Origin of the sequence: Myxococcus sp. AM009 (genome assembly GCF_013372605.1) — a bacterium.
Lineage (GTDB): Bacteria > Myxococcota > Myxococcia > Myxococcales > Myxococcaceae > Myxococcus > Myxococcus vastator.
Window position 1 is genome coordinate 1 of record NZ_JABXEP010000022.1, and the last position, 56,501, is coordinate 56,501.

Genomic DNA, 56,501 nt, shown 5'->3' on the forward strand with positions numbered 1-56,501 from the left:
CTGTTCGCCACCGGGCGCGTTCCCAACTCGGGGGGACTGGGGCTGGAGGAGGTGGGGGTGGTGCTGGATGCGCGCGGCGCGGTGGTGGTGGACGAGTGGTCCCGCACCTCGGTGGAGAGCCTCTACGCGGTGGGCGATATCACCGACCGCATCAACCTCACGCCGGTGGCCATCGCGGAGGGGCGCGCCCTGGCGGAGACGCTCTTCAACGACAACCCGACGCAGATGGACCACACCGACGTGCCGTCGGCCGTATTCAGTCAGCCGCCCGTGGCCTCCGTGGGACTGACGGAGGTGGAGGCGCGGGAGCGCCATGGGAAGCTGGACGTCTACGTCACCAGCTTCCGCCCAATGAAGCACACCCTGAGCGGGCGCAACGAGCGCACCATGATGAAGGTGGTGGTGGAGCGCGAGTCCAACCGCGTGCTCGGCTGTCACATGGTGGGGACGGACGCACCGGAGATCATCCAGGGGCTGGCGGTGGCGGTGAAGTGTGGCGTCACCAAGAAGCAGCTCGACGCCACCGTGGGCATCCACCCCACCGCGGCCGAGGAGTTCGTCACCCTGCGAGACAAGCGTCCGGACCCCGACGAGCGCATGGCGGCGGAGCTGGGGCATGATGCGGGGGCGCCCACCCGGCGCTGAGGCCCGCCTTGGTGCGGGTCAGGGCGGCGCTCGTCCCGCCGTCCCAGGGCGGCTTTCGCACCGATTCGAGAGGTGACGACCCCATGAGTGATTCATCGACGGAGCCCTCCTCCCCAGGCGGCGCGCGCATCCGGGGCCTGGAACAGGTGGACCGGTTGTCGGTGCCGCTGCCCCACGGCACCGAGGTGACGACGCGCGTGGAGCGCCTGGCCTCCGGAGGCCGCCGCATCCCGCAGGGCGTGGTGGGCCGCGTGGTCCGCGCGCATGACGGCGGCTTCGACGTGCAGATTGTCGGCGTGGGGGAGGTGTGGTTCGCGCGGGATGAGCTGGTGCCCCGGCGCCCGGGGCAGGTGCAGTTCGCCCAGCGCCGCGAGGCGGCGTGGAGCGCGCTGACGCCGTGTGTGGTGCTGGAGACGCGCGTGGGCAGCCATGCCTGGGGGCTGGCCGACGAGCGCTCGGACGTGGATGTGCGCGGCGTGTTCGCGCTGCCTCTCCCTTGGAGATTTGGACTGGTCGAAGCGCCCAGGGACTTGGTGAGCGCGGACGGCAGCACCACGTACTGGGAGGTCCACAAGGCGGTGGAGCAGGCGCTCCGCGCGGACCCGAACACGCTGGAGACGCTCTTCGTGCCGGGCGCGAAGGCGTTGGACCCGGTGGGCGCGTGGCTCTTGGAGGAGCGCGACGCCTTCGTGTCGAAGGCCCTGTTCGGCAGCTTCGGGCGCTACGCCATGAGCCAGCTCGACAAGCTCACGCGCAGCCAGCGGCTGGCGGAGCATCGGGACCTGCTGCTCGAATGGCTGTGCGAGGAGCCCGCGCCGGACCTGGACGAGGTGGCGCGCCGGCTGTCGGCCGTGTCGCCTCGCGAGGCGCCGTCGGCGCACGATGCGCTGCTGGCGGCGAAGACGTACGTGAAGCAGCTCTACCGCTCGCTCTGGGACCAGGGGCTGCTGGCGGCCAACGACTTCAAGGCGCTCACCGCCTATGCGCGAAGTGGCGGCCAGCGGCCTCCCTCCGCGCGCGAGCTGCGCCCGAAGAACGCCTACAACCTGCTGCGACTGGTGGCCACGGCGACAGGGTGGCTGCGCGAGGGGGCGCCCGTCTTCGAGGCCTCCGGCCCACTGAAGGCGCGGCTGCTCGACATCAAGGCGGGCCGCGTGCCGCTGGAGGACGTGCTGCGGGACGCGGAGGCGCTGGCGCCGGACCTGGAGGCAGCACACCGGGAGAGCCGTCTGCCGGAGCATCCGGACTACGAACGCGCGGACCGGTTGCTGCGGCGCGTGGGCGAGGAGTTGGCGCGGCGCTGGGTGCTGAAGGAGCCCGGGCCGCTAGGACGTGACGCGCCGGAGGCCCCGGCCATGGCGTGGAGGGATTCGGAATGAAGGGCACCTTGACGGAACATCAACGGGCCATGGCGGACCGCGTGCTGGACGAGGAGTCCCGGCACCGCGCGCATCTGGTCGTCTCCCTGTCCGGAGCGCACGCCTATGGCTTCCCCTCGCCGGACAGCGACCTGGACCTGAAGTCCATCCACGTCGCGCGGACCGCGGCGCTGCTGACGCTGCAGCCCGTACACGTCCCCACGGAGCGGCTGGAGGTGCTGGAGGGCGTGGAGGTGGACTACTCGTCCAACGAACTGCTGCCGGTGCTCCAGGGCATCCTGCAAGGCAATGGGAACTACCTGGAGCGGGTGCTGGGGGCCATCCCCCTGCGCGTGTCTCCGGAGCTGGAGTCGCTGCGTCCGCTGGTGCGCGCGGTGCTGTCGCGCAAGCTGCACCGCCACTACAACGGCTTTGCCCAGGGACAGCTGCGCGAGTGGGAGAAGAGTGGGTTCCGTTCAGCGAAGCGGCTGCTCTACGTGCTGCGCACCACGCTGACGGGGACCCATGCGCTGCGGACCGGCGAGGTGGAGACGGACGTCACGGAGCTGCTGTCGCGGTACGGCTTCGCGGAGGCCCATGCCCTGGTGGAGCAGAAGCTGCGCGGGGAGAAGAGCGAGCTCCCGGAGGCACTGAGCGAGCGGTGGCGCGGCGAGGTGTCGCGCGCGTTCGAGGTGCTCGAAGTCGCGCGGGCGGACTCGGTGCTTCCCGAGTCACCGCCCGCCGAGGCCGTGGCCGCGTTGGAGGCGTGGATGCTGGACCTGCGGCGGAGGAACTTCGGGGGACACCCGCTATAGCAAGTCCAAGCGCTGCTCGCGGTCCCAGACCACCTGGTGGCCGCGCTTGAAGTACCAGACGCGGTGCCAGGGAATCTCGCCGTCCGGGACGAAGGCCGCGAACGGCATCTCCTCGCGCGTCTCACCATGGGCGTCGTAGCCGATGGTGAACTCGCGGGGGTCGAACCGCGGGTCCCACTGGATGCGGTGGTAGACCTCGCGGCTGGTCGTGAAGCGTTCATCGGACATGACGGGCTCGCGTGAAGCGGGGAGGGGAGACGCGCCTGCCCTCATGACATGATGGCATGGCGCGCCGCACCCGACGCCCCACCGAGGGGCCGCCTGACGTGTCGTCCCTAGGACGGACTCACGCCCGCCACCAGATAGAAGCGGAACTCGCCCGAGTTGACGCTGTAGGCCGCGTCTACGCCCACCAGGGGCAGCACGATGTTGCGCAGGTACAGCCGCAGGCCGGCGCCCACGCCCTGGGCCACCGTGGCGTTCCCCAGCCCGCCCGCCGCGTCCGGCAGGTAGCTGCGCACCACGCGCCCGTGGACGTCCCGCAGCTCCCGGTCCCCGGGCAGCTTGCGCCACATCATCATCCCCGTGTCGGAGAAGGCGACGCCGCGGAAGGACAGCGGGTTCACCGTGAAGAGGGGGAAGTGGTACTCGGCGGTGAAGGACAGGCGCGTGTCACCCCGGAACTGCCGGTAGACGAAGCCGCGCAGGGAGTTGCCGCCCATGACGAGCTCTTGATGGAACGGCAGGTCCACGCCGGCCACGGCCTCGCCGCGCAGCACCAGGTTGTGTTCACCCACCAGTCGCAAGCCATGGCGGTACAGCAGGCCGAAGCGCTCGTAGCGGAAGTCGCTGCCGACGCCGGGAGTGGAGCGCTCATAGGAGGCCTCCAGGTTGAGGCCCTCCATCACCGCGTGCAGGTTCTGCCGCGTGTCGATGCCCACCATCAGCCGCAGGGACGCGTCCTGCTGCGACGGGCCCAGGGAGAAGGCGGGCGTCGTCACCTCCTCGGTGGAGTCGGGGGACTTCGCGTCGATGGACATCAGCCGGTACTTGGCCGCCGCGCGCACGCGCTCGAACAGCAGGAAGCCCAGCTCTCCGGCGATGGACGCGGAGTTCATCCGCGTCCGCCGCACCACCTCCGGGCGCCGCTGGCCGGAGCCGGGCAGGTACTCGTCCACCCGGTCGCTGCGAAGCTGGCCTTCCAGGCTGAAGCGGAGCTGGGGCAGCCCGAAGAGGTTCGGGTCCAGGAAGCCCGCGAAGAGTCCGCTCTCCGCCGTGCTCACCTGGGCCGCTGTCGCGAACTTCTTGCTGCGGCCCCAGAGGTTGTTCTCCGCGTACAGCACGCCGCCGCCGACGTTGTCGGATTGCAACACGAAGGTGGGCGCCACCACCCAGGACGCCTTGTCCTCCACCTCCAGAATCAGCCGCACCCGGCCGGGCCCGGACGGCTCGTAGTGGACCTTCACCTCCTGGAAGAGGCCCGTGGCGACCAGCCGCCGCTCGACCGTGGCCAGGTCCTCGAGCGCGAGCGGGTCTCCTTCCCCCACGCGCGCGTAGGCGCGCACCGTGTCCGGCTGGGTCTTCTTCGGGCCGCGGACCACCACTTCCTCGACGACCGGGTCTGACTCCGTGATTTGCGCCGGTGCCTGGGGCGCCAGGAGGCTCAGCCCCAGCGCCGCGCATCGAACCCACACGCGTCTGCTCATTGCTCGTTGCACGTCCGTGAAAGGGGCTGCCGGCCAGCGCCCGCGAGGCACAATCTACCTCCAGTTTCGTCCCGGGAGGTGCTCCTCGCGCCATGCCCGTCTGCTATGCCAGTGCGCATGCTCTCCTTCATCCGCCAGCTCCGGCGTCGGCGCCTGCTTCGCCGCCCCTTTCCGGAGGCCTGGCTGGGCTACCTTGACGCGCGCGTGCCCTTCTTCCGCACCCTCTCCCCGGAGCTGCGGCAGCCCTTCCTGGACAAGCTCAAGGTGTTCGCGTGGGAGAAGGAGTTCATCGGCGCCGGCGGACTGGAGGTCACCGAGGAGATGCGCGTGGTCATCTCCGCCACCGCGGTGCAGCTCGTGGTGCACCTGGGCCTGTCGTATTACGACCGGCTGCGGGAGGTCATCGTCTATCCCGGCGCCTTCCGCATCCCGGACCGCACGGGCGGGGTGCTGGGCGAGGCGAAGAACTGGGGCTCCGTCATCCTCTCGTGGGAGTCGGTGCTCGCGGGGCTGCGCAACCCGGACGACGGCCACGACACCGCCACACATGAGTTCGCCCACGTGTTGGACCGGGCCGACGGCGCCTTTGATGGCACGCCCAACCTGCGCGCGTATTCGCATTACCGGGCCTGGAGCGCGGTGATGAGCGAGCACTTCCACAAGCTTCAGCAGGGCCAGCGGCGGGAACGGCAGGTCCTGGATGACTATGGTGGGCTCAACGAGGCCGAGTTCTTCGCGGTGGCCACCGAATCGTTTTTCGAGAAACCCCGGCAAATGCGGGAGAAGACGCCGGAGCTCTATGAGGAGCTGAAGCGCTTCTACGGGTGGGATCCCGCGGCTGGCGCCTGAACGTCCGAGCGCGAACGTCCCGGCTGTGCTACGCGGCGGCCTGGATGTTCATCTCCTGGAGTGGAATCCATGGCCTCAGCCACCAGTCCGTCCGCATCCATGTTCATCGACCTGGAACGGGAGTCCTGGCGTGCGCTGCGTGCCGCCACGCCGCTGCCGCTGGAGTCCGCGGAGATTGATGGACTGCGGGGCCTGGGAGAGCACCTGGACCTGGATGAGGTGGTGGACGTCTACCTGCCCTTGTCCCGGTTGCTGAACCTGCAGGTGGCCGCGGCGCAGCGGCTGTGGGCGGAGCAGCAAGCCTTCCTGGGCGGCTCGGCGCAGAAGGTGCCGTACATCATCGCCATCGCCGGGAGCGTGGCGGTGGGCAAGAGCACGACGGCGCGCATCCTCCAGGCGCTGCTGAAGCGGTGGCCGGACCACCCGCGCGTGGAGTTGGTGACGACGGACGGGTTCCTCTTCCCCAACGGGGTCCTCACCGAGCGCGACCTGATGAAGCGCAAGGGCTTCCCGGAGAGCTATGACCGGCGCGGTCTGGTGCGCTTCCTGGCGGAGCTGAAGGCCGGCCGCGCGGAGGTGGCGGCGCCGGTGTATTCGCACCTCGTCTACGACGTGGTGCCCGGTGAGGCGCAGGTAGTCCGCCAGCCCGACATCCTCATCCTGGAAGGGCTCAACGTCCTCCAGGCCGGGGCGCAGGAGGGCAAGCAGATGCCGGCGACGTTCCTCTCCGACTTCTTCGACTTCTCCATCTACGTGGACGCGCACGAGCACGACATCCGCCGCTGGTACGTGGACCGATTCCTCAAGCTGCAGCAGACGGCGTTCCGCGACGAGCGCAGCTACTTCCGCCGCTTCTCCGAGCTGAACCACGAGCAGGCGCTTCAGCTCGCCGAGTCGGTGTGGGGCGAAATCAACGGGCCCAACCTGGCCCAGAACATCGCGCCCACCCGCTCTCGCGCGCGCCTCATCCTCCTCAAGGGCCCCGACCACAAGGTGAAGCGGGTGAGGCTGCGCAAGCTGTAGCCGCGCTTCAGAAGCGCAGGCGGTAGTGGAGCGCCTTGGGCCGCGTCAGGGCGTCAAAGCCCAGCGCGCTCAGCGTCACGCCGCGCCCGGAGTCCTTCACGCCGCTCCAGGGCAGCGCGGGGTCCAGCGCGTCGCAGCGGTTCATGTAGACGGTGCCCGCTTCCAGTTGCCGCGCCAGCCGGTCCGCGCGCTCCCGGTCGGACGTCCACACGCTCGCGGTGAGGCCCAGCCGCGAGGCATTCATCAGCGCCAGGGCCTCCTCATCCGAGTCCACCGGCGCGATGGGCAGCAGCGGCCCGAAGGACTCCTCGCGCATCAGCCGCGCCTGGGGGCTCACGTCGCGGAGCAGGGTAGGCTCGAAGAACCGGCCCCGTCCCCCCACCTGTGTCGCGCGGCCACCGGTGACGAGCCGCGCGCCCAAACTCGTTGCGTCCTGGACGAAGGCCTGCAGCTCGGCGGGGTGCCAGGGCTGGGCGATGGGGCCCATCGTCGTCCGCTCGGACTCCGGGTCGCCCAGCACGTAGGCGCGCACGAGCGGCTCCGCGGCGGCGACGAAGCGCTCGTACAGCGAGCGGTGCACGTACACCCGCTCCACGGCGCAGCAGCTCTGCCCCGCGTTGTACATGGCGCCGTCGACGATGTTCTCCACCGCCTTGTCGAAGTCACAGTCCGGCGCGACGTAGGCCGGGTCGTTGCCTCCCAGCTCCAGGCCAATGTGCAGGAAGCGCTCGCGCGCGGCCGCCTGCAGCTTGTGGCCGCCGAGCACCGAGCCGGTGAACAGCACGTGGTCCACGCGCGCGTCACCGACGAGCTGCTCCGTCCCCGGGTAGTCCAGGAAGATGGCCTGCACCGCGCCATCGGGCGCGCCGGCTTCGGCGAAGGCGCGCGCGAAGTGGCCACCGCACAGGGGCGTGCGCGGCGAGTGCTTCACGATGACCGCGTTGCCCGCGAGCACTGCGGGCGCGATGGCATTCACCGCGGTGAGGAGCGGGTAGTTCCACGCGGGCAGGTCCAGCACCACGCCCAGCGGCTCCTTCGCGACTCTCCGCTCGAAGCCGTCCTTGGGCGGCAGGACGAGGTCCGCGAGGGAGTCCTCGGCGATGGCGGCCATGTGGCGCAGGCGTCCCGCCATGCCGCCCACCTCGCCCCGCGCCTGGGACAGCGGCTTGCCCATCTGCCGGGTGATGTCCCGTGCGATGGCTTCGGTGTTCTTCTCCATCACCTCGCACGCGCGCAGCACCCGCTTCACGCGCTCCGCCACACTCATGGCGCGCAGCGCGCGCGACGCGGCGCGGGCCCGCTCCAGCACGCTGTCCAGCTCCGCGGGTGACGTGGGCTCGACGGAAGCGGCGACGTCGCCGGTGAAGGGATTGTCGACGAGGTGGGGGCGCTGGCTCATGGACTCGCAGGAAAGCCATGGACGCGCATCGCGTCATGGGCCCGCGAAGTCGCGGGCCGCCCGGGCCGCCCCGGCGCGTGCGGTACGTGACAGATGGCGTCCGGGAAGTGTTGTCGGCCCATCGCCCGCCGGCTTCAGGCGTCGGGTGGGGACGCCACGCAGAGGGTGCCATCCTCGAGCCCGGCGATGCGCTGGCGGAGCAACTGCTCCAGCTCCGGCGAGCCCTCTTCCTCGATGAACTCCAGGGCCCGATGTTCCGCCTGCCGCGCCTCTTCGCACGCGCCGCTGCCGGCCAGGGCCATGGCCAGCGTGTCCAGGGCGTTGGGGCTCCACGGCGCGAGCGACACCGCCCAGCGCGCCAGCGGCAGGGCCTCCGTGTGGCGGCCCTGGGTGACCAACATCCACGCCAGCTCTCGCGCCGCATAGGCGTTGCGCGGGTCCAGCCGCAAGGCCTCGCGATAGGCGGCCTCGCGCTCCTCCTTCGCGGTGGGCTCATTCCGCAGCGCCGCGCCCAGCAGTTGCCAGGCCTCGCTCGCGTGAGGGTGGGCCTCCACGGCGCTCCGGCCAATGGCCACGTGTTCGTGCGCGGGCGCGCTGCGCAGCTTCACCGACAGCGCCAGGAGTCCGGTGGGATTCAGCCGGAGCGCCTCGTCTAGCTCGTCCTTCGCCACCTTCCGGCGGTTGGTGATGAAGGGCTCCCGGTGGGCCAGGTGTGCCCCCAGGGCGGCGAGCTTCGAGCGGATGGCATGGACCTGCGCATCATCGAGGGGTTCCTCGATGAACGCGGTCCCTGAGGGTGGCACGGAGACGGTGCGCTGCACGAAGCGGCGGTTGCGCAGGTATGCGTAGAGCACGCTGTCGAGCGAGGGGGACGTCAGCTCGGGCAGCGCCCGCGCGAGTGCCTGCGCGGGGGCGACTCCCTGGTTGAGCAACGCCAGGTATTCGGCGAAGGGTTGGGGCCGCTCATTCAGCAGCCAATGCACCAGCAGCCAGCTCCCCGCGTAGTTCGCGCCGACTTCCTTGTCCTGCTCGCGCGCCTCCAGGGTTCGGTCCCACTGGAGGACCCGCTGAATTGTCCAACCTCGTGCCAATCCCCTCCTGACGCCGTCGAGCCAGGACGTCATTAGCGCGATGGCCGTCCAGTGCGGAACGCCGACGACCGCCGTCTGTCCATCCTCGGAAAGGCGCAGCGTCTCCAGGTACTCGGCCAGGCCTTCGGACAACCAGCGAGGCTGACGGGAGAGCGGATAGGCACTCAGGTGGTGGGCCAGTTCGTGGTTCAGCGGGGATGAGGACGCCAGGGACATGCCGGAGAAGGTCCGCTCCCACATGTCGGGCCGTCCCGACAGGACGATGAGCGCCTCGCTGTCGGAGCGGAAGAAGAAGGCGCGCACGCGGCGTGGGTAGAGTCCTTCGAACTCGCGCGGGTCCTGGAGCACGTAGACGTCCAGCTTCGTCATCTGCTGGCTCAGGGCCTGCGGCCACATCGACGTGAGGATGGCGGCCCGGGTCCGTTCCAAGGTCCGCATGGCCTCGCGTGCCTCTTCGGAGGCAAGGTCTGTGTGCAGCGTGTAGTGGTCGCTGTCCAGGCGCAGCCAGGGCCGGCCGCCTTCGCCCGGACACGTGGTGAAGCGCGGGCCCACGACGCACGCGAGCTGGGTGGTGGAGAGCAGGGCGAGCAGTGCCCCCATCGCGAGGCCGTGGCGCAAGTCGGGTCGTCTCCTCGGCCGGGGCGCGGTCCCCGGCGCACGGCCAGTGTAACGTCTGCCGACCCGGCACATAGCGGCGGGCGTCGGCCGTGGCCCGGCGTCAGCGCGTCCCGCGAGCGGGGCGCACCATGTCGATGTGGGGGATGCCGTCCTCGTCGTAGACGTCCCCTTGCGTCTGGAAGCCGAAGCCTTCGTAGAAGCGCTGGAGGTAGTGCTGGGCCCCGATGTGGATGGCGGCCTGTGGGTACAGGCTGTCCAGCCGGGCAATGCCACGCGCCACCAGCTCGCGCCCCAGCCCCTGGGCCCGTGCGCGGGGCGACGTCACCACGCGGCCCAGGCTGCTCTCCTGGGGGTACTTCACACCGGGAGGCAGCACCCTCAAGTACGCGGCGAGCAGCCGGGCGCCCTGCGACTCCGTGTGGAGCAGCAGGTGCTCCGCGCTCCGGTCGAACCCGTCCACGTCCTGGTAGATGGAGCGCTGCTCCACCACGAAGACCTCCTGTCGCAGGGCGAGCACGTCGTACAGCTCGTCGAGGGACAGCGCTTGGTAGGACTTCCATTGCCAGCTCCGCATGAGGAGGGCGTCTAGCACGGGTAAGCGTGTGGGGCCTCCCTCGGCGGACACCCGGCGCGCGTCTCATCCTTCATTGCTACGTTCGGCGTCGTGACGACGAAGGACGCCGCGCCTGGAAGCCGCTCACGCCGCGTGGTGGCCGTCACCGTGGCGACGCTGCTCGCCGCAGGACTCGCGGAACTCGCCCGCCTGCCCGCCGGGGCGCTGCTGGGGGCGATGGTGGTGTCGATTGCCGCGTCGCTGACGCTGTCCGTGCACGCCCCGGTGTCGCGCCGGGGGCTGCTGGTGGCGCAGTCGGTGCTGGGGGGCGCGCTGTGTTCGTCCTTCTCGCCGGAGGCCTGGAGCGCGCTCGCGGCCAACTGGGCCGTGTCACTGGGCGCAGTGGTGGGCGTGGTGGCCGTGGCGCAGGGCGTGGCGTGGGTGTGCGCGAGGCTGGGCCACCTGGACCCGCGCACCGCGACCTTGGGGCTGATGCCGGGGGGCGCGTCCGCGATGGTGGCGCTGAGTGACGAGCTGGGCGCGGACGCGCGGCTGGTGACGCTCTTCCAGTACATGCGCCTGTGCGTCGTGATTCTCGTGGCCGTGGCGGTGGGGCGGTGGGCGGGGGACACGCCGGACGTGGCCGTGGCCCGCGCGGCGGACCTTTCCGGCTCTCCGCCTCCGCAGTGGGCCTGGCTGACGACGGCGGCGGTGTCCGCCGTGGGCAGTGTCCTGGGGCTGCGCTTGAAGCTGCCGGCCGGTGCCTTCCTGGGGCCCGTGTTGCTGGGCATTCCCCTCACGGTGTTGGGCCTGCCGGTGGGCGCGTGGCCCCCGGGCCTCCTGCCATTGGCCTTGTGGGTGCTGGGCGTGCGCGTGGGCAGCCAGTTCGATGCCTCGGCGGTGCAGGAGCTGAAGCGCGTTGCCCACGTCGCGCTGGCGGCCTCGGTGGCGATGGTGGCGGGGTGTCTGCTGCTCGCGTGGAGTTGGTCCGCCGCTGCGGGCGTGGACCTGATCACCACCTACTTCGCGACGTCTCCAGGCGGCGCCGACTCCGTGCTCGCCATCGCGCTGGGCACGCGTGCCACGTTGTCCGTGGTGCTGGCGGTCCAGGTGGGACGGGTGCTCTTGATCTTCCTCGTCGCGCCGACATTTCTGCGCAGGCTGTCCCCCGCCCGGGACACCTGAGCACCCCGCTGGACAGGCTGGCAGGCGTGCGTTCCCGAGCCAGCGGGGGCAGGCGTGCGTCTGGCGAGGGCGGACATCCGGCGCTGCCGAGGGCGGGCGGTTAATATGCAGGCCGCGATGACTGCCCCGCACGATGCCCTGCCTGTCCCCAGCCTCGCTCCGAGCATGGAGGCGCTGGTCTCATTGCTCACGCGCCGCAGTACGGTGGTGCTCACCGGGGCGGGTTGCAGCACCGAGTCAGGCATCCCTGACTATCGGGGGCCTGGGACGCGGGCGCGGGCGCGCAACCCCATCCAGCATCGCGAGTTCCTCACGCGTCCCGAGGTCCGGGCGCGCTACTGGGCGCGAAGCCTGATGGGCTGGCCGCGCTTCTCCTCGGCCCGGCCCAACGCGGCGCACGCGGCGCTGGCGGAGCTGGAGCAGGCGGGCCACGTCAGAGGCCTCATCACCCAGAACGTGGACCGGCTGCACCACGCCGCGGGCAGCTCGCGGGTGATTGAGCTGCATGGCGCGCTGGCCCAGGTCCGCTGCCTGGCGTGCGGCGCTCAGGAGGCGCGCGACGGGTTGCAGGCGCGGCTGCTGTCGCTCAACCCTGGCTTCTCTCATGCGGTGCTGGAGCTGCGCCCGGACGGTGACGCGGACCTGACCTCCGAGCAGCTGTCATCCTTCCAGGTCCCGGCGTGCCTGGTGTGCGGTGGCACGCTCAAGCCGGACGTCGTCTTCTTCGGCGACAACGTGCCGGTTCCCACCGTGGCGTCGGCGTTCGGTCTGTTGGAGGAAGGCGACGCGCTGCTGGTGGTGGGCTCTTCGCTGGCCATCTTCTCCGGCTACCGCTTCCTGGTGCGCGCGTCCGAGCGCCGCATGCCCATCGCCATCCTCAACCTGGGGGAGTGCCGGGGCGTGGAGCTCGCGGACGTGCACCTGGAGGCCCGGGCGGGGGATGCGCTCCCCCGGCTCGCGGCGGCCCTGGCCCGGAGCTGACGCGCCGCGCGGCTGTCACCACACGTCGTAGACCTTGCGGACCGGACTCCCTCCTCGCTCGATGTCGAGCTCGAGGTGCGGCGCGCCCCGCAGCAGCGTGAATGCCTCCAGGGCCCTGTCGGGCGTGTCGAGCGAGACGCCATTGATGCGCCGGAGCACGTCACCAGACTGGATGCCGAGCTGTTCGTAGAGGGAGCCCTTCTTGATGGAGAAGACCTTGAAGCCCTGAGGCTTGCCGTCGCGGAAGGCCGGCACCACACGGGCCTGGGTGAGCAGGCCGTCCATATTGGCAAGCGCGTCTTCGACAGCGCGGCGGGACACCTCATAGGTGTGCTCACCCACCGTGCGGACACCGGTCTGCACGGGCGCGACGTTCGCCAGGACAGGCGCGGGTGAGGCGCCGCCATGGCGGTCGGCGCGGATGAACTCCTCCCGGCCGTCCACCAGGAAGGTGATGCGCTCGCGCTCGATGGAGACGACGCGGGCGCCCTGCAGGGCGTCACCGGTCATCACGCTGCGGATGCGCTTCGCGTCGAGGTCCTCGAGCGAGGCGAGCGACCACTTCGAGTCATGCGCCACCAGGGTGCCAAGCAGCTTCAGCCGCAGGGAGGTGTTCATGGCCGCGCTGCCACCGGAGGGAGCGGCCTCCTCCGGTGATTTGTCGAAAGTCAGTCCCGTGAGCTTTGCCAGACGACTGCCTTCCAGTGCCGTGCGGGGGCGTGAGGCAGCCTCTTCCGACAAGGCCTGCTCATCCCGCATGCCTGGGATGCGTGGAGAGAATGCGAACTCCACGAACAGGTTGGATGTGCTCGCCAGGAGCAGCATGGCGAGTGCGATGAATGTCGTGGTGACGAGCCAGAAGTACTTCCGGAGTGGGGTGGCCATGGCCGAGTGCCTTTGCGTTCGGGAGTGACGCGCGGCCCTTGAGCAAGCACGAGGCCAGGGCCTGCGCGAGGCCGCGCTTACTCTGAGGGCCTTGCCCGCACGGGACTCACCCAGCCAGCGCTGTCACGGAGGCGCGACGTGTGTGTGACAGGCTGTCACGGCGCCCGTTGACAGAAGGGGCATGCGTTGCGCGGTGCGTCGCATGTTGTTGGGTGTTCATGTAAATCAACAGCGATGGCGGATGGGGTGTCCTGTCAGGTTTGACAATTTCGTTGCCAGTGTTTGTCTGGGGATGAGGCAACTTCACTTCATCACGGCCGAGAATCGTGAATATCCCCCCGCCCGACGCCGCATCGGGTGACGAAAGGTTTTGGCCTTGAAGACCCATTCCGTTCGCAGTGGCGACACGCTGAGCTCGCTGGCGCGCAAGTACAACACGTCCGTCTCCGCGCTGGCCCAGGCCAACAACATCGCTGACCCGAACAAGATTCGCGCGGGCCAGAAGCTGTCCATTCCGGACACGTTCGAGAGCGCGCCCACCCGGGGTGGTGGCACCACGGGTTCTGGCACGGCGACTCCGGCGAGCGGTGACGACTTCACCCCCGCGGCGACGACGACGCGCGCCGCCAACGGTCAGGTTCGCGACGACGACGGCCGGCAGTTCCCCACGTCCCGTGACGGCACGCCGCTCTACAAGCAGGGCGACGCGCAGTGGGGCTCGCGCCGGCTTGGCACCAGCTCGAGCCTGTCCGCGGCGGGCTGCGCCATGACGGCCACCGCGATGGCGGTGAGCAAGATCACCGGGAAGACCATCAACCCCGGGGAGATGGACGCGCACCTGGACCGCAACAACGGCTACTCGGGCAACGCGCTCAAGTGGGGCTCGGCGGCGGCCATGGGCGGCCTGGGCGCCGCGAAGCAGGCGTGGAACCTGAACACCATCAACAAGCAGATTGACGCGGGCCGACCGGTGGTCGTGGGTGTGGACTACAGGGCGGGCAGCGGCGGTGGCGCGAACGGCACCGACCACTGGATCACCATCACCGGCCGCGGCACGCAGAACGGCAAGCCCGTCTACTACGCGAACGATCCGGCCACGGGGAAGGAGATCACCCTCAACGTCCAGGGCAGCCGTCTGTCGGGCGGCCCCCAGGGCTACAAGACGACGGGTGAGCTGGTGACCTTCTCGGGTGGCAACCCGCGTCCGGGCAACACGAACGGCGGTGGTGGCACGGGCGGCGTGGGCTCCCAGCCGCCGCCGACCTCGGGCGGCTCGGTGAAGGGCATGAAGCTGCCCGCGGGTGACCTGGAGAAGGGCGCGAGCGGCCCCGCCGTGAAGCAGCTCCAGCAGGCGTTGGTGAAGGGCGGCTACATGACCCAGGCCGAGATGAACACGGGCCCGGGCGTCTTCGGTCCGCGCACGGAGTCGGCGCTCAAGGAGTTCCAGGCCGCCAACAACGTGAAGAACACGGGCTACTACGGTCCGCTGACGCGCGCGGCGTTCTCGAAGCTGGGTGCCACCGTGGCCAGCGGCGCCGGCGCCACCAGCGGCACGGGCGGTACGCAGGGCACGGGCAACGCGAGCCCCGCGAAGGGCAACAACGACCTGAGCGGCTTCTCGTCGAACAAGTACGACAACCTCATCAACGAGATGTCGCAGAAGTACAACGTGCCCGCGCGCCTTATCAAGGCGGTCATCCAGCAGGAGTCCACCTTCAACCCGAACGCGAAGTCGGGCGCGGGCGCGGTGGGCCTGATGCAGCTCATGCCGGCCACCGCGCGCGAGCTGGGCGTCACCAACCGCACGGACCCGCGCCAGAGCATCGAGGGCGGCACCAAGTACCTCTCTCAGCAGCTCAAGCGCTTCAACGGTGACGTGCGGCTGGCGCTCGCCGCCTACAACGCGGGCGCGGGCAACGTGAACAAGTACGGCGGCGTGCCTCCGTTCAAGGAGACGCAGGACTACGTGCGGAAGATCACCGGCTGGTACAACGGCGCCGGCCCCGCGTAGCGCACCGCGACGCGCCGCGACTTCGGCCCGGTTCCCTTCGTGGGCGCCGGGCCGTCGTCTTTCCGGCGCTCATCAGGGCGTGGGCCAGAAGGCGGGCGCGTAGACGTCCGGCACGGACACCACGCGCTGCTGCGTCTTCGGGTCCCAGACGGTGGCCGCCGCATAGCCGCCGTAGGACATGACGAGCAGGAGCCCCCGGTCGAACTGGAAGCCCAGGTATGCGTCCGGCTCCGTGAGGTCCTTCAAGGACAGGCGCTGGTCTCCACGGGCCCAGAGCAGGGGCTGGCCGAGCACGCGCATGGGGCCCTCCTGGCGTGCCCGGTAGTAGAGCGTGCCGCCGGGGCCGGGCAGCTCCATCCACCAGCCCGCTCCCTCGCTCACCGGCGTCTGGGCATCCAGCTCCTTCGCCAGGGCCGGCGCGGTCTTACTGCCAGGAAGCCGGGTGGGCAGTGAGGCCGTCCACGTCGGCGTGAGGGTCGCCGCCGCTTCAAGCAGGCCGTGCTCGGAAGGCGTGTCCTCCTGGAAGCGTGCCGCCTTGATTTCGATGCGCTGCCAGCCGCCATCCTCCAGGCGATACGCCATGGCCAGCCCCGGCACGCCCTTGCCCTTCGGAACGGGGAAGCTCTCGCCCTCGAAGGTGAGGGGGCCCTTCGATTCGGAGGCCAGGACGACGAGCGCCACCGGCCGGCCCCGCGCGTCGAAGCCGACGCGCGACACGTAAGGCTCGTTGGGGTTTCCGGCGCTGTTTCCTCCGGGCAGGGACTTCAGGTCCAGCGGCTGCCCGGACTTCGCGGCGACGTCCACGCGCCAGGCGCGAGGCACCTCCCCTTCGCCCGAGGGCCACGTGAAGAGGAGTCCCTGCTTGCCATCCGGACTCCAGGACACCGAGGACCTGTCGCAATAGGCGTCGAAGCGGAAGACACGGGTGGCCGCGCCCTTCAAGGGCTGGCGCATCCATTCGCAGTGTTCGGCGTCTTCGGTGGGTTTGAGGTAGCCGAGCTCCGGCTGTGCCTCGGCGGGGGGCGGAGCGGGCTTGGGCGGAGGTGCGGCCGCGGCCTCCGCGCGGGGCGCTGCCGCGGGAGCCGGGGGCGCGGCCGGCGTGTCCTCTTTGTTGGACTGACAGCCCAGGAGGGCGACGGCGGCGAGCAGGGCGGAAGGGGGGCGGAACCGATGCATGGAATACCTCGGCGGAGCGGGCCTTCGATTGGGGGGGAGATTGTGCACGGCTCGGAAGCCACGGAACAGGACAGATGCCGCGATAGGCTCCGCGCCATCATGCCGAGCCCCACCGAGTCCGCCGCGCACGCTCGCCGCTTCCATGCCGAGTCCCTGTTCGACATCCATCGGCATTTGCTGGCGTCGCTCGGTGCCGGGCCCGTCACCATCGAGGTGCCAGACCCGGACCTGGGCAGGGGCTGCTACCCCGGCGAGCGCGTGGGGCCGTCTGGCGCGCTGCTCCATCGGCCCCTGCGCAGTTGGTGCGACCTGGCGGAGGGGCTCGCGTGCCGGCTGCTCACGCCCCGCGCGGTGGACGCGACGCACATCGCGCTGACCTTCGAGCGGCTGGGGGCCGAGGCGCCGTGGCACGCGGGAGGCATGGCGGAGGAGGCGGTGTCACCGCAAGAGCGCTACGGCGCGGCCTCCGCATTCGCTCGCCTGCGCAAGCTGGAGGATGCGGGCTTCTTGTTGCCGTGGCTCGAAGCGCTCGGGCGCATCCGGTTGCCGGCGTCCGCTCGCGTGCTCGACCTGGGCGTCAATCGCGGGGATGAGCTGGCGGCGTTCGCGTGGCTCGAAGAGCGCCCGGACGTGCGCTTCGTGGGGGTGGACCACAGCGCCAGCGCCCTTGAAGAGGCGCGCGCTCGCTTCCCCGATGCGCGGCACCGCTTCGTCGTCGCCGACCTCAACGCGCTGCCGGAGGACCTGGGGCGCTTCCACCTGGTGGTGTCCGTGGGCACGTTGCAGAGCCCCGGCGTGGATGACCATGCGCTGCTGCGCAAGCTCGTGCAAGAGCACCTGGAGCCGCGCTCGGCGCTGCTGCTGGGTTTTCCCAACTCCCGCTTCCGGGATGGCGAGGTCGTCTATGGCGCGCGGGTGCGGAACCTGCGCGAGCCCGACCTGTCGCTGCTGGTGAAGGACCTGTCCTTCTACCGCCGTTACCTGCACCAGCACGGCTTCCGCACCTTCCTGAGCGGCAAGTACGACCTGCTCCTCACGGCGGTGCGGGACGCGGGCGGCTGAGCACGGCTCGCCGCCCGCGCTGGCTCAGGACGGCCGAGCCTGGGCGGACGGGCTGGGGACGTGGCCCGCGCGCACCACGAAGTCACCGAAGCCTTCACCGGGATGTCGCTCGCGCGCGTAGCCTTCGAACAGTGGCTCCAGCGCGGCGAGGATGGCGTCCTCGTCGATGTTCTCCCGGTAGAGGCGGTTGAGGCGCTGGCCTCGCGCGTCGCCGCCCAGGTGCAGGTTGTAGCGACCGGGCGCCTTGCCCACGAGCCCCACCTCCGCCAGGTACGGCCTCGCACACCCATTGGGGCACCCGGTGATGCGGAGCAGCAGGTTGGCGTCCTGCAGCCCGTGCGCCCGCAGCCGGTCCTCCAGCCGTCCCACGAAGGCGGGCAGGTAGCGCTCCGCCTCCGCCATGGCGAGCCCGCACGTCGGCAGCGCCACGCAGGCCAGCGCGTTGCGCCGCACGGGGCTGGCGCTGCGGAAGCTGTCCAGCGCGTGCGTCGTCACCAGCGCGTCGATGGCCGCGCGGGCCTCGGGCGTCACACCGGCGATGACGAGGTTCTGATTCGCCGTGAGGCGGAAGTCCCCGGTGTGGATGCGCGCGATTTCCCGCAGGCCCGTCAGGTGCGTGGCGCCGGGCCGGTCCGCCACGCGGCCGCTGTCCAGGTGCAGCGTCAGGTGCCACTGGCCGTCATGGCCTTCCGTCCAACCGAAGCGGTCTCCGTTGTGCTCGAAGGCGAACGGGCGCGCTGGCTGGAGCACGAAGCCGAGCCGCTTCTCCAGCTCCGCCGTGAACCAGGGCACACCTCGCTCCTCCAGGACGTACTTCAGGCGCGCGTGCTTGCGGTTGGCGCGGTCCCCAAAGTCGCGATGAATCTTCACCACCTCCTCGGCGACGGCGAGCGTCTGCTCCGGCGGGATGAAGCCGACGACGTCCGCCAGCCGGGGATAGGTGGCCGCGTCACCATGCGTGGCGCCCATGCCGCCGCCCACGGAGACGTTGAAGCCCACGAGCGCGTCGCCCTCGATGATGGCGATGAAGCCCAGGTCCTGCGCGAAGACATCCACGTCGTTGAGGGGCGGAACGGCCACGGCGGCCTTGAACTTCCGGGGCAGGTAGGTGGGGCCGTAGATGGGCTCCTCCTCACCGCCGGCCACCTTCTCCTTCCCCAGCCAGATTTCGTAGTAGGCGCGCGTCTTCGGCAGCAGGTGCTCGGAGAGGCGCACCGCCCACTGGTACACCGTCTCGTGAACGCGCGAGTCCACCGGGTTGGGGTTGCACAGCACGTTGCGGTTCACATCGCCGCAGGCGGCCAGCGTGTCCATCATCGCGTCGTTGATGCGGGCGATGGTGGGCCGGAGGTCGTCCTTGATGATGCCGTGCAGTTGGAAGGCCTGCCGCGTGGTGATGCGCAGCGTGTGGTTGGCGTGCTCGCGCGCCAGGGCGTCCATCGCCAGCCACTGGGCCGGCGTGCACACGCCCCCAGGCAGGCGGGTGCGGAGCATGAAGCTGTAGTCGGGCTCCAGCTTCTGCTGACGCCGCTCCTCGCGCAGGTCGCGGTCGTCCTGCTGATAGCTGCCGTGGAACTTGATGAGGCTGGTGTCCGGCGTGGCGAGGCCGCCCGTCACCGGGTCCTCCAGGCTCTCCGCCAGACTTCCCCGGAGCAGTCGGCTCTGGGTCTTGATGTGCTCCACTTCGGAGAGCGGCTTGGGCTGAGGGCTCATGTCGTTGCTCGCAATCGCAAATAGGTCAGTAGACGTCGCGCAGGTAGCGCCGCTGCTCACGCAGGGACTCCAGCCAGGCGTGCGCGTCCTCACGGCGCTTGCCGCCGTGGGTGGAGACGACGTCCACCAGCGCCTCGTGGACATCGGGGGCCATGCGCTGGGCGTCGCCGCACACGTAGAGGTGGGCGCCGCCTTCGAGCCATTCGTAGACGTCACGTCCGGACTCACGCAGCCGGTGCTGCACGTAGACCTTCTGCGCGCGGTCCCGCGAGAAGGCGAGCGACAGCCGGTGCAGCGTCTGCTTCTTCAGCGCCTCCTGCCACTCCGTCTGGTAGAGGAACTGGGTGCGGAAGTGCTGCTCACCGAAGAAGAGCCAGTTGCGGCCCTTCGCCCCGGTCTCCGCGCGCTCCTGGACGAAGGCCCGGAAGGGCGCCACGCCGGTGCCTGGGCCAATCATCAGCACGTCCTTGTCGCCGTCCTCCGGCAGCCGGAAGCGCTCGTTCGGTTCGATGAAGACGCGGACCGCGTCGGTGCCGGCCGCGCGCGTGGCCAGGTGGAACGACGCCGCGCCGAAGTGCCGCAGGTCGAAGGCCGTGTAGTCCACCACCGCCACCGTGAGGTGCGCCTCTTCACCCACGCGTTTGGCGCTGGAGGCAATCGAGTACAGCCGGGGCGTGAGCCGGCGAAGGGCCTGGACCAGCTCGGTGGCGTCCCAGGTGGCCTCGTGGGCGCGGAGCAAGTCAATGACTTGATGTCCCGCCAGCAGCGCGCGGAAGGCCTCGGCGCGGCCCGGTTCGAGCACTTCGCGCAGCGCCGAACTGCCGGACAGCCTGGCGTGTCGCTCCAGGAAGGGGCGGTTGAGCTTCGTGATTTCCAGCTCGTCGCTCAGCCAGCGCGCCAGCGGGAGCGTGCGGCCCTCGCGCGTGACAGGCGCTTCGCCGTCCAGGCGCAGCTCGGACAGGAAGGACGCCACCAGCTCCGGCGGATTGTGGGGCCACACCCCCAGCGCGTCGCCAGGGGCGTACTCCAACCCGGAGCCCGCGAGCGACAGCTCCACGTGCCGCACGTCCTTGAGCGCGCCGCGCGCGGTGATTCGCTGGTTGAGCAGCACCTCCGCGGTGTAGGGCGCTTCCTTGGTGAACGCGGGCGCGGCGTTCGGCTCCCGCAGCGGCACGACGGTGGCCGTCACCGCCGCCCGCGGAGTCAATGCTTCGCGCGCCAGGGTGAAGGCCTGGTCGAGCCAGCCCTTGGCCACGGGCTCGAAGTCCACGTCGCAGTCGGCGCGCTCCAACAGCCGGCTGGCGCCCAGCTCCGCGAAGCGGATGTCGAGCAGCCTGCCCACTTCGCAGAAGCGCGGGTAGCTGGAGTCTCCCAACCCGAGCACGGCGTAGCGCAGCCCCTCCACGCGAGGCGCGCGCTTGCCGAGGATGAACTCACAGAAGCCCCGTGCATCGTCCGGCGGGTCGCCGTCTCCCTGGGTGCTGATGACCACGCAGAGCAGCTTCTCCTTGGCCAGCTCCCGCACCGGATAGTCGCTGGCCCGGAACAGCCGCGCGGCGAGCCCGGCGGACTCCACCTGGTGCTTGAGGCGCTCGGCCAGGAGGCGGCTGTTTCCCGTCTGCGTCCCGTAGATGATGGTGAAGGGAGCGGCGGGCGCGGCCACGGGCGCGGGCGTCACGGGGATGACGGTGGCCTGGGGCGCACGGACGGCCAGGCCCGCGGTGTAGCCGCTCAGCCAGTGCAGGGCGGAGGTGTCCATCCCCTCCACGAGCTTGAGCAGCAGGGCGCTCTTGTCCTCACCCAGCAGCGCGTTGATGAACGGGGGCGCATGGGTGGCAGGGGATGCGCTCATCGTGCGGCCTCCCGGAGGGTGAGGATTTGGCCGAGGTGTTGCTCCAGGTCTTCGCTGGCTTCCAGCTCCAGCCACGCGGCGCCAGCGTCGCGGGCCTCCTCGCGCAGGGCCCGGCGCGTCTGGGGCGTGTCGCTGTGGACCAGGGCCACCAGTCCCGCCGCAGCGAGCGCCAGCGCCACCTCCACGTCACCGGGGGCGGTGGCGACATGCCAGCCCAGGTCGAACAGCCGGCGCTCCAACTGGAATGCGCGTGAGCCCGCGTCCGGCGTGGCGGGCAGCAGGACGATGGCGCCGGGCTGGCCCAGTCGTCCCCGCCGCTCGGGCTGCGTGACGAGCGAGGCGGCTACATCGCCCCGCGCGGAGTCCTCCACCGGCCCCAGGACCATGCCCGCCCCCACCGTGTCGTGGGTGAGCGCGTCGATGACGATGAAGGCGCCCGTGCGGCGGTTGTCGCGGTACGCGTCCGTCAGCAGCGGCCGACGGCACACCACCCGCACCCGGCCGATGTCGTTGAGCGACAGGGACTCGGCGGGCTGCTCGGACAGGTCCGCCAGCTCCTTGCGCCACAGCACCCGCTCGATGTGCGCGGGCGCGGTGCGTGAGGCCTGCTTCACCAGGTAGCGGCGCGAGCAGTCCAGCGGCTGCTCCCCGAACCACACGAGCATCGCGTCGAGCTGGTGGAGCGACAGCGGCGGCTGCGCCACGTGGGCCAGCATGTCGCCTCGGCTGGCGTCCACTTCGTCCGCGAGCCTCAGCGTGACGGACGCGGGGGACGCGGCCTCCTCCAGCGGTCCATCGAAGGTGTCGATGCCCGCCACGCGCGTGCGCCGCCCGGAGGGATGGACCTGGATTTCATCGCCGACGCGGACGGTGCCGGAGGCAATCTGTCCCGCCAGCCCGCGGTAGTCCTGGTGGGGCCGGAGCACGTACTGGACGGGGAAGCGGAAGGGCGCGTCGTCCTGCCGTCGCTGGTGGGGCAGCGACTCCAGCCACGCGAGCAGCGTGCCGCCTTCGTGCCAGGGCGTGCGGGCGCTGGGCCGGGTGATGTTGTCCCCGCGGCTGGCGCTGACGGGAAAGAGCCGCACGCCCTCGAAGCCGAGCGCGTGGGCGAAGTCCACCAGCTCGGTGCCGATGCGCTCGAAGGCGTCCCGGTCGAAGCCCGTGAGGTCCATCTTGTTCACCACCACGGCCAGGTAGGGGATGCCCAGCAGCGAGGCGATGTACGCGTGGCGGCGCGTCTGCGGCAGCACGCCCAGCCGCGCGTCCACCAGGATGACCGCCGCGTCCGCCGTGGAGGCGCCGGTGGCCATGTTGCGCGTGTACTGGATGTGGCCCGGCGTGTCCGCGACGATGACCTTGCGCCGCGGGGTGCTCAGGTAGCGGTAGGCGACGTCGATGGTGATGCCCTGCTCGCGCTCGGCGCGCAGGCCGTCCGTGAAGAGGGAGAAGTCCAGCTCCTCCTCGTCGGCGCCGGCCGCGGCCTTCAGGCCCTGGGCCAGCACCTGGGAGGGCACGGCCGCGGCGGCGGCGGCCCGCTTCGCGCTGGCCTTCCGCACGGCGGAGATCTGGTCCTCGAAGAGCCCGTCGCACTCGTAGAGGAGCCTGCCGATGAGGGTGGACTTCCCGTCATCCACGGAGCCGACCACGACGAGCCGGAGCAGCTCCCGGGCGGAGTGCTGGTCGAGCATCTGCTGCAAGCCGGTGTCCATTAGAAGTAGCCCTCGCGCTTCTTGAGCTCCATGGAGCCCTCTTCGTCGTGGTCGATGAGCCGGCCCTGTCGCTCGGACTGGCGGGCGTTCACCATCTCGTGGATGACGGTCTCCACCGTGGTGGCGGAGGACTCGATGGCGCCGCTGAGCGGGTAGCAGCCCAGCGTTCGGAACCGCACGCGCCGCAGCTCGGGTTTCTCGCCGGGCCGCAGCCGCATGCGCTCGTCATCCACCATGAGCAGCGTGCCGCCCCGGTCAATCACCGGGCGCTCCGCCGCGAAGTAGAGCGGCACCACGGGGATGCGCTCGCGCAGCACGTAGTGCCACACGTCCAGCTCCGTCCAGTTGGACAGCGGGAAGACGCGCATGCTCTCGCCCGCGTCGACGCGGCCGTTGAAGAGGTTCCACACCTCCGGCCGCTGGCGGCGCGGGTCCCACTGGCCATGCCTGTCCCGGAAGGAGAACACCCGCTCCTTGGCGCGGGACTTCTCCTCGTCGCGCCGCGCGCCGCCGAAGGCCGCGTCGAAGCCATGCTTCGCCAGCGCCTCCAACAGCGACTGCGTCTTCATCGCGTGGGTGTACTTCTGGCTGCCGTGGTCGAAGGGGTTGATGCCCTCGGCCAGCGCGCGCTGGTTCTGGTGGACGATGAGGCGCAGGCCGTGGCGCGCCACGAAGGCGTCCCGGAACGCATACATGTCCCGGAACTTCCAGGTGGTGTCCACGTGGAGCAGCGGGAAGGGCAGGGGCGCGGGGTGGAAGGCCTTGCGCGCCAGGTGCAGCAGGACCTGGGAGTCCTTGCCGATGCTGTAGAGCATCACCGGGTTGGCGAACTCGGCCACCGTCTCCCGGAGGATGTGGATGCTCTCCGCCTCCAGCTCCGACAGGTGGGACGCCCGCGCGAACGTGTGCTCACTCATGACCGCCCTCCGCCACGCGCGCTGGCGTGTGTCCATGCTCCAAGGTTCCCTGCGCCACCAGTGAAGGCAGGCGCGCGCGCAACGAGACGACCTCGCCCACGATGAGCAGCGACGGCGAGCCGAGCCCGTCCCGCGTCACCGCCTGGGCGATGTGGCGCAGCGGCGCCTCCACCACCCGTTGATGCTCCCAGGTCCCCGCCTCCACCACGGCGGCCGGAGTGGCCGCGGAGCGCCCCGCGCCGACCAATGCGCGCACCGTCTCCTCCAGCCGGCTCCCCGCCATGTAGAGGACCAGCGTCTGGGCCTTCGCAAGGAAGTCCCAGTCCGGCGCGCTGCCGCCCCGGTACGCGGTGGCGAACGTCACCGCGCCGGAGATGCCTCGGTGCGTGACGGGGATGGCCGCCGCCGCGGGCACGGCCGTCCCGGCGGTGAGGCCCGGCACGACTTCATAGGGGATGCCCGCTTCCTCCAGCGCGAGCGCCTCCTCGCCGCCGCGGCCGAAGACGAAGGAGTCACCACCCTTGAGCCGCACCACGCGGCGCCCCAGCAGCGCCTGGGCGATGAGGACGGCGTGAATCTCCTCCTGGCTCACGGAGTCGCCGCCGCCCTCCTTTCCCACGTAGATGAGCCGGGCGTGGGGCCTGGCATGCTCGAGCACCCCGGGGTGGACCAGCCGGTCGTGGACGACGGTGTCCGCCTCCCTGAGCACGCGCGCGGCGCGCAAGGTCAACAGCTCTGGGTCTCCCGGGCCCGCGCCGACCAGGAACACGCGGCCTCTCGTCTGCTCTCTCATGGTGTCTCTCCAGGAATCTTCAAGTGCTTCAGCTCCGCGCGGAGCTGCGTCCAGGCGGCCTTGCGCTCGCCCCGCTGCAGCAGCGCGCCGATGTCTCCCACCGCCACCTGTTTCAGCAGCCGCTGGCGCGCCGCGCCTCGGGGCAGGTGCTCGCGAAGCCAGCCGCTGAGTCGCGCCAGCCAGACGTGGTGTCGCGTCACCTGGGCGGTGAGCGTCTTGCGCAGGTGGCTGGCGAGCGCGGGGGCCCGCCCCGCGGAGGACACGGCGACGGTGATGGGGCCGCGCCTGCCGACGGAGGGCAGGGTGAAGTCACACAGCGCGGGTTCGTCCGCGGTGTTGACCCACAGGCCCAGGGTTCGGGCTTCGGTGGCCACCTGCCGGCTCACGGCCGCGTCGTCCGTGGCCGCGAGCACCAGGTGATGGCCGCGCACGTCGCCGGCCGCGTAGGGCCGGGGCAGCCACTCCAGGCGTCCGTCGGCCGCGAGCCGGCGCAGCGTGGCGGTGGCCTCCGGCGCGATGACGCGCAGCCGCGCGCCGGCGTCGAGCACCGCGATGGCACGGCCCTCCGCGATGGCGCCGCCGCCCACCAGCAGGACGGAGCGGCCCTCGAGCCGGAGGCACACGGGATAGTCCATGACGTGTGAAGGCATGGCGCGCGTCATCGGACCGGGTGGAGGCCGCACTCGCGGTTCTCCGCGGACTCCCACCACCAGCGGCCCGCGCGCTCGTCTTCGTAGGGCTTCACCGCGCGCGTGCAGGGCGCGCAGCCGATGGAAGGGTAGCCGCGGTCATGGAGCGCGTTGTAGGGCACGCCGTTCGCCCGGACGTAGGCCCAGATGTCCCGGCTGCTCCACGTGGCCAGCGGGTTGAGCTTGAGCAGCCCATGCGCGCTGTCCACCTCCAGCGTCGCCACGTCGGTGCGGGTGACGGACTGCTCGCGGCGCAGCCCCGTCACCCACGCCTGTTGGCCCGCGAGCGCGCGCGCCAGGGGCTCCACCTTGCGGATGGCGCAGCACGCCTTGCGCGCCTCCAGGCTCTGGCGGAAGGAGAAGTAGCCCTGCGTGGACTCCAGCGCCTCCACGCGCGCGCGCTCCGGGAAGTACGTCTCCACGGTGACGCCGTAGCGCTTCCGGACCACCTCCATGAGCTCGTAGGTCTCCGGGGGCAGGCGTCCGGTGTCGAGCGTGAAGAGGCGCAGGCTGGGCGCGTGCTGGCGCGCCAGGTCGATGAGGACCATATCCTCCACGCCGAAGCTGGAGGCGATGGCCGCGCGCGCGCCGAAGCGGCGCTCGGCCCAGGCGAGGAGGTCCTGCGCGGGGGCGTCCTTCACAACAGAGGCTTCGGCGAGCAGGGCCGAGGCATGGGGCAGCGGGGGGGACATGGTGACTCCGGAAAAAGAAATGGCCCGCCTCTTTCGAGGGCGGGCCGCACGAGCAAGAAGGTTCGAGAAGGACGCGCTACACGCTTCTCGATGCTCGGCACCCGCCTGAAGGCGGACACTCGGGACACGCACAGCACAGACAGCACGCGCCGCCCATGGCGCAGGCGTCATCACACCCGGCGGGGAGCGCGGGAGCGTGGGGGACACGGGCGTCGGTGGCGGTAAAGGACATGGGCGAGCGGTGCGGGGCTGGGAGCGGAAACGAAAACGGCCCGGTTCCTGGGAGAGGAGACCGGGCCGGGAGGAGCGCGAGGAGGGAGGCTTGGAAGGGCTTCCCGTATGCGCGTCAACAACCCAGGGCCGGCTGACGACAACAAGCACACGACAGACAGCAGCGGCTGGCAAACGGCGCGGCGGTCGGTGTGTGGGAGTGCGTCATCGCGAAGACCTACGCTAGCGGCTGTCTCATGCGCGCGTCAACCGGTCCTCCTCAAGGTGGTGTGCGGGCCTGGGCTTGCCCGAGGGGGACGGTCGCTCGTCCGCCCGCCTGGGGGGCGTGGCCGGGCGCCGTGGGGTGAACGTCCGCGTGGACGTGGGAAGGAGGCGGGGAGGCGGGCGCTCGTTGCCCATGCGGCAACGGGCATCACCTTTGCGGCAAGCCGCATTCACCTGTCACCCATGGAGGTCATTGATGGCGAGCACCAACAAGGACGTCGAGACGCTCAACTCGTTCCTGCGCGGCGAAATCTCCGCCGTGGAGACCTATCGTCAGGCAATCGGGCACGTCTCCGACGGACTGGCCCGTGACGCGCTGGAGTACTGCCAGCAAGACCACGAGCACCGGGTCGAGGAGATTCGAGAGCGCATCCTGAGGATGGGCGGTGAGCCCGCGGAGGGCTCTGGCATCTGGGGCACCTTCGCCAAGCTGGTCCAAGGCGGCGCGGACATCCTGGGCGAGAAGTCCGCCATCCAGGCGCTGGAGGAGGGCGAGGACCATGGCCTCGCCGACTACCAGCGCGACGCGGACCAGGTGCATGGCGAGGCCCGCCGCTTCGTGCGGACGGAGTTGATTCCCGCGCAGAAGCGGACGCATGAGCGGCTCAGTCGTCTCAAGCGCACCCTTCACTGAGGGCGCGCCGCGCGGATGCACGTCGGCCGGGCGCCTCGTTCCAGGCGCCCGGCCGGACTTTTCTCAAACCGTGCGACCCGACACCGGCTCGCAGCTCCAGAAAACCGCGACTGCCTCAGGCCCCGCGCGGCGCCCCGAACCCGCCCCTGGCGGGGTGCTGGAGCTTGCGCGCATGGCATGCGATACCTGGGGTTGGCTCGTCGCGTTTGGGGAGGCGGAGCATGTCGCCGGACCGCGGTTCATCGGAACGTGATTCACGCCCGGAGCAGGTCGCCGGCGAGGAAGCCCGGACCGTGCCCGCGACCTCCTCCTCCTCGCTGATGGACGCCAGCCACGCGGGGACGCTGAGCGCGGGCTGTGAAGCCCTCTTCCGCTCAACGGAGACGACGCTCCAGTGGGCCTGGCGGGTGCTGAAGTGCGCGAAGGCGGGTCCGGGCGCGGGCCCCCTGGCCACGTCCGCCCGTCAATGCGCGCTCGAGTTCCTGGACCGTGTCCCGCCTCACGTGCGCCGCGGCGTGGCGGAGCTCCTGGGGTACAGCAGCCTGTGGCAGGCGGTGTGTACGAGGCTGGGACGCCCGGTGGCGCGCTCCAACGAGGAGCTGCTGCATGAGTTGGGCGAGGACCTCCAGGTCCTGCTCCACGGCGCCCAGGCGCGGCTGGGGACCGCCGCCGCGCTGGAGCAAGGGCTCCTGGTTCATCTGGGGCGGCTGCGCGATTCCCGCCGGGGTGAGCCGGGCGCGCCACTGGAGCTGCGCGCGGCCCTGGACGCGTTCACCCACTCCCTGTCCGAGCTGATGACCGCGGCCAGCGCCTACCGGCGCGCGTGGGAAGCCGCCGAGACGGAGCTGTCCGAGTCCGCCGCGTGGCTGGGCGCCGGAGACCCGGGCTTCTGCTCGTGGATGGCGGACCACCTGTCCGAGACGGTCTTCGCGTGGCGCAACGCCCAGGTCTCCGTCCGCATGCTGCGCGAGCTGGGCGCGCTGTCCCAGCAGTCGTAGCCGGACGCCTGCCTCACGCCTCCACGAGGATGCGGTGCCGGTACAGCTCCAGCAGGACGTCCTCGGACAGGTCCGCCTGCTTGTGCTCGCGCAGGTGCTGGCGCACGGCGTCCACGGGCTCGCGCCCGGTGAAGTCGACCAGCAGGCCATAGGCCTCGCCGGGCAGGGCCACGGCGTCGTATTCGCTGTAGGCGCCCAGGGCCACGCTGCCGTCCTGCATCCACTGCACGGTGGCATCGGGGTTGAGCATGAGCGTGCGCGGCAGCTGGGGCGCCACGGCGGTGTGGTGGAGCTTCTCCAGCGTCTTCAGCTCGATGGTGCCATCCAGGCCCAGCAGCTTCTCCACGCCGTCCGGGGGCAGCGCCTTCACCAGGCGGTAGCACTCCCGGAAGTAGTCGAGCTCGAGGCCTTCGTAACCTTGCCACAGCGCCGCGTAGGCCTTGGCGGGCGGTGCGGTGTCATCCAGGTCCTCCACGGTGAGCGGCCCGGGCTGCGTCTCCGCGCGGTCCCTGCCGGACAGCACGTAGTCGGGGAGGAGCTGGAGCGCCGTCCAGCGCGACAGCTGGATTTCGGCCAGCGTCAGGTACGTCTTGAGGGACATCCAGAACTTGCGGCCGTCCGCGCCCGCCACGTACTTGCAGAAGAAGGTGGAGCAGACGGCTTCGCGGTAGGGCCAGATGGTGCAGCCGCCGCTGTCCGCGGAGAAGTAGCCGCAGCGCAGGGACGCGGCCCGGCCGAAGAACTGGTGGCTGTTCTTGTAGAGGAACTGGAACTTGGCGGGCGGCTTCACCCACTGCGGCGTGACGCCCACGCGGCTGGCGACCTTCGCCTCCATGCGGCGCCGGCCCTCGGCCAGCTCGGGGCGGTCATCGGACAGCAGCGCGCCCACCAGGTAGTTGGGCAGGCGCGGTGAGTAGGTGCAGCACTTGGTGTCCGGCCGGAACATGCGGCTCACGCCGTCCACGGAGGCGACGGCGCCCTGCGCGGTGTCCTGGCACATGGCGCAGTTCGAACAGGTGGCCTTGCGCTCCTCGGGGACGTCCTGCCGGAAGAAGTCAGGGAGCAGGTCGCGGTAGAGCAGGGGAAGGCTGTCGAGCAGGCGTGTCATGGCGGCTCCGGGGAGGTGTCCACCGACACGCCAGCCTCCCCGGCGCGGGTCTTCTCCCCGGAGCCTGACGAGCGGAGCGACGCGTCGCGCGGCCTAGAAGTAGCAGATGGAGTCGATGCCGCAGTAGCCCTGACGGTCGCCGCACTGACAGTGGTAGTCATCCGCACACAGCATTGGCGGGCAGAAAGAGCCACCCGGACCGCCGCCGCCACCCGTTTGATAGGTGTACTCGCACACGGAGTTCACGCAGGCGGCCGTCTGCGCGCTGGGACACGCGTTCGCGCACTGCCAGTCCTCGTCACAGAAGGACTGAAAACAGATGGCCAGCGAGGACTCGGCGCTCGCGCTGTTCTCACAGTGCTCCTCGGGCCCGGAGCGGACGGGGTCGGCGGTCGCGACGGTCGCGAACGTCAGCAACAGGGCGGCACTCCAGGCGAAGGGACGGCGGACGAGGGACATGGATGCTCCAGGCGCCGACACCTCGGGCGGGAGTGCGCGTGAATGTCGGGATGTCAAACAATACCAGGAGGCGCCTGGGGTGAACGCAGGGGTGCTGGCTCGCTTGCATTCAATGGCAGACATTCTGCCTGCCTCCGTGGGGCGCCGCGCCAAGATTCCGTCCTGACTGCTGCGCAGCGTGTCACGCCCGCTGCGCGCGCTTCTCATGGGCGCCGCGACGGGGCCCGTTCGCTGAGTCGTGTTCCACCCGCGCAGGCAGGCCAAAAAGCATGGCTGTCAGTGAAATCGCGCGATGGCCTGACGGTACAGGTGGCATGTCCGGTAGGCTACGGAGCCAATGCCGTGGGTCATCCCCCGTTGACCACCCGGAGGTGTGCCATGGACGGATCCGGTCCCCTCCCGTTTCCGGTTGAAGCCCAGGACGTTGGCGTCGTGGGACGCGTGCATGCGGCGTTGACGCATCAGTTCCCGCACCTGCATCCGGTGGCGCGTCACGCCATCAGCGGGCTCGTGCGCTTCTGCGACGGGTGGCGGCGTGCGTTCCCGGCGCGACAGCCGACGCAGGTGGTGCCCGCGTTGACGACGTGGGAGCAGTTCTTGACGACCGAGCCCCGCTCGCGCCGCATCATGGTGACGGTGCAGCCGCTGGGCGTGGACACGGCAGGTGGGGCGTGGGCGCCGGTGCTGCTGGCGGGTGTGGCGCGCTGGTACCGAGACAGCCGCGGCGTGCGCCGGCAGAACCAGCCCCTGGACGTCTGGGTGGCGCGCCTGGGCCGGGAGGGCGCCGACGCACGCCAACGCGCTCAAGACGAGGACGTCCTCACCGCCGCCGTCACCTGTGAGGATGGTGGGGTCCGGGTGGTGCGGATGTCCCTGGACGACGCGGCGCTGACGCATGAGGCGGTGGCGGCGTTGCTGGCGCGCACGCCCAGCCGCACGCTGGCGGAGGCACGCCGGGATGGGTTGTTCCCGCAGGTGCTGGTGGACCGCGCCTCGCGAGGCGACAGCGCCTGGACGTCCCATCTGCTGACGTCGAGCGCCTGGTTCGGTGCGCGCGTGGACGCGGCGACGGGCGCGCTGGAGCTGAGCTTCGACCACCTGGTGATGGATGGCACCGCGATGGCCGAGCTCTCGCTGGCCGCCTCGAAGGGGTTGCCGCGCCGGGACGCCCGCGCGGCGCCGGGCGAGTGGCTCACCGGCCCCGAGGAGCCGTCGCCGCTGCTGCGCGTGGAGCTGCCGGAGGGGCTCGACTTCCGGAACCTCACCTGCGCGATGCTCCAGTCGGTTCAGCGGGCCGGCGAGGGCGTGTTCCCCGTCGACAACCCCACGCTGCTGGTGCCGGTGCTGCCCGCGTCGCCGCACGCCGTGGCGCGGAAGTGGCGGCGCATTGGTATCGCGGTGGTGCCCTCGCGGACGCGCACGGGGCCGATGACGCCCGCGCACGTCGCGCACGTGCTGGAGCAGACGCGGCGAGGCGGCGGCGTGCTGGAGGACATCTTCTCCACGCTGTACTCACCCGCGCTGCCGTGGTGGATGCCCTCGCTCACCACGCACGGCTTCGCCTTCACGCCCTTGCTGCGGCAGGTGCCCGCCGCCCTGGGCGGCAACGCCCTGTTGTCCAAAATCACCTTGGAGGTCGACGATGATGAAGCGCTGGCGCGGCACCCCCCGCTCTTCTTCAACACGATGCGGCCGCTGTGTGCCGTGGGGGGCGGCGTGGCCCTCTGCGTGACGGAGGTCCTCCACGCGGCGCCCTCGGGCGTGCGCAAGCGCTACTTCGCGGCGCTCGCGGGCAGTGGTGCCCTGGGCACGCGCGAGCAGCTGCTGTCCTTCCGGGACGTGCTCGTCGCGGAGGCCGCCAGCAGGCTCCATCCGCGACGTCCGGCACTTCCTTGAACCTTCCTGGTCTTCCGTCACGAGAGCTCCCCATGGTCTCCCCCCACGACCCCGGACGCATCCGGCCGCGACCGCACCTCCAGTTCTCCTTCGACGCGAGCTTCCCGCGTATCTGGCACCCCAACGGCCCTGGCACCACGCACCTGTGGAACGGGCTCAACCTGCTCTTCCCCCAGGGCGAGCGGTTCTTCGTGCGCAGCGTCAACCACTACATGCCGCGGCTGGCGGACACGCCCGCGCTGCGCGCGCAGGTGAAGGCCTTCTTCGCGCAGGAAGGCCAGCACGCGCGCGAGCACCAGGACTACATCGAGCTGCTGGAGTCCCAGGGCTACGACCTCCACCGCTTCATGCGGTGGTACGACTCATTCCTCTGGGGCGTCATCGACGCGAAGCTCCCGCCGTCGCTGCGGCTGTCCATCACCGCCGCGCTGGAGCACTACACGGCGCTGATGGGCGAGAACACGCTGACGCTGGGCGTGTTCGCGGACGGCCACCCGGCGATGCGCGACCTCATCGAGTGGCACGCCGCCGAGGAGATTGAGCACAAGGCGGTGGCCTTCGATGTGCTGCGGAAGGTGGCACCGGGCTATGGGCTGCGCGTGCTGGGTATGGTGCTGGGCGGGGTGTCCCTCTTCGTTCTGTGGTTCGCCGCCACGGTGACGTTGCTGCGCCAGGAGCGCGGGCTGGGGTGGACGGGGCTGCTGCGCGAGCTGTGGCGCGCCCACCGGAAGGACCCGGTGCTGTTCCGCGTGCTGGGGCGGGGCTTGCGGGAGTACCTGCGTCCCTCCTTCCACCCGCTGGACAACGACAACCTCGCGCTGGCCAGGGCCCACCTGGCGACGTTGGAGGCTCCGCCTCCGGAGGCCCCGGAGCGCGAAGCTGCATAGCGGCGCGAGCGCACGCCTGCTGAGGAGGCATCCCGCGCGGCGGTTGTTCCCGGGTGGAACGTGCTGTCTACCGTGAAGGTTGCTGGCTCCTGCGATGCGCCGTCCGATGCCCTGGAGACTCCTGCTGGCCGTGCTGCTGTGTGGGGCCTTCCCGCTTCGAGCGGGGGCCTTCACGGTCCAGGACCACCGCGCGCTGACGGAGGCCGCGCTCGACGCGGCGGTGGCCGCGGGGGCCCAGGCAGAGTTGGAGGCCCACCGGGACTCCGTGGTGCATGGCGCCACCGCGGAGGACCTGAACCTCCACGTGAAATGGACGGGCTGGCACCACTTCTATCGGCCGGAAGGGGCGCTCTCCTCCGCGCTGCGGCGAGGCTCCGAGGAGCGGGTGCGTGCGCTCTGGGAGGACGCCTTGGAGGCGGCGCGCAACGGCGACCTGCCGCGTGCCTGGGACCGCGCCGGCCACCTGGCCCACCATCTCCAGGACATGGCGTCTCCGCCCCACGTCGTTCCGGTGAACCACGGGCTCACGGACCGCTTCGAGCGATACGGCGCCCGCGCTTCGCTGGGCCGCCTGCCTCGTCGCGAGGTGCCGCCGATGTCCGGGACGGACGCGCAGCGGGCGCTCGCACGGGAGACGCTGGAGGCCGTCAGGACCGAGTCCCTGGCGACGGAAGCGGGGGACGTGCTGCCCTGGAGCGCCTTCTGGTCCGAGCCCGACGCGGCGTCACCGGGCGCCTTTGGTGGCTATGGCCCGGTGGGCAACGCCTTCGGCCTCGGCGAGGTGCGGTGGAAGGGGCGGGTGCGGCGCATTCCTCCCGAAGCGTCGGCGGTTTTCATGGATGCGCGCGTGGCCGCGGCGGTGGCGTACTCCGGCGCGTTCCTGGCGTGGGCGGCGGAGCGCTTCGGGGAGGTGACGGCTCCGGATGCGGCGTTCGTCGCGCTGCGCGGCTTCCAGCCTTCGCCCGAGCTGTCGTTGGAGTTGCTGGGCGGAATCTATTCCGATGCGCTCGGCGCCGCGCCCGTCGCGGGCCTGCGGGGCTCGCTCCCGCTGCCTCATGGCCTGGGGCTGTCGGTGGACTGGACGCGCGGGTTGGAGGGCGGCGCGGCGCTTCGGTCCAGGCCCGTGGGGGGCTGGGCCTTCGCGGTCCTGTCTCCGCCGCTCATCGCCTGGCGGCCGAGCTATGCCTTCGGCGTGGACGTGCGTGCCTCCGCGGGCGTGGGGCTGCGCGCGTGGGAGGGCGGTGGCACGCGCCTGGGGGTTCCGGTGGGGCTGCGCGCGCACGTGCCGCTGGGCGCGAACTTCGTCGCCAGCACGGAGGTGCTCTACCAGGGCCTGCGTCCCCCCGGCGTGACGTGGGCGCATGGGTTCTCCTGGTGCCTGGGGCTCGGGGTGGCACTGGGGGACCGATGAGGCCGTTGGCGGTGCTTCCCGCTTTGTCGCGAGCGCTGCGCAGGCTCTGACGTGCGGCTGACACCTACCGTGGCTCCTGCCCGCACGTCCTGCAGGCGTCCCGGCGTGAACTCTTCACGCGCCGGGCCGACGCACGGTGATAAGGACGGCCCCGCTGTTACCCAGAGCCACGACCTCGACCCATGTCCAGCATGCACACCCTGCGTGGGGCTCCGGCCCTTTCTGACTTCAGGCTCGCCAAGCTCGTGGCCCAGTGCCGCGAGCGGGTGCCCTCCGTTTCGTCCATCTATGCGGAGTTCGTGCACCTAATCGACGTGCCGGTGCCCCTCTCCGAGGCGGACCTGGCCACCCTGGGCCGCCTGCTCGACTACGGGCCTCGTGTGGCCACGGGCGCGCGCACCGGCAGCCTGCTGCTGGTGCTGCCTCGGCCGGGCACCATCTCCCCGTGGTCCTCCAAGGCCACGGACATTGCCCACAACTGCGGCCTGGGCGAGCGCGTGCGGCGCATGGAGCGCGGCACCGCCTTCTTCATCGCGGGCCCCGACGGGCAGGCGCTGCGGGACACGGAGCTGGAGCACCTGAAGCCGGTGTTGCATGACCGGATGACGCAGGCGGTGGTGGGGCGTCTGGAGGACGCGGCCATCCTGTTCGCCGGGCACACGCCCCGGCCCTTCACGACGGTGGATGTGCTGGGCGGAGGCCGTGCGGCGCTGGTGACCGCCAACCGCGAGCTGGGCCTGGCCCTGGCCGACGATGAGATGGACTACCTGGTGGCGCGCTTCACCGAGCTGAAGCGCAACCCCACCGACGTCGAGCTGATGATGTTCGCGCAGGCCAACAGCGAGCATTGCCGGCACAAGATCTTCAACGCGAGCTGGAGCATCGACGGCGAGCCGCGGGAGCGCTCGCTCTTCCAGGCCATCAAGAACACCTACGTCCAGCACCCGGAGGGCGTGCTCGGCGCGTACAAGGACAACGCGGCCGTCATCGAAGGCTTTGAGGTGGACCGCTTCTTCCCATCCCCTGAAACCGGTGAGTGGGGCTCCGTGCGCGAGCCGGCCCACATCATGATCAAGGTGGAGACGCACAACCACCCGACGGCCATCTCCCCGTACCCGGGCGCCGCCACTGGCGCGGGCGGCGAGATTCGCGATGAGGGGGCCACCGGCCGTGGCGCCCGTCCCAAGGCGGGTCTCACCGGCTTCAGTGTGAGCCACCTGCGCATCCCCGGCTTCGAGCGGCCCTGGGAGCAGCCCTACGGCAAGCCGGACCGCATCGTCTCCGCGCTGGACATCATGGTGGACGGCCCGCTGGGCGGCGCGGCCTTCAACAACGAGTTCGGCCGGCCGAACCTCACGGGCTACTTCCGCAGCTACGAGGTGCAGGTCCCCACGCCCGCTGGCGTGGAGGTGCGCGGCTACCACAAGCCCATCATGATCGCCGGTGGCCTGGGCAACATCCGCGCGCCGCACGTGAAGAAGGGGCGCTTGCAGCCGGGCGACAAGCTCATCGTCCTGGGCGGGCCCGCGATGCTCATCGGCCTGGGCGGTGGCGCGGCGTCCTCCATGGCACAGGGCGCGAGCGCGGCGGACCTCGACTTCGCCTCCGTGCAGCGGGACAACGCGGAGATGGAGCGGCGCTGTCAGGAGGTCATCGACGGCTGCTGGGCGCTGGGCGACAAGAACCCCATCCGCTCCATCCACGACGTGGGCGCCGGCGGCTTGTCCAACGCGGTGCCGGAGCTGGCGCACGACAACGACCTGGGTGGGCGCCTGGCGCTGCGCGCGGTGCCCAACGCCGAGCCGGGCATGTCGCCGGTCGAAATCTGGTGCAATGAGGCGCAGGAGCGCTACGTGCTGGGCGTCGCGCCGGAGGACCTGGCCCGCTTCGCCGCGCTGTGCGAGCGGGAGCGCGCGCCCTTCTCCGTGCTGGGTGACGCCACCGCCGAGCAGACGCTGACGCTGTCGGACACGCAGTTCGGCAACGCGCCCATCGACCTGCCCATGGACGTGCTGTTCGGCAAGGCGCCGCGCATGCACCGCGACGTGACGTCGCGCCCGGTGTCGTTCGCGCCGCTGACGTTGGATGGCTCGCTGGCGGTGCTGGCGGAGCGCGTGTTGAGCCACCCCACGGTGGCGGACAAGAGCTTCCTCATCACCATCGGCGACCGCACCGTGTCCGGGCTCAGCAGCCGGGACCAGATGGTGGGCCCCTGGCAGGTGCCGGTGGCGGACTGCGCGGTGACGCTGTCCACCGTGACGAGCACCACAGGTGAGGCCATGGCCATGGGCGAGCGCACGCCGCTGGCCCTCATCGACGCGGCGGCCTCGGCGCGCATGGCGGTGGGCGAGGCGCTCACCAACATCGCCGCGGCCCGCATCGGCAAGCTGTCCGACGTGAAGCTGTCCGCCAACTGGATGGCCGCGGCGGGCAGCCCGGGCGAGGACGCCAGCCTCTACGCCGCCGTCCACACGGTGGGCATGGAGCTGTGCCCCGCGCTGGGCCTCACCATCCCCGTGGGCAAGGACTCCATGTCCATGCGCACCGTCTGGGAGGAGGGCGGCGCCCGCAAGGCCGTGACGTCGCCGGTGTCGCTCATCATCTCCGCGTTCGCGCCGGTGTTGGACGTGCGCAAGTCCCTGACGCCGCAGCTCGTGGACGTGGCGGCCGACACGCGGCTGCTCTTCATCGACCTGGCGCGCGGGAAGCAGCGCCTGGGCGGCTCCGTGGTGGCGCATGTCCACGGGCAGGTGGGGCCGGAGAGCCCGGACGTGGAGGACCCCGCGCTGCTGCGCGGCTTCTTCGCCTCGGTGCAGGCGCTCAGCGAAAGCGGCGCGCTGCTGGCGTACCACGACCGCTCCGACGGCGGCCTCTGGGCGACGCTGTGCGAGATGGCCTTCGCGGGCCGGTGTGGTCTGGACGTGGACCTGGCGCCGCTGGGCGGTGACGTGACGGCGGCCCTCTTCAATGAGGAGCTGGGCGCGGTGGTGCAGGTGCGCGCCTCGGACGTGGCGCGTGTGCGTGAGGTGCTGGCGCAGCAGGGCTTGTCGCGGGACGTCCACGAGCTGGGCCGCCCGGTGACGGCGTTGCAGGTGCGCGTGCGCCATGGGGACGACACGTTGTTGTCGGCGGACACGTTGGCGTTGCGACGCACCTGGTCTCGCGTCAGCCATGAGATTCAGAAGCTGCGCGACAACCCCACCTGTGCGGACCAGGAGGCGGCCGCGAGGAGTGACGCCGCGGACCCGGGACTTTCGCCGAAGCTGACGTTCGACCCGGCCCAGGACGTGGCCGCACCCTTCATCTTGAAGGGGGCCCGTCCTCGCGTGGCCGTGTTGCGGGAGCAGGGCGTCAACAGCCAGCAGGAGATGGCCGCGGCCTTCACGCGGGCGGGCTTCGCCGCGGTGGATGTCCACATGAGCGACGTCCTGTCGGGGCGGGTGTCGCTCGAAGGTTTCAAGGGCGTGCTGGCGTGTGGCGGCTTCTCCTACGGTGACGTGCTGGGGGCCGGTGGCGGGTGGGCGAAGTCCATCCTCTTCAACCCGCGCGCGCGGGACGCCTTCGCCGCCTTCTTCGCTCGGCCGGACAGCTTCGGCCTGGGCGTGTGCAACGGCTGCCAGATGATGTCGCAGCTCAAGGACATCATCCCGGGCGCGGAGCACTTCCCCCGCTTCGTGCGCAACGCCTCCGAGCAGTACGAGGCGCGCCTGTCCCTGGTGGAGGTGTCGAAGACGCCGTCGCTCTTCTACCAGGGCATGGAAGGCAGCCGGATGCTCATCGTCACCTCGCACGGCGAGGGCCGCGCGGAGTTCCCCAGCACGGAGGACGCCGCCCGCGTCAACGGGCAGGGGCTGGTGACGACGCGCTGGGTGGACAACCACGGCCGGGTGGCGGAGACGTATCCCGCCAACCCCAATGGCTCACCCCACGGCATCGCCGGCCTGACGACGCGGGATGGGCGCTTCACCATCACCATGCCGCATCCGGAGCGCGTACACCGCTCCGTGCAGCACTCGTGGCGGCCTCGCGAGTGGGGCGACGACGGCCCCTGGATGCGCATGTTCCGCAACGCCCGCGTCTGGCTGGGCTGAGCGCCGCGAGGGCACCGGGCGGGGAGCAGGGCCGGCGTATCACCCGGCCCGCTCTCCCATTCCGTGTTGAGGCTACGCCTTCACCAACTCCAGCGGCTGCCCCTCCGGGACGTGCTTCATGGACACCGAGTTCATGCAGTAGCGCAGGCCGGTGGGCGGCGGCCCGTCGGGGAAGACGTGGCCCAGGTGCCCGTCGCAGCGCGCACAGCGGACCTCGGTGCGAACCATTCCGTGTGAGACGTCCTGGATTTCCGTCACCGCGTCGGCCACCACCGGCTGCGTGAAGGACGGCCAGCCCGTGCCGGACTCGAACTTCGTGCCCGCCTTGAACAGGGGATTGCCGCAGCCCGCGCACACGTAGGTGCCCGGCGTCTTCGTGCCCAGGAAGCACCCGGAGCCAGGTCGCTCGGTGCCGTGGCGGCGGAGGACTTCATACTCCTGGGGGCTCAAGCGCTTGCGCCACTCGTCGTCGCTGAGGGTGAGCTTGTCGACCATGCCTTCCTGCTCCTTGTCCGGGCCCGGACCGGGGCCCACGCGCACTTCAGATGCGCATCCTGCCCCAGCGTCGCGCCTGGTGGGCGGCAAGGTGTGAGAAGGCCTGTCCGGCGCCTCGCTCCAGGGACAGGCGTAATCTGGGAGGCAGCGACGGGGCGCCGGGGTTCAACGAGGGTGGGGAGGGGCGTCATGCCAGGCAAGGAGCGTGCAATGCGGATTGGCGAGCTGATGACCAAGAACCTGGAGACCATCGAAGCAGGTGAGCCCATCCGGGCCGCGGCGCTGCGGATGCGCACGTGCAACATCGGCTCGCTGCCGGTGCTGGAGGGTGGGCAGTTGGTGGGCATGCTGACGGACCGGGACATCGCGGTGCGGTCCGCGGCGCTGGGGCAGGACCCGAACACCACGCCCGTGCGCGAGGTGATGACGGCCACGGTCATCACCTGCGACGTGGACGCGACGCTCGAGGTGGCGGAACGGACGATGGAGGAGAAGATGGTGCGCCGCCTCGTAGTGGTGGATGGCGAGCGGCGGCCGGTGGGGCTCTTGAGCCTGGACGACCTGGCCACGGTGCCGGAGGAGGTCCTGCACGCGGGCGAGGTGCTGGAGCGGCTCCAGCAGGGCTGAGGCCTCGGGGCGCGAGCGGCGCGCTTCACCGCCCGCGCCCCGGTGTCACCCTCAGGCGTCCGGGGCCGGACGACACGCGGCGACGAGCTCCGCCGCCGCGTCCTCCCACGGGACGTCCCGCTGCGCGCCAGCTCGTTGCCGCAGGCGGACGTTGCCCGCGGCCACCTCGCGTGCGCCCGCCACCACCAGCCACGGGACGCCCGCCGCGTGGGCATCCAGGACCTTGCGGGACAGGGACTCACCCCGCCGGTCCACGCTGGCGCGGCAGCCCGCCGCCTGGAGCTTCGCGGCGAAGCGCTCGGCGTAGTCGACCACGCCTTCACCCACGGCGGCCACCACCACCTGTTGCGGCGCCAGCCATGCGGGCAGCGCGCCGCCGTGGTGCTCCAGCAGGACGCCGATGAAGCGCTCCAGGCTGCCGAGCAGCGCGCGGTGAAGCATCACCGGACGGACGCGGGCCCCCGAGGCGTCGATGTAGTGGAGGTCGAAGCGCTCCGGCAGCACGAGGTCCAACTGGATGGTGCCGCACTGCCACGCGCGCCCCAGCCGGTCCTTCAAGACGAACTCCAGCTTGGGCCCGTAGAAGGCCCCCTCGCCCGGCTGCATGTGGCAGTGGAGCCCCGCTTCCTTCGCGGCCAGGAGGAGCCAGGACTCGGCCTTGTCCCAGAGCGCATCGCGCCCCGCGCGCGACGCGGGCCGGCCGGAGAAGGCCACCTGGACGTCGTCGAAGCCGAAGCCCGCGTAGAAGTCCTTCAGCGAGCGGGCGAAGCGGACGACCTCCGGCACCACCTGCGGCTCGGCGCAGAAGATGTGGCCGTCATCCTGGGTGAACTGCCGCAGGCGGAACAGGCCGTGGAGCGCGCCGCCGGGCTCCGCGCGGTGCACCAGCCCGAACTCGCCCAGGCGCAGCGGCAAGTCCCGGTAGCTGGGCGCCATGCGCTGCACCAGCTCGATGTGGCCGGGGCAGCTCACCGGCTTCACGCCCAGGTGCCGCGCGCCGTCCTCCACCAGGAACATGTGCTCCCGGAAGTTGTCCCAGTGGCCGCTGCGCTCCCACAAGGGCTGCGCGTAGAGCTGTGGGGTGCGGACTTCCTGGTAGCCCTCGCGCCGCATGCGCTGGCGGACGTGCTCCTCCAGCAGCCGGTACAGCAGCAGTCCACGCGGGTGCCAGAACACCATGCCGGGGGCCTCTTCCTGCAGGTGGAAGAGGTCCAGGCGCTGGCCCAGCGCGCGGTGGTCGTGTTCGTCGAGCATTGCTTCGTCTCCGATTCGGAAGGGTGAAACGCCATCCGGTCGGAGCGCTGAGCGAGCGCACGGTTGCCCCGGCCGGAGAAGGCGGGGCAGGGAACCGTGCGTTCGTCAGCTCACCCCATGACGCGCACGGCTCCACGCCCGCCGAAGCGAGTCGTGGTGCCGGTGGTCGTGGTGGTGATGACGAAGCTCACGGCGAAGAAGATGCGAGCGGCGCGGGGAATTGTCAACTCGGCCCCCGCGCCGCCGCGAGGGCCTGCGCAGGGGCTGCTACGCCAACAGCGACGCGAGCCCGATGAGGCCGGCGATGAGGAAGAACAGCGACTCACCGGCGATGAGGCCGCCGCCCATGAGGGACATGGTGCTCATGTCCTCCGGGAGGGCCTCGCCTTCACCCGGGCTGCCACTCACCGCCGGCTGCCCGCGCTTGGAGAACGTGTTCCAGACGGACGTCACGATGCCTCCCGCGCCGAACCACAGCGACACCGGGAACGCCACGAAGCCGCCGAACGACGACGCGTAGGGGCTGGGCAGCAGGAGGGCGTCCACCGTCCAGCCGACGGCGAAGCCCGCGCGAGAGCCCTTCACGTACCGCTGGTAGCGCGCGTTGCCTCGCACCACCTTGCGCAGCAGCTCGTAGATGAAGCCGATGGCCAGTCCGAGGAGCAGGGCGCTCACGACGGCCTGCGACAGCGAGCCGAGGTCGCGGATGGCGCCCACCAGCTTGTACGTCATCGCGGAGCCCCACTGGCCCACCTCGGCGTTGGGGTTGTCCAACTGGTTGATGGTGAGCGCCGGGTAGGCCGTCATGAACACGCGCGCCAGGCCCACGCACAGCAGCGCGCCCATGATGACGCCCAGCACCTGATAGCGGAACTGGGTGACGCGGTTGGTACCCAGGCGCCAGCCGGTGGAGCGGTCCTGCTGCATGTCGCAGCCCACCGAGGTGGAGATGAGCAGGATGGTGGCGGCCATCATGCCCACCAGCGGGACGCGCAGGCCCATCATGGACATCATCAGCACGGAGATGACGAAGGCGCTGGAGATGGGGTTCTGGTCGGTGATGCCGAAGGAGATTCCGTTGATGAGCACGAACAGCAGGGCCAGCAGCATGCCGAAGAGGAGCCAGCCGACGGGCTGGTCCAGCACCTGCGTGCCCACCACCAGCGTCGCGCCGCCCCAGACGCCCACCCAGGCCAGCAGCCGGGGGATGTTGACCTTCTTCCAGGACTCCTCCGCCGCTTCGTCCTTCGTCGCGGCCCGCTCGCGGATGCGCTTCGCCGCCTGGACCGCCAGCAGCGACAGGTCCACCACGGCCGCGCCGCAAATCATCCCCAGGCCGATGACGAAGCCGATTTTACGGAACGGGTCCTGAGGGCCGAGCCAGCCCATCTCCCGGAGGGTGGGCATCAGCACCGCGCCGATGACGGCCATGACGATGGCCGGGACGGTGATGCGGCTGCCGACAATCATGCCCGCGCCCAGCGTCGCCGCGCTGGTGCCGAGGGAGGCGACGAAGGCCACCTTCTCCGTCATCCACGCCGCCAGGGCGCCCAGCAGGGTGCCGCCGCCCAGCTTGGAGATGGACGCCTTGAGCAGGCGCTTGTCCGTGAGGGCGCGCAGGATGTTGGCCACCGCCAGCCCGGACGGATAGTCGAGCTGGAGCTTGTCCACGAGCAGCGGCGTGTAGAGCATGCCCACGCCCACCGCGAACATGCCCACGCAGCCGACGAAGAGCATGAGCTTCCAGGCGGCGGGCATCTCCATGCCCAGCCACACCATGGACTGGATGAGCACGGACATGGCGCACAGCGAGGCCACCGACGCGGCCATCGTCTGCATGTAGTTGGCGCCGTGCTTGCCCTCCGCGCCGTACCCGTAGGTGACGGCGCTGCCGAGGATGCCAGCCAGCACCTGGCCGCCGACGAAGAAGCCCACGCTGAAGTTCATGTACGAGGCGGCGATGCCGCCCAGGGGCCCCAGGACGAACAGGGCCACCGCGCTCAGGAGCAGGTGGTACTTCCACGTCCCCACGGGGGGCAGCCATTGGAAGCGACGTTGGGAGGGCTCCGCGAGGGTGCCACCCGAGGACGGGGAAGGGGGCTCCGGAGGGAGCGAGGGGGCTGATAATGACATTCGGCGCCGAAGGGTACCGGCCTTCCACGCTCCTGTCACAACCTGGGCCGTCGGGTGAGGGGGACGGTCCGCCCGCTCGCCCGGACGTTGGAGAAACGCCGCACCGCGCGTGACGCATGGCAACATCCGCCGCCATGCGATTCACCCTGCACCGGGGCGTCAGCCTGGCCGTGCTCGCCTCGGCCCGGACGGAGGCCGACCACCATGAGGACCTGGGCTGCAGCATCCAGGGGCCCACCGCGCGTCCTGTCCGCCGTGCCTTCCTCCCGCTGAAGCGCCACGTCGCCACGCTGGGGCGCGAGGGCGCGCTGCACGACGCGGAGGCCCTGGTGCGCTGGCTGGAGGACACCCCACGCTATGCCGCGCTGTGCGTGGGGAAGCAGCGGCGCATGGGGCGCCGCGTGTTGCGCCCCGACGTGCTGTTCCCGGAGGCCACGCGACACCGGCCGCGCGTGCTGCACCTTCGCCAGGAAGCGCTGGGCCTGGATGTGCCCGTGCGTGCGCCCGAGTGGCCCGCCGTGGCGGACTTCTTCGCGGCGCTCGCGCGCGGCGCCACGCGCGCGGAGCTTCGGGCCTTCGCGGCGCTGCCCGTGCTGGCGGAGCTGGTGGCGGACCTGGGGCAGGCGGGCTGGCTCGTGCGCCATGAAGCGCCCGTGGAGGTTCCCGCGCCCGGCGCGCTCTTCGTGGGGCACAACACGGTGCTGGTCACAGGCCGTGAGGGGCGCGTGCTGGTGGACCCGTATTTCCGGCCCGAAGGCGCGGTGGACTTGCCGGGCTATGCGGCGATGCAGCCGCGCGACGTGGGGCGGGTGGACGCGGTGGTCATCACCCATTCACATGGGGACCACTTCCACCTGGGCTCGTTGCTGCAGTTGCCTCGCGACACGCGCATCTTCGTGCCGGCGGTGGCGCGTGAGAGTCTCTTCTCCACGGACTGCGCCCTGCGGCTGTCGCAGCTGGGCTTCACGCGCGTGGAGCCCCTGCGCTGGGGCGAGTCCCGGCAGGTGGGCGACGTCACCGTGCGCGCGCTGCCGTTCTACGGCGAGCAGCCCACGGATGGCGAAGGCCCGTACCCGGACCTCTTCAACGAGGGCAACGCGTGGCTGGTGCGGGCGCCCGGCTTCTCCGCGGCGTTCTTCGCGGACTCGGGGCATGACGTGCGTGGGGACATGGCGGCGGTGTGCCGGCGCGTGCGCCGCGAGGCTCCGGTGGACGTGCTCTTCTGCGGCGTCCGCGGGTTCCGGCTGGCGCCCATCTTCTTCGGCTTCACCACGCTGGAGGCGTTCCTGGTCAACGTCCCCCGCGCGATGCTGAAGGCGCCGCAGCGGCTCATGGCCGGGCCGGAGGAGGCGCTGCGTTATGGCGCCTTGCTGGGCGCGCGCTACGTGGTGCCCTGCGCGGATGGTGGGGCGCCCTGGTACTGGCGCGAGGGCATGGGGCCTCGCTACGCGGGCTATCCTGGCGAGCCCGTGAGCGGCGCCAGCCACCTGGATGAGAACCCGGACGCCGACCCCTATCCGGAGCGGCTCGCCGAGGTCCGGCGGACGATGAAGGACGCGCCCAAGCCCCTGGTGCTGCGGCCGGGAGAGTCGCTGCGCTGGAAGGGCGCGCGGACGCCGGAGGTGGTGCGCCACCCCGGCTTCGTGTGGCCCTACGGCGACGCGGCCTGACGTGTCCGCCGCGCGGGCACTCAGCGCGCGGCGAGCCGGGACCTGCCGCGCACGAGCTGCACCACGTACACCCCGGCGACCACCGCGAAGCACACGGTGGCCAGCGTCAGGTACCTGCCGATGAGCTGGTGCTCGCCCCAGTCGTGGGGCATCCCCACCAGCTTGCTGGCGTCGCTCAGGCCCACGCCCTCCATCCTGCCGAAGGGAATGGCGCTGAAGTCCTTCTTCGACTCCCACCACGTGAGGAAGCCGTCCATGAGCGACAGCGCGCCGAGCCCCAGGAAGCCCCAGCGCAGGGCCTGCTTGTGGAGGTAGCTGCCCGCCGGGGCGTAGAGGGTCAGCATCATCACCGTGCCCAGCACCATCATCCCGCCATCGCCGTTGAAGGTGATGAGCATGTCCACCGTCTGCGGTGACAGCAGCAGCGTTCCCACGGCTTGAAGCGCCAGCAGGACGGCGGCGCAGGCCACCCACAGCCACTGGCGGCGCCTGAACCCCCACCACGCCCACGCGCCCAGCGCCGCGGCGAGCATCAGCGCCAGGAAATAGGAGCGGCCGAAGAGGGCGGTCACCCACAGCGATGGGAACGCGGACCGGCCGCAGAACCAGGCCGTCATGGCGTGGCCCAACTCATGGAACGGCATGGTGATGAGACGGGCCGCGAAGGCGCCGAAGTTGCCGCTCAGCACCCCGTAGGACACCAGGAGGGCCACGGGGATGGCCCAGGTGCGCAGGCGGTGCTCGAACGCGGCCTCCTCCGCGTCAACGTCCCAGGCGGGCGTCTCCGGTGGCAGCACGTCCGAGCGCAGGTCGGGCGTCTCCAGCCAGGCGGGGTCGACGAGCGGCGGTGCTTCCTCGTGCGCCACGGCGGGGGCTTCCACGGTCCCCTCACTCTAGGGGCCCGCCGCGTCCGGCGAAAATCCGGAGCGGCACCGCACAGGCTGGGCTTGACGGCGACGCCAGACTCACCCAAGAGCGCACCATGCCTCCGCTGGACACGAAGACACGCGGGCGGACCGCGCGCGGGCGCCTGCGCGCGCTGGACACGTACCTGTGCCGCTTCGAGCGCCCGTTGCTCGAACGGCGTGACGGGCCCTGGGCCCACGCCGTCTTCGTCGACGTGGGCTTCGGCGAGCACCCGTGGACGACGCTGGAGAGCGCCCAGGCCTTTCGCGCGCTCAACCCGGAGCTCGCCGTGGTGGGCGTGGAGCTGGACGCGGAGCGCGCGCGGGCGGCGCAGGTGGACGCGGAGGCCCGCACGTCGTTTCGCGAGGGTGGCTTCGCGTTGCCGCTGCGCCCCGACGAGCCCGCCCGGCTGGTGCGCGCCATGAACCTGCTTCGCCAGGGGCCTCCCGAGCGCGTCCCCGAGGTGCACCGCACCCTGGCCAGCTACCTGCTGCCGTCGGGCCTGCTGGTGGAGGGCAGCGCGGACGCGACGGGCGCGGTGATGTCCGCGCACCTGCTGCGCCGCGGCGTCGGGGAGGAGGCGGAGGTGCCGCGGCGCGAAGCGCTCCTGTTCCACACCGACTTCAGCCTCGGCTTCGCGCCCATGCTCTTCCGTGACTGGCTGCCCCGGGACTTGCGCCGCCGGGTGCGTCCGGGTGAGCCCATCCATGACTTCTTCTCCGCGTGGAGCGCCGCCTGGCAGCAGGCGCGAGCCGCGGGCCATGCGCACCCGCCTGATGCGTTTCGCGAAGCCGCGCTGGGGCTCTCCGCGCGCGTGGAGGGAGTGGAGGCCGACCCGTGGCTCGTGTCCCAGGGCTACGTTGTTTGGAGGCCCAAGGGGGGTGTCTGTTTTTGACGACAGGGTGCTGTGCCTTTCTCAGAGAAGGAGAGGGCGCAGTCGAGGGAAGCCAAGTGGGGTGGTGTGCGGCTATCCTTCGCGTGACCAGGACTTGGAACGGCACCGCCTCTCCTTCGCGTGAGGCGTGTCGGGAACGCAGCGGGAGAACGACACCGTCATGTTGGAGCAGGCACCCCGGGTTCGAATGGCCGTCCGTCCGTCCGTGCTGCTCTTCTCTGCGGGCTTCTACGGCACGCTCGCGGCCGCGCGTTGCTTCGGGCGCAACGGCATCGACGTCACGGTGGCGGACCCCGGCAAGCTGGGGCCGGCGAGCTGGTCTCGCTTCGTGGGCCGCCGCGTGCAGTGTCCTCCGGAGTCCCAGGCCGAGGCCTTCATCGAATGGCTGATGGACCTGGGCCGCCGCGAGCCGATGCGGCACGTGCTCTACCCGACGAGTGACGAGCTGGCGTGGCTGGTGTCCGTCCACCGCGAGGCGCTGTCGGAGTATTTCCACCTCTACGACCCGGGCATCGACGCCGTCTACGGCCTGCTCAACAAGCGCAAGCTCTTCGAAGCGGGCCAGGCGGTGGGCCTGACGCTGCCGCGCACCTGGTTCCCGGCGTCGGAAGCGGACCTGGACGGGGTGTCGCGCGAGGCGCGCTTCCCGGTCCTCATCAAGCCCACCACGCAGATTCTCTACTCCACCCACCGCAAGGGGCAGCCGGTGCAGGCGCCCGAGCAGCTCGCGGAGGAGTACCGCGCCTTCTCGCGGGACGGCTACGCCCCCATGCTGGTGCGCTTCGACCCCGCGGTGTCGCGCCCCATGGTGCAGGAGTTCCACCCGGAGGCGGCGGAGGGCATCTACAGCCTCTCCGGCTTCGTGGACGAGACGGGCGAGCTGTTCGAGGTGCGCGGCGCCATGAAGGTGCTCCAGCGCCCGCGGCGGCTGGGCGTGGGCGTGTGCTTCGAGTCCGCCCCGGTGCGCGAGGACCTGGCCGCGGGGCTCCAGCGCCTGTGCAAGCGCCTGGGCTACCACGGCGTCTTCGAGGTGGAGTTCATCCAGACGAAGGACGACTTCCTCCTCATCGACTTCAACCCCCGCTACTACGGGCAGATGGGCTTCGACATCGCCCGGGGCCTGCCGCTGCCGCTCCTGGCCTACCACGCCGCGCTGGGGGACCGGGACGCCCTGCGCCGCGAGCTGCGGGCCGCGCGTGACTGGCGCGGCAACGGCGAGGTGTTCTGCAACCGCATCGCGCTGGAGATGCTGCTCAACCTCCAGCGGCTGTCCGGCGCGCTGCCGGAGGACGAGGCCCGCCAGTGGCGGCGCTGGCTGGAGACGCACCAGGGGGTGGCGGTGGATCCGCTCATCGACTCGGATGACCTGATGCCCACCGCGGTGGAGGTGGCGCAGATTCTCTACGGCTCCGCGCGCCACCCCCGGGCCTTCCTCCGGATGATGGTGCTCAACCGGTGAGCGCGGCGCGGCTGTCCGGCGCGTCGAACGTCACCAGGTCGTCGAACGTCTCCGCGCGCCGCAGCAGCCGCTCCTTCCCGTCCTCCAGCGCGATGATGGCCGGCTGGGGATAGGAGAAGGACGTGGCGAAGGGCACGAAGTAGGCGCCCGCGTCCATGATGGCCAGCGTGTCTCCCACGCGCAGGTCGGGCAGCCGCTTCGCGTGGTAGAGCGTGTCGCCCGGCGTGCAGATGGGGCCCACCACCGTGTAGATTTTGTCGGCCGGCGCGTCCGGCCGGTTCACGTGGAAGAGCTGGTGGTACTCGTTGCGCACGCACTCGGCATGGTTGATGCCGGCGTCCAGCACCGCCCACGTCCTGTCTTCCCCTGCCTTGAGCGCGTGCACGCGGCCCAGCAGGAGCTGCGTGTCGCCCGTCATGGCGCGGCCCGGCTCCAGGAAGATGCGGGGCCGCTGACGTCCGCGGCGCGCGTAGTGCGTCTCCACCAGCTCCACCGCCAGCGCCACGTAGCGGTCGATGGACAGCGACGCCGCCGGGTCGGGCGCGGGCACGTCGCGGAAGAAGGTGAGGTTGAGGCGCCAGTCGCGCTCGGCGATGTGCTCGACGGTGGGCGTGTTGAGGCTGCCGCCCAAGTCAAGCACCTCCAAATCCAGCCCCAGCTCCTGGTGCAGCGTGTCCGTGAAGTCGAGCACCGACTCCACGAAGGCCGTGAAGTCGCCCTCCGTGCGGAGGGTTTCCCCACGGTGCGCGTGCAGGCCCACCACGTCCAGGTGCTTCGAGCCGCGCGCCTGCTGGTAGGCCCGCAGCGCGGCGCCTCCCGCGATGGGCGTGCCGAACTGCCCCGTCCAGCCGCTGCCCGTCGTCACCCGCACCGCGACGCGCGGGCGGCGGTCCAGCTCCGCGGCCAGCCGGGCGAAGACGGCAATCTCCTCCGCGTGGTTGGCGGCCAGCAGCTGGATGCCCCGGGAGATGGCCTCGCGCACGGAGGCCTCCGACTTCACCGGGCCGTTGTAGACGATGCGCTCCGGGGGCACGCCCAGCTTGAGCGCCAGCCACATCTCGTAGGCGGAGATGACCTCCGCGCCCACGCCCAGGCCGTGCAGGAAGGACAGCACGCCGGGCACCGGGTTCGTCTTGTACGAGTAATAGACTTCACAGCCGCCCGTGCGCCCCGGCGGCACCGCGAGGAAGCGCTCCGCGTTGCGGCGCAGCGCCGCCAGGTGCACGACGTGCAGCGGCGAACCCCAGCGCTCCACCAGCTGCGCCAGCGGGACGCCTTCCAGGCTCAGGCCCTGGCCGGGCACATCCCGCAGGCCCCAGTGCGAGGCGGGGATGTGGTTGCGCGCGGGGGCCATGGCCCGCTGGAGCACCGGGCGCAGCGTCTGCTTCACCTGGCGCCTGGCGGTCCCGAGAAGCCGGCTCTTGAGGCTCATGACGCGCGCCCCTGGTTGCGCAGGCGCAGCGGCAGCCGGCGGGCGACCTCGAAGGGCAGCACCCGCAGGGCGGCCTGCATGAGGCGGTACTCCAGCATGCCGTTCGCCTTGCGGTACTTGCCGTGAATCATCTCGTTGGACTGCACCACCAGCGTGCCGTCCTTGCCCAGGTTGTGCATCAGCGACGGCCGGCCGGTGCGGTAGTGCAGGATGGGCCGGTTGACGTAGACGTGGCCGAACGCGCGGATGCCGCGCAGGTAGAAGTCCACGTCCTCGTAGACGGGGATGCTGGCGTCGAAGCCGCCCAGCGGGGCGAAGTGCTCGCGGCGCACCATGCACGCGGAGTTCACATACAGCGTGCCGCGGAAGAGGATGTGGGCCACCGTCCACGCGCTGTTGGGGGTGCTGGCGCCCACCTGGGCGGCCCACTCGAAGTAGGCGCTCTTGTCCTTGAGCCAGTCCGCGTCGTCGCCGAAGGGCACCACCCAGCCCACCGCCACGCCCGCGTCCGGCCGCGCGTCCAGCGCGCTCACCATGGCGTGCAGCGCGCCCTCCGCGAGCATGTCGTCGTCATCCAGGAAGTGCAGGTAGCGGCCGCGGGCCAGCGTGGCGCCGTGGTTGCGCACCACCGCGGGGCGGCCCTTCGACGGCGGGTCGTTCACCAGGTAGCGGACCCGCTCGTCCTTCAGCCCCTCCACCGCCTCGCGCGCCGTGCCCTCGGGCGTGTCGTCCAGGACGACGACCTCGACGCTCACCCCTTCCTGGCGGAGGACCGAGCGGATGGCCTCCACCACTTCCTTCTCCCGCTTGTGGGTGGGCATCACCACCGAGACGTCAATGACGGACATGGCGGACTTATACGCGGTGGCGGCCACGCCTGAGAAGCCGCCAGCCCGCGCGCCATCCAGTCACTTCAGTAGCTGGCGAACGCCAGGTCGAAATCCACTCCATGCGCCTCTGCCGGGTCGACCGCGACCTGCGCGCGAACCGCCGCGAGTACGACAGGAATGTCCGGATTCTGGCGATTCCCACTCGGACGCGAGTGGGGTGTAGCGCTCAGTACCACCCAGTCATGGCTGCCAGTGGCCGCACGGACCTTCCTGTCCGCTCGACCGAAATCCCAGCGCGACAGGCGGTTCAGCGAAGGCTGCGTGCGGTGGCGGGCCATGGTCATCCTCCTGCCTCGACTCCGTGAGGCTGGCCGTTGGCTTTGCAGACGTCATGCCAGCCTGCCGGCTGGGCAGACGGGCCTGCCGTGGAGGACGCCTTTCCCTCTGAGGAGCGGGTGTCTGCCCGGAAGCGGAGGCTTCGACACACCGGGTCAGACTTGACGCCGGGCGGCGGGCGCGACAGGAACAGGCCACGCATGGCGTTCCTCCTGGCACACGAAGTCGAGCCGCCCCGGGCCTGCAGCTACCTGCCAGCGCGGCAGGCCTCGCTCGAGAACCTCGTGCTGGAGGACGTCACGCCGGAGGAGTACGAGCACCTGCTGGTGCGTGGCTGGCGTCGCTTCGGGTTGGTGTACTTCAGGCCCGCCTGCGCGGACTGCCAGGCCTGCGTGTCCTTGCGCCTCCCCGTGGAGGGCTTCCAGCCCAACCGCAGCCAGCGCCGGGCGCGTGCCGCGTGCGCGCATCTGCGCGTGGAGGTGGGGCCGCCGCGCGTGGATGACGCGCGGCTGGCCCTGTACCGCCAGTGGCATTCGGAGCGTGAGGTGGCGCGCGAGTGGGCGCCGTCGCCCATCACCGCGCGAGAGTACTCGCTCCAGTTCTCCTATCCGCACCCGTCCGCGCGCGAGGTGGCGTGGTACGACGACGGCGCGGAGGGCGGCCCCAGGCTGGTGGGCGTGGGCATCTGCGACGAGACGCCGCGCGCCTGGAGCGCCGTGTATTTCTTCTACGACCCCGCCTACGCGCGCCTGTCGCTGGGCACGGCCAACGTGCTGCGCCAGGTGGAGCTGGCGAAGGCGCGGGGCATCCCCCACGTCTACCTGGGCTACCGCGTGCTGGCGTGCGCGTCCCTGCGCTACAAGGGCGCCTTCCGTCCGCACGAGCTGCTGGAGGACCGCCCCGCGCTGGACGCGGCGCCTCAGTGGGTGGCGCCGCCCGAGGAGGGGTGAGGCACGCCGAGCGCCGCGCCGAAGTGCTGGAGCAGCCGGCGCGCGTATTCCTCCGGCGCCACGCGCGCGTACTGGCCATGGCCCGCGCCCTCGACGACCCAGAGTGACTTGGGCTCGCACGCGGCCTGGAAGAGGCTGGCCTGGAGCTTCGCGGGCGCGTCCGGGTCCACGTCGCCGTTGACCAGCAGCAGCGGCCGGCCGCCCAGCCGGCACATCCCGTCAATGGGGCGCACCGCGTCCACCGTCACGCCCGCGCGGCGCAGCGTCCACAGCACGGGCTCCGCGCTCAGCGCACCCCAGCGGCCATAGCCCGCGTAGATGTCCGCCTCCAGCGCGGGGTAGGCCCCCGCGGCGGCCACGGCCTTCACCCGCGCGTCCTCGCTGGCCACCAGCAGCGCCGTGGTGCCGCCCATGGAGAAGCCGAAGAGGCCCAGCCGTCCCGGGTCCACGTCCGGGCGCCGCGCGACGAAGTCCAGCGCCGCCGTCACGTCGCGCCGCTCCCGGTCTCCCCACGTCACCGTGTCGCCGCCGCTCTCGCCGTGCGCGCGCGAATCGAACAGCAGCACGCCGTAGCCCGCGCCCGCGAGCGTCCGGGCCTCGAAGAGCAGCTGCGCGCGGTTGTCCGCGAAGCCGTGCACCAGCACCACCGCGGCGCCGTTGCGTGAGGGCACGTACCAGCCCTTGAGCGGCACGCCGTCGGACGTGGTGAAGGCCACGTCCTCCAGCGGCGACAACGCCGCCTCCCTCAGGGGACGTGTCACTGGAACGGGCTGCGGATGCAGCAGGCCCTGGCCGATGCGGTGACCGTTGACCACGAGATACCCCGCGGCGGCGAGCAACACGCAGAGGGGCGCCAGCGCCATGAGGCAGCGGAAGTGGGTGCGTGTTTTCACGGATATCTAGAATTGGCTTGGAATAAAGCGAACCCTAGCTGAGCCGGGGGGTGGCGGAGCGAATGCAAGTTGGTTACACCGCAGGTGGGTCAGGTTGGAGCCGGGGGAGCCCTGTCACTCCGAAGGTTCTGGACCGCGGTGTCTCGAAGCGCGCGAGAGTGCGGGTGATGCTCGTAACGACACAGGGCGAGGCGCCTCCAGTAGCCGCGCGCAAGCGGGTGCTGTTCACGCTGGTGTTCCTGGGCTCGGGCGGCATCGAACGGTCCGTGTGCAACGTGCTGGCGGGGCTGGACCCCAGCCGGTTCGACACGAAGATGTTCTTCCACCACCGGCCCCATCCGAAGAGCCAGAGCGACCGGATTCCGCGACGCACCGAAGTCGTCTGGGGCACCGACGCCTTCGAGTATCGGCGGGGCATGTTGCCGCGCTTCTTCTGGCGGCTGGTGCGCGAGGCGCGCGACGTGGACGTCATCGTCGCGGGGCAGGAGGGCCGGGCGGCGCTGCTGGCGTGTCTGGTGGGGCGGCTCTTGCGCAAGCCCGTGGTGGGCATGATTCACTTCGACTGGGGCGCCTTCCACCTGGAGCAGCCCCGGCGGCAGCTCTGGGGCCTGCGGTGGCTCTACCCGCGCATGAGCCGCATCGTCGCGTGCGGCCACGATTCCGCGAAGGCCTTCCAGGACCTGGTGCCGGTGCGGCCGGAGCAGCTCCACGTCATCCCCAACTTCGTGGATGGCGACCGCGTGCGCGCCGCCGGTGAGCAGCCGCTGCCGGACTGGGCGGAGCCCCTCTTCCGCAAGCCCGTGGTCATCGCCGTGGGACGGCTGGAGCACCAGAAGGCCTTCGACGTGCTCATCCGGAGCCACGCGCTGATGCGCCAGGCCGGGGTGGACCAGCACCTGCTCATCCTGGGGGAGGGCTCGCTGGAGGCGGAGCTGAAGGCGCTGGTGAAGGCGCTGGGCGTGGAGGACTCCGTCTTCCTGCCGGGCTTCGCGCCCAACCCGCATGCGCTGATGCGGCGGGCGGCGGCCTTCGCCCTGTCCTCGCGCTTCGAGGGGCTGCCCATGGTGTTGCTGGAGGCGCTGGCCCTGGGCTGCCCCGTGGTCAGCACCGACTGCCCCTCCGGCCCCGCGGAGGTGCTGGAGCATGGCAAGCACGGCGCCCTGGTGCCCATGGAGCAGCCCCAGGCGCTGGCGGACGCCCTGGCGCGAATCGTCCAGGACGATGTGCACCGGGCCGACCTGTCCGCCCGGGCCCGGCGCCGCGCCGAGGAGCTGTCCGCCGACCGCGCCCTGAAGGACTGGGAGTCGCTGCTCGCGTCCCTCTGACAGAGGGAGAGGGGCCCGGCCCCTCGCCTTCCGGACGGGGGGATGAAGTGGGCCTCCGCCGGGGTTCTCTCCTACGGCTTCGGGCGCGGTCTCCGCGCGCTTCAAGGCGCAAGCCTTCGTCTGGAGGCCCGGCCGGGCGGCACCTGAGGTAGGAATCCCTTGCCGGCCCCCGGCTGCTTCACGAGGATTCACCCCCATCATGACGACGACGAACGAAACGCAGGGCCTGAACTTCCTCCAGGAAATCATCGAGGAAGACCGGCGGAAGGGAACGCACGCGGGCCGCGTGCACACCCGCTTCCCGCCCGAGCCCAACGGCTACCTCCACATCGGCCACGCCAAGTCCATCTGCCTCAACTTCGGGCTGGCGCAGCAATACGGAGGCAAGTGCAACCTGCGCTTCGACGACACCAACCCTGTCACCGAGGACACCGACTACGTCGAGTCCATCCAGCGTGACGTGAAGTGGCTGGGCTTCGAGTGGGCGGACCGGAAGTTCTTCGCGTCCGACTACTTCCCGAAGCTCTACGACTTCGCCGTGCAGCTCATCAAGCAGGGCAAGGCGTACGTGTGCAGCCTGTCCCCGGAGGAGATTCGCGAGTACCGCGGCGACTTCACCACGCCGGGGCGCAACAGCCCGTACCGCGAGCGCTCCGTGGAGGAGAACCTGGACCTGTTCCACCGCATGCGCGCGGGCGAGTTCTCCGACGGCCAGCACACCCTGCGGGCGAAGATTGACATGGCGTCGCCCAACCCCGTGCTGCGCGACCCGCCCATCTACCGCATCCGGCGCGCCCACCATCACCGCACCGGCGACGCGTGGCCCATCTACCCGCTCTACGACTTCGCGCACTGCCTGTCGGACGCGATTGAGGGCATCACCCACTCCATCTGTACGCTGGAGTTCGAGAACCGGCGCGTGCTGTACGACTGGATTGTCCGCAGCCTCGTCGCCGGGGACCGGCCGTACCAGTACGAGTTCAACCGGCTGAACCTCAACTACACGGTGATGAGCAAGCGCAAGCTGCTCAAGCTGGTGACGGAGGGCTTCGTGACGGGGTGGGATGACCCCCGGATGATGACGATCGCCGGCCTGCGCCGCCGTGGCTTCACCCCGGCGTCCATCCGGGACTTCGCCACGCGCGTGGGCGTGGGCAAGGCGCAGCAGCTCATCGACATGAGCCTGCTGGAGCTGTGCATCCGCGAGGACCTCAACGAGACGGCCCCGCGCGCCATGGCGGTGATGCGCCCGCTGAAGGTGGTGCTGGAGAACTACCCGGAGGGGCAGACGGAGCTGCTGGAGGTGCAGAACCACCCGCAGAAGCCGGAGCTGGGGACGCGCCAGGTGCCCTTCATGCGCGAGCTGTACATCGAGGCGGACGACTTCATGGAGGACCCGCCGAAGGGGTTCTTCCGGCTGGCGCCCGGCAAGGAGGTGCGGCTGCGCTCGGCGTACTTCATCAAGTGCGAGCAGGTCATCAAGGACGCCGCGGGCAACGTGGTGGAGCTGCGCTGTTCGTACGACGCGGCCACGCGCGGCGGCAACGCGCCGGACGGCCGCAAGGTGAAGGGCACGCTGCACTGGGTGCCGGGCAACGCGCCCGTCGCGGAGGTGCGCCTCTATGACCGGCTCTTCTCCGTGGAGGCGCCGGACGCGGACGAGGCCAAGGACTTCACCACGTTCCTCAACCCGGTCAGCCTGCAGACGCTGCGTGACGCCCGCGTCGAGCCGATGCTGGCGGATGCCGCCGTGGAGTCGCGCTACCAGTTCGAGCGCACCGGGTACTTCTACGTGGACCCGAAGGACTCGAAGCCGGGCAAGCCCGTCTTCAACCGCACGGTGACGCTGAAGGACTCGTGGACGAAGGAGCAGGCCAAGGGGAAGTAGTCCCTGGCGCGCGCCGCCTTCCGGGTGCCGCCCACGCTGGCGGCACCCGGCCCGGTGCTTTCGTCGGGAGGCTCGCGGCCTACCGCGTCGCGGCGGGCTGCTCGAGCGCCTTGAGCACCTTCACCGCGTTCTCGTTCTTGGGGTCCAGCTCCAGGGACTTGCGGTAGTGGGCGATGGCCTGTTCCTTGTCGCCGTGGGCGGCGTAGGCCTCGCCGAGGCTGTCGTAGCAGTTGGCCTCCTGGGGGAACATCTCCACGTTGAGCTTGAACACCTCGATGGCGTCCGCCACGCGCCCGCCGCGCAGGAGGTGGTAGCCCACCGTGTTCAACTGCGATTCGCCGAAGTCGTACTGGGCTCCCTTCGTCTGCTTCAGCGCGCGGTAGGTGGCGATGGCCTCGGCGGCGGAGCCCTTGCCGAGGGCTTCCACCAGCACCTTGCCGATGGGCATCCGCGCCGGCCGTGGGGCGATGCCATGGAGGATGCTCAGCACGCCGCCCGCGATCTCCTGGAGGCCGCCGTGGGACGCGTTGTCGAGCAGGATGACGACCTCCTTGCGCTCGGGCACGCGGACCAGCAGGGAGGAGAAGCCGTTGATGCCGCCGCTGTGGAAGATGCCCGGAACCTGCGTCTTGCCGTCATGCAGTTGCAGGGGAGCAATGACCCAGCCGAAGCCATGGTGCTGAAGGCCCGGGGTGAGCATCTTCTGCTTGAGCTCCGCGGGCATCAGGGTGTCGCCGTAGAAGGCCCGGTCCCAGCGGTACAGGTCCTCCACCGTCGAGTACAGCGCGCCGGCGGCATAGGGCTGGCCCATGTCGAGGTAGGGCGCGTTGACGTACCCGCCTGGCGTGGACGTGTAGCCGCTGGCGCGCTTGGGCAGCACCGTGGCGGTGACGTCATAGCCGGAGTCGTTCATGCCCAGCGGCCCGAAGATGCGCGCCCGCACGGCCTGCGCATACGTCTGGCCGGTGAGCTGCTCGATGAGGGCGCCCAGCAGGTAGTAGCCGCAGTTGTTGTACGCGTACTTCGTGCCGGGCTCGAACGCCAGGTCGCCGCTGCAGGACTTCTTCACGAACTCCGCGACGCCGTAGGGGTTGACCGAGTCGGCCTTGAAGTGGGGGGCCGACGTGTAGCTGGGAATGCCGGAGGTGTGGTTCAGCAGGTGGGTGATGGTGACGCGCCCACCGGTGTCACCCCGGTAGTCCGGCAGGTGCTTCGTGATGGGGTCATCAAGCTGGAGCCTTCCCTCGGCGACGAGCTGCAGGATGACGGTCGCCGTGAAGGACTTGGTGATGGAGCCGATGCGGAACTTCGTGTCCGGCGCGTGGGGCACCTTCCACTCGAAATTCGCGGAGCCATAGCCCTTCTTGAGGAGGAGGCCTTGCTCATTGGCCACGAGCACCGTGCCGTTGAACAGGCCCTTCTGGTGGAACCCGCTGATGTACCGGTCCACCTCCTGCTTCCGGTTCGCCGCCTCCGCCAGCGACGCCACCAGCACCCATGCCACCACGACGCACCTGAGGCGTCCGCTCAGCCAGTTCATTCCGACCTCCCTCTCATCGCGGCCAGTACGTCTCCGTGGTCGGATGATTGCATCCGCTCTCCTCGGACGCGGGGAGGTGGCGCCGCTGGCGGAGGTTCAGTCCTTCGCCGCGGGCGCCTCGCGCGTCATCTCCACCATGGTGGGGCGCCACCCCAGCTTCGCGAACA

General features: G+C 70.8%; 48 protein-coding genes (1 of these 48 running past the window's edge). 22 read left to right on the top strand and 26 right to left on the bottom strand.

Annotation, left to right across the window (positions count from 1 at the left end; all coding sequences use genetic code 11):
• The 3 genes from HV824_RS07950 to HV824_RS07960 form a co-directional block, all read left to right on the top strand.
• Nucleotides 1-645: FAD-dependent oxidoreductase (locus HV824_RS07950; RefSeq protein ID WP_176423004.1), on the top strand; the 645-nt coding region annotated here is incomplete at its 5' end.
• Between the two features lie 83 nt (nt 646-728).
• Entirely contained in the window at nt 729-2,024 is a 1,296-nt protein-coding gene (locus tag HV824_RS07955; RefSeq protein WP_176415997.1) for a nucleotidyltransferase domain-containing protein, read from the top strand.
• Nucleotides 2,021-2,818 carry a nucleotidyltransferase domain-containing protein gene (locus HV824_RS07960; protein WP_176415998.1) on the top strand — a complete coding sequence of 266 codons (798 nt, stop codon included), beginning with the start codon at nt 2,021-2,023 and terminating at the stop codon, nt 2,816-2,818. Before HV824_RS07955 ends, HV824_RS07960 begins: the two co-directional genes overlap by 4 nt.
• Here HV824_RS07960 and HV824_RS07965 read toward each other — a convergent pair.
• Nucleotides 2,813-3,046, bottom strand: a complete 234-nt coding sequence (locus tag HV824_RS07965) for a DUF504 domain-containing protein (protein WP_176415999.1) — start codon at nt 3,044-3,046, stop codon at nt 2,813-2,815. The genes HV824_RS07960 and HV824_RS07965 overlap by 6 nt on opposite strands.
• A 107-nt stretch (nt 3,047-3,153) precedes the next feature.
• Nucleotides 3,154-4,524, bottom strand: coding sequence for a BamA/TamA family outer membrane protein (locus HV824_RS07970; RefSeq protein ID WP_176416000.1), 1,371 nt, complete (start codon nt 4,522-4,524; stop codon nt 3,154-3,156).
• A 117-nt stretch (nt 4,525-4,641) separates the two neighbouring features.
• Between HV824_RS07970 and HV824_RS07975 the strand changes: the two genes are divergently transcribed.
• Both HV824_RS07975 and coaA read left to right on the top strand, forming a co-directional pair.
• Complete coding sequence (locus tag HV824_RS07975) at nt 4,642-5,373, top strand: M90 family metallopeptidase (RefSeq protein WP_176416001.1); 732 nt, start codon at nt 4,642-4,644, stop codon at nt 5,371-5,373.
• A gap of 69 nt (nt 5,374-5,442) precedes the next feature.
• A complete protein-coding gene (coaA, locus tag HV824_RS07980) occupies nt 5,443-6,396 on the top strand; it encodes a type I pantothenate kinase (protein ID WP_176416002.1) in 954 nt (317 codons plus the stop codon).
• Nucleotides 6,397-6,403: 7 nt separating this feature from the next.
• On the opposite strand, the gene HV824_RS07985 is transcribed toward coaA, so the two are convergent.
• The 3 genes from HV824_RS07985 to HV824_RS07995 form a co-directional block, all read right to left on the bottom strand.
• Complete coding sequence (locus HV824_RS07985) at nt 6,404-7,795, bottom strand: aldehyde dehydrogenase family protein (RefSeq protein ID WP_176416003.1); 1,392 nt, start codon at nt 7,793-7,795, stop codon at nt 6,404-6,406.
• A 134-nt stretch (nt 7,796-7,929) separates the two neighbouring features.
• Complete coding sequence (locus tag HV824_RS07990) at nt 7,930-9,504, bottom strand: DUF1570 domain-containing protein (RefSeq protein WP_176423005.1); 1,575 nt, start codon at nt 9,502-9,504, stop codon at nt 7,930-7,932.
• Nucleotides 9,505-9,604: 100 nt separating this feature from the next.
• Entirely contained in the window at nt 9,605-10,078 is a 474-nt protein-coding gene (locus tag HV824_RS07995; protein WP_176423006.1) for a GNAT family N-acetyltransferase, read from the bottom strand.
• Between the two features lie 90 nt (nt 10,079-10,168).
• On the opposite strand from HV824_RS07995, the gene HV824_RS08000 reads away from it, so the two are divergent.
• Together HV824_RS08000 and HV824_RS08005 are read left to right on the top strand one after the other, a co-directional pair.
• Nucleotides 10,169-11,242 (top strand): AbrB family transcriptional regulator, encoded by a 1,074-nt coding sequence (locus HV824_RS08000; protein ID WP_176423007.1) that lies wholly within the window; start codon nt 10,169-10,171, stop codon nt 11,240-11,242.
• Between the two features lie 117 nt (nt 11,243-11,359).
• Nucleotides 11,360-12,223 (top strand): NAD-dependent protein deacetylase, encoded by an 864-nt coding sequence (locus tag HV824_RS08005; protein WP_176416007.1) that lies wholly within the window; start codon nt 11,360-11,362, stop codon nt 12,221-12,223.
• 15 nt (nt 12,224-12,238) lie between these two features.
• Here the strand turns inward: HV824_RS08005 and gspC are convergent, their stop codons facing one another.
• Entirely contained in the window at nt 12,239-13,108 is an 870-nt protein-coding gene (gene gspC, locus HV824_RS08010) for a type II secretion system protein GspC (protein ID WP_176423008.1), read from the bottom strand.
• A gap of 376 nt (nt 13,109-13,484) precedes the next feature.
• Between gspC and HV824_RS08015 the strand changes: the two genes are divergently transcribed.
• The gene (locus tag HV824_RS08015; RefSeq protein WP_255207851.1) at nt 13,485-15,119 is read left to right on the top strand and encodes a transglycosylase SLT domain-containing protein; all 1,635 of its coding nucleotides are present in this window, start codon (nt 13,485-13,487) and stop codon (nt 15,117-15,119) included.
• Nucleotides 15,120-15,191: 72 nt separating this feature from the next.
• Here HV824_RS08015 and HV824_RS08020 read toward each other — a convergent pair whose 3' ends face one another.
• Nucleotides 15,192-16,295: a hypothetical protein gene (locus tag HV824_RS08020; protein ID WP_176423010.1), complete on the bottom strand. Its 1,104-nt coding sequence runs from the start codon at nt 16,293-16,295 to the stop codon at nt 15,192-15,194.
• A 99-nt stretch (nt 16,296-16,394) separates the two neighbouring features.
• Here HV824_RS08020 and HV824_RS08025 point away from each other — a divergent pair, with 99 nt between their 5' ends.
• Nucleotides 16,395-17,357 (top strand): trans-aconitate 2-methyltransferase, encoded by a 963-nt coding sequence (locus HV824_RS08025; RefSeq protein WP_176423011.1) that lies wholly within the window; start codon nt 16,395-16,397, stop codon nt 17,355-17,357.
• A gap of 24 nt (nt 17,358-17,381) precedes the next feature.
• Here the strand turns inward: HV824_RS08025 and cysI are convergent, their stop codons facing one another.
• The 7 genes from cysI to HV824_RS08060 are packed head-to-tail and all read right to left on the bottom strand — an operon-like array spanning nt 17,382 to nt 25,722.
• Nucleotides 17,382-19,070, bottom strand: a complete 1,689-nt coding sequence (cysI, locus tag HV824_RS08030; protein WP_176423012.1) for an assimilatory sulfite reductase (NADPH) hemoprotein subunit — start codon at nt 19,068-19,070, stop codon at nt 17,382-17,384.
• Nucleotides 19,071-19,095: 25 nt separating this feature from the next.
• Nucleotides 19,096-20,922, bottom strand: coding sequence for an assimilatory sulfite reductase (NADPH) flavoprotein subunit (locus tag HV824_RS08035; RefSeq protein WP_176423013.1), 1,827 nt, complete (start codon nt 20,920-20,922; stop codon nt 19,096-19,098).
• The gene (locus HV824_RS08040) at nt 20,919-22,631 is read right to left on the bottom strand and encodes a GTP-binding protein (protein WP_176423014.1); all 1,713 of its coding nucleotides are present in this window, start codon (nt 22,629-22,631) and stop codon (nt 20,919-20,921) included. The genes HV824_RS08035 and HV824_RS08040 overlap by 4 nt, the downstream gene beginning before the upstream one ends.
• Nucleotides 22,631-23,548 carry a sulfate adenylyltransferase subunit CysD gene (cysD, locus tag HV824_RS08045; protein ID WP_176416015.1) on the bottom strand — a complete coding sequence of 306 codons (918 nt, stop codon included), beginning with the start codon at nt 23,546-23,548 and terminating at the stop codon, nt 22,631-22,633. Before cysD ends, HV824_RS08040 begins: the two co-directional genes overlap by 1 nt.
• Nucleotides 23,541-24,341 (bottom strand): uroporphyrinogen-III C-methyltransferase, encoded by an 801-nt coding sequence (gene cobA, locus HV824_RS08050; RefSeq protein ID WP_176423015.1) that lies wholly within the window; start codon nt 24,339-24,341, stop codon nt 23,541-23,543. The genes cysD and cobA overlap by 8 nt, the downstream gene beginning before the upstream one ends.
• On the bottom strand, nt 24,338-25,003 hold the full coding sequence (locus HV824_RS08055) for a bifunctional precorrin-2 dehydrogenase/sirohydrochlorin ferrochelatase (RefSeq protein ID WP_176423026.1): 666 nt from the start codon (nt 25,001-25,003) through the stop codon (nt 24,338-24,340). The genes cobA and HV824_RS08055 overlap by 4 nt, the downstream gene beginning before the upstream one ends.
• A complete protein-coding gene (locus tag HV824_RS08060) occupies nt 25,000-25,722 on the bottom strand; it encodes a phosphoadenylyl-sulfate reductase (RefSeq protein WP_176423016.1) in 723 nt (240 codons plus the stop codon). Before HV824_RS08060 ends, HV824_RS08055 begins: the two co-directional genes overlap by 4 nt.
• Nucleotides 25,723-26,413: 691 nt before the next feature.
• On the opposite strand from HV824_RS08060, the gene HV824_RS08065 reads away from it, so the two are divergent.
• Nucleotides 26,414-26,851, top strand: a complete 438-nt coding sequence (locus HV824_RS08065; RefSeq protein ID WP_176416018.1) for a DUF2383 domain-containing protein — start codon at nt 26,414-26,416, stop codon at nt 26,849-26,851.
• Between the two features lie 293 nt (nt 26,852-27,144).
• Nucleotides 27,145-27,849, top strand: coding sequence for a hypothetical protein (locus HV824_RS08070; RefSeq protein ID WP_368738036.1), 705 nt, complete (start codon nt 27,145-27,147; stop codon nt 27,847-27,849).
• Nucleotides 27,850-27,862: 13 nt separating this feature from the next.
• Here the strand turns inward: HV824_RS08070 and HV824_RS08075 are convergent, their stop codons facing one another.
• Together HV824_RS08075 and HV824_RS08080 are read right to left on the bottom strand one after the other, a co-directional pair.
• On the bottom strand, nt 27,863-28,957 hold the full coding sequence (locus HV824_RS08075; RefSeq protein ID WP_176416020.1) for a hypothetical protein: 1,095 nt from the start codon (nt 28,955-28,957) through the stop codon (nt 27,863-27,865).
• 93 nt (nt 28,958-29,050) lie between these two features.
• Nucleotides 29,051-29,416 carry a hypothetical protein gene (locus HV824_RS08080; RefSeq protein WP_176423018.1) on the bottom strand — a complete coding sequence of 122 codons (366 nt, stop codon included), beginning with the start codon at nt 29,414-29,416 and terminating at the stop codon, nt 29,051-29,053.
• 432 nt (nt 29,417-29,848) lie between these two features.
• On the opposite strand from HV824_RS08080, the gene HV824_RS08085 reads away from it, so the two are divergent.
• From HV824_RS08085 to purL, 4 genes are all read left to right on the top strand, one after another.
• Nucleotides 29,849-31,312 (top strand): hypothetical protein, encoded by a 1,464-nt coding sequence (locus HV824_RS08085; protein ID WP_368738037.1) that lies wholly within the window; start codon nt 29,849-29,851, stop codon nt 31,310-31,312.
• A 32-nt stretch (nt 31,313-31,344) separates the two neighbouring features.
• The gene (locus HV824_RS08090; protein WP_176423020.1) at nt 31,345-32,199 is read left to right on the top strand and encodes a metal-dependent hydrolase; all 855 of its coding nucleotides are present in this window, start codon (nt 31,345-31,347) and stop codon (nt 32,197-32,199) included.
• 106 nt (nt 32,200-32,305) lie between these two features.
• Nucleotides 32,306-33,610, top strand: coding sequence for a hypothetical protein (locus HV824_RS08095; RefSeq protein WP_255207853.1), 1,305 nt, complete (start codon nt 32,306-32,308; stop codon nt 33,608-33,610).
• Nucleotides 33,611-33,792: 182 nt separating this feature from the next.
• Complete coding sequence (purL, locus tag HV824_RS08100) at nt 33,793-37,701, top strand: phosphoribosylformylglycinamidine synthase (protein WP_176423022.1); 3,909 nt, start codon at nt 33,793-33,795, stop codon at nt 37,699-37,701.
• A gap of 72 nt (nt 37,702-37,773) precedes the next feature.
• Here the strand turns inward: purL and msrB are convergent, their stop codons facing one another.
• On the bottom strand, nt 37,774-38,196 hold the full coding sequence (msrB, locus tag HV824_RS08105) for a peptide-methionine (R)-S-oxide reductase MsrB (protein ID WP_176416025.1): 423 nt from the start codon (nt 38,194-38,196) through the stop codon (nt 37,774-37,776).
• 210 nt (nt 38,197-38,406) lie between these two features.
• On the opposite strand from msrB, the gene HV824_RS08110 reads away from it, so the two are divergent.
• Nucleotides 38,407-38,823 (top strand): CBS domain-containing protein, encoded by a 417-nt coding sequence (locus HV824_RS08110; protein WP_176416026.1) that lies wholly within the window; start codon nt 38,407-38,409, stop codon nt 38,821-38,823.
• Between the two features lie 51 nt (nt 38,824-38,874).
• Here the strand turns inward: HV824_RS08110 and thrS are convergent, their stop codons facing one another.
• Nucleotides 38,875-40,077: a threonine--tRNA ligase gene (thrS, locus tag HV824_RS08115; protein ID WP_176423023.1), complete on the bottom strand. Its 1,203-nt coding sequence runs from the start codon at nt 40,075-40,077 to the stop codon at nt 38,875-38,877.
• Nucleotides 40,078-40,344: 267 nt separating this feature from the next.
• Complete coding sequence (locus HV824_RS08120) at nt 40,345-42,108, bottom strand: OPT/YSL family transporter (RefSeq protein ID WP_176416028.1); 1,764 nt, start codon at nt 42,106-42,108, stop codon at nt 40,345-40,347.
• A 236-nt stretch (nt 42,109-42,344) separates the two neighbouring features.
• Between HV824_RS08120 and HV824_RS08125 the strand changes: the two genes are divergently transcribed.
• Nucleotides 42,345-43,880 (top strand): MBL fold metallo-hydrolase, encoded by a 1,536-nt coding sequence (locus tag HV824_RS08125; protein ID WP_255207854.1) that lies wholly within the window; start codon nt 42,345-42,347, stop codon nt 43,878-43,880.
• 20 nt (nt 43,881-43,900) lie between these two features.
• Here HV824_RS08125 and HV824_RS08130 read toward each other — a convergent pair whose 3' ends face one another.
• Entirely contained in the window at nt 43,901-44,761 is an 861-nt protein-coding gene (locus HV824_RS08130; protein WP_368738038.1) for a hypothetical protein, read from the bottom strand.
• Nucleotides 44,762-44,862: 101 nt separating this feature from the next.
• Between HV824_RS08130 and HV824_RS08135 the strand changes: the two genes are divergently transcribed.
• Nucleotides 44,863-45,681, top strand: coding sequence for a methylase (locus HV824_RS08135; protein ID WP_176420763.1), 819 nt, complete (start codon nt 44,863-44,865; stop codon nt 45,679-45,681).
• Nucleotides 45,682-45,841: 160 nt separating this feature from the next.
• Nucleotides 45,842-47,140, top strand: coding sequence for a carbamoyl-phosphate synthase (locus HV824_RS08140; protein ID WP_176420766.1), 1,299 nt, complete (start codon nt 45,842-45,844; stop codon nt 47,138-47,140).
• Here the strand turns inward: HV824_RS08140 and HV824_RS08145 are convergent.
• The 3 genes from HV824_RS08145 to HV824_RS08155 all read right to left on the bottom strand — a co-directional run bounded on the left by HV824_RS08145 (nt 47,130) and on the right by HV824_RS08155 (nt 49,740).
• A complete protein-coding gene (locus HV824_RS08145; protein ID WP_176420762.1) occupies nt 47,130-48,572 on the bottom strand; it encodes a pyridoxal-dependent decarboxylase in 1,443 nt (480 codons plus the stop codon). The two genes, HV824_RS08140 and HV824_RS08145, sit on opposite strands and share 11 nt — an antisense overlap.
• A complete protein-coding gene (locus tag HV824_RS08150; RefSeq protein WP_176412023.1) occupies nt 48,569-49,420 on the bottom strand; it encodes a glycosyltransferase family 2 protein in 852 nt (283 codons plus the stop codon). The genes HV824_RS08145 and HV824_RS08150 overlap by 4 nt, the downstream gene beginning before the upstream one ends.
• 65 nt (nt 49,421-49,485) lie before the next feature.
• Nucleotides 49,486-49,740, bottom strand: a complete 255-nt coding sequence (locus HV824_RS08155) for a hypothetical protein (RefSeq protein WP_176423025.1) — start codon at nt 49,738-49,740, stop codon at nt 49,486-49,488.
• Between the two features lie 198 nt (nt 49,741-49,938).
• Between HV824_RS08155 and HV824_RS08160 the strand changes: the two genes are divergently transcribed.
• The gene (locus HV824_RS08160) at nt 49,939-50,688 is read left to right on the top strand and encodes an arginyltransferase (protein ID WP_176420761.1); all 750 of its coding nucleotides are present in this window, start codon (nt 49,939-49,941) and stop codon (nt 50,686-50,688) included.
• Here the strand turns inward: HV824_RS08160 and HV824_RS08165 are convergent.
• Nucleotides 50,658-51,551 carry an alpha/beta hydrolase gene (locus HV824_RS08165; RefSeq protein ID WP_176420765.1) on the bottom strand — a complete coding sequence of 298 codons (894 nt, stop codon included), beginning with the start codon at nt 51,549-51,551 and terminating at the stop codon, nt 50,658-50,660. The genes HV824_RS08160 and HV824_RS08165 overlap by 31 nt on opposite strands.
• Before the next feature lie 197 nt (nt 51,552-51,748).
• On the opposite strand from HV824_RS08165, the gene HV824_RS08170 reads away from it, so the two are divergent.
• Both HV824_RS08170 and HV824_RS08175 read left to right on the top strand, forming a co-directional pair.
• Nucleotides 51,749-52,906: a glycosyltransferase gene (locus HV824_RS08170; protein WP_176420760.1), complete on the top strand. Its 1,158-nt coding sequence runs from the start codon at nt 51,749-51,751 to the stop codon at nt 52,904-52,906.
• Between the two features lie 199 nt (nt 52,907-53,105).
• Entirely contained in the window at nt 53,106-54,794 is a 1,689-nt protein-coding gene (locus tag HV824_RS08175) for a glutamine--tRNA ligase/YqeY domain fusion protein (protein ID WP_176420759.1), read from the top strand.
• Nucleotides 54,795-54,873: 79 nt separating this feature from the next.
• Here HV824_RS08175 and HV824_RS08180 read toward each other — a convergent pair whose 3' ends face one another.
• Together HV824_RS08180 and HV824_RS08185 are read right to left on the bottom strand one after the other, a co-directional pair.
• Nucleotides 54,874-56,334 carry a serine hydrolase gene (locus tag HV824_RS08180; protein ID WP_176420758.1) on the bottom strand — a complete coding sequence of 487 codons (1,461 nt, stop codon included), beginning with the start codon at nt 56,332-56,334 and terminating at the stop codon, nt 54,874-54,876.
• 96 nt (nt 56,335-56,430) lie between these two features.
• Nucleotides 56,431-56,501 carry the 3' portion of a GNAT family N-acetyltransferase gene (locus HV824_RS08185; protein ID WP_176420757.1) on the bottom strand. 418 nt of this gene lie beyond the right edge of the window, so only the last 71 of its 489 coding nucleotides appear in the window; the start codon falls outside the window, past its right edge; it ends in the stop codon at nt 56,431-56,433.

Bases quoted from the DNA above. Each gene is read 5' to 3' on its own strand.
- HV824_RS07955 (WP_176415997.1), top strand. From the start codon at position 729: ATGAGTGATTCATCGACGGAGCCCTCCTCCCCAGGCGGCGCGCGCATC.
- HV824_RS07960 (WP_176415998.1), top strand. From the start codon at position 2,021: ATGAAGGGCACCTTGACGGAACATCAACGGGCCATGGCGGACCGCGTG.
- HV824_RS07965 (WP_176415999.1), bottom strand. From the start codon at position 3,046: ATGTCCGATGAACGCTTCACGACCAGCCGCGAGGTCTACCACCGCATC.
- HV824_RS07970 (WP_176416000.1), bottom strand. From the start codon at position 4,524: ATGAGCAGACGCGTGTGGGTTCGATGCGCGGCGCTGGGGCTGAGCCTC.
- HV824_RS07975 (WP_176416001.1), top strand. From the start codon at position 4,642: ATGCTCTCCTTCATCCGCCAGCTCCGGCGTCGGCGCCTGCTTCGCCGC.
- coaA (WP_176416002.1), top strand. From the start codon at position 5,443: ATGGCCTCAGCCACCAGTCCGTCCGCATCCATGTTCATCGACCTGGAA.
- HV824_RS07985 (WP_176416003.1), bottom strand. From the start codon at position 7,795: ATGAGCCAGCGCCCCCACCTCGTCGACAATCCCTTCACCGGCGACGTC.
- HV824_RS07995 (WP_176423006.1), bottom strand. From the start codon at position 10,078: ATGCGGAGCTGGCAATGGAAGTCCTACCAAGCGCTGTCCCTCGACGAG.
- HV824_RS08005 (WP_176416007.1), top strand. From the start codon at position 11,360: ATGACTGCCCCGCACGATGCCCTGCCTGTCCCCAGCCTCGCTCCGAGC.
- gspC (WP_176423008.1), bottom strand. From the start codon at position 13,108: ATGGCCACCCCACTCCGGAAGTACTTCTGGCTCGTCACCACGACATTC.
- HV824_RS08020 (WP_176423010.1), bottom strand. From the start codon at position 16,295: ATGCATCGGTTCCGCCCCCCTTCCGCCCTGCTCGCCGCCGTCGCCCTC.
- HV824_RS08025 (WP_176423011.1), top strand. From the start codon at position 16,395: ATGCCGAGCCCCACCGAGTCCGCCGCGCACGCTCGCCGCTTCCATGCC.
- cysI (WP_176423012.1), bottom strand. From the start codon at position 19,070: ATGAGCCCTCAGCCCAAGCCGCTCTCCGAAGTGGAGCACATCAAGACC.
- HV824_RS08035 (WP_176423013.1), bottom strand. From the start codon at position 20,922: ATGAGCGCATCCCCTGCCACCCATGCGCCCCCGTTCATCAACGCGCTG.
- HV824_RS08040 (WP_176423014.1), bottom strand. From the start codon at position 22,631: ATGGACACCGGCTTGCAGCAGATGCTCGACCAGCACTCCGCCCGGGAG.
- cysD (WP_176416015.1), bottom strand. From the start codon at position 23,548: ATGAGTGAGCACACGTTCGCGCGGGCGTCCCACCTGTCGGAGCTGGAG.
- cobA (WP_176423015.1), bottom strand. From the start codon at position 24,341: ATGAGAGAGCAGACGAGAGGCCGCGTGTTCCTGGTCGGCGCGGGCCCG.
- HV824_RS08055 (WP_176423026.1), bottom strand. From the start codon at position 25,003: ATGACGCGCGCCATGCCTTCACACGTCATGGACTATCCCGTGTGCCTC.
- HV824_RS08060 (WP_176423016.1), bottom strand. From the start codon at position 25,722: ATGTCCCCCCCGCTGCCCCATGCCTCGGCCCTGCTCGCCGAAGCCTCT.
- HV824_RS08065 (WP_176416018.1), top strand. From the start codon at position 26,414: ATGGCGAGCACCAACAAGGACGTCGAGACGCTCAACTCGTTCCTGCGC.
- HV824_RS08075 (WP_176416020.1), bottom strand. From the start codon at position 28,957: ATGACACGCCTGCTCGACAGCCTTCCCCTGCTCTACCGCGACCTGCTC.
- HV824_RS08080 (WP_176423018.1), bottom strand. From the start codon at position 29,416: ATGTCCCTCGTCCGCCGTCCCTTCGCCTGGAGTGCCGCCCTGTTGCTG.
- HV824_RS08090 (WP_176423020.1), top strand. From the start codon at position 31,345: ATGGTCTCCCCCCACGACCCCGGACGCATCCGGCCGCGACCGCACCTC.
- HV824_RS08095 (WP_255207853.1), top strand. From the start codon at position 32,306: ATGCCCTGGAGACTCCTGCTGGCCGTGCTGCTGTGTGGGGCCTTCCCG.
- purL (WP_176423022.1), top strand. From the start codon at position 33,793: ATGTCCAGCATGCACACCCTGCGTGGGGCTCCGGCCCTTTCTGACTTC.
- msrB (WP_176416025.1), bottom strand. From the start codon at position 38,196: ATGGTCGACAAGCTCACCCTCAGCGACGACGAGTGGCGCAAGCGCTTG.
- HV824_RS08110 (WP_176416026.1), top strand. From the start codon at position 38,407: ATGCGGATTGGCGAGCTGATGACCAAGAACCTGGAGACCATCGAAGCA.
- thrS (WP_176423023.1), bottom strand. From the start codon at position 40,077: ATGCTCGACGAACACGACCACCGCGCGCTGGGCCAGCGCCTGGACCTC.
- HV824_RS08125 (WP_255207854.1), top strand. From the start codon at position 42,345: ATGCGATTCACCCTGCACCGGGGCGTCAGCCTGGCCGTGCTCGCCTCG.
- HV824_RS08135 (WP_176420763.1), top strand. From the start codon at position 44,863: ATGCCTCCGCTGGACACGAAGACACGCGGGCGGACCGCGCGCGGGCGC.
- HV824_RS08140 (WP_176420766.1), top strand. From the start codon at position 45,842: ATGTTGGAGCAGGCACCCCGGGTTCGAATGGCCGTCCGTCCGTCCGTG.
- HV824_RS08145 (WP_176420762.1), bottom strand. From the start codon at position 48,572: ATGAGCCTCAAGAGCCGGCTTCTCGGGACCGCCAGGCGCCAGGTGAAG.
- HV824_RS08150 (WP_176412023.1), bottom strand. From the start codon at position 49,420: ATGTCCGTCATTGACGTCTCGGTGGTGATGCCCACCCACAAGCGGGAG.
- HV824_RS08155 (WP_176423025.1), bottom strand. From the start codon at position 49,740: ATGGCCCGCCACCGCACGCAGCCTTCGCTGAACCGCCTGTCGCGCTGG.
- HV824_RS08160 (WP_176420761.1), top strand. From the start codon at position 49,939: ATGGCGTTCCTCCTGGCACACGAAGTCGAGCCGCCCCGGGCCTGCAGC.
- HV824_RS08165 (WP_176420765.1), bottom strand. From the start codon at position 51,551: ATGGCGCTGGCGCCCCTCTGCGTGTTGCTCGCCGCCGCGGGGTATCTC.
- HV824_RS08170 (WP_176420760.1), top strand. From the start codon at position 51,749: ATGCTCGTAACGACACAGGGCGAGGCGCCTCCAGTAGCCGCGCGCAAG.
- HV824_RS08175 (WP_176420759.1), top strand. From the start codon at position 53,106: ATGACGACGACGAACGAAACGCAGGGCCTGAACTTCCTCCAGGAAATC.
- HV824_RS08180 (WP_176420758.1), bottom strand. From the start codon at position 56,334: ATGAACTGGCTGAGCGGACGCCTCAGGTGCGTCGTGGTGGCATGGGTG.